The following is a 56717-nucleotide window of genomic DNA, read 5'->3' as shown; positions in this document are numbered from 1 at the left end:
GCCGCGGGCATCGGCGTGACGCCGTTGTTGAGCATGGCCTACCGGTTGCTGAAGCAGCGGCAGCGCTTCACGCTGCACTATTTCGCGCGCAGTGCGGAGCATGCGGCGTTCTTGCCGTTGCTCTCGCGCTCGCCGTTCAGCGATCACGTGAAGTTTCACTTCGGCGTAGCGCACGAGCAGCTCGATGCGGTGCTCGGCGATTGTCTGCAAGGCTCGCGTGACGGCACGCATATCTATACCTGCGGGCCCGCGCCTTTCATGGATCGCGTGGTGGCGATCGGCGAAACGCGCGTCGCGCCACACGCAATTCACCTGGAACGTTTTGCGGCGGAGCCGGCTTCCACCGCCGTGAGCGGTGAAGCGGCGTCGCTCGACGCGTTCGACGTGCGGATCGCCAGCAGCGGCGCGACCGTGCGCGTCGACAAGGACACGACCATCGTGGCGGCGCTGGCGTCGATCGGCATCGAAGTGGACACGTCGTGTGGCGAGGGCGTCTGTGGCACCTGCATGATCGACGTGGTGAGCGGCACGCCCGAGCATCGCGACCATTGTCTGAGCAAAGCGGAACGCGCGAGCGGCAAGGTGATCTGCTGCTGTGTGTCGCGCGCGACGTCGCCGGTACTGGTGCTGGATCTTTGAGGTGTTGCGGTCTTGCGCGTGGCGCGCGAAGACCGCATAACCGCATGGTCTGCATTGCGCCATTGCTTGACAGCGGCTTCATGCAATTGCAAAAGGTGCGGCCTTCGCAGCACCTTCCTGAGGCCGGTCTCTCCCTGCTTGTCTTCCTCGACGCTTACCGGTCGTCGTCGCGAATCGACGACGCGTGCCGGCACAGCGCGCGCACTTCGACATCCATATACGGAAACAGCGGCAACTGGCTCAGCACGTCATGCAGATGCGCGGGGCTTTCCACATCGAACACGCTGATATTCGCGTAGCGCCCGGCAATGCGCCATAGGTGCCGCCATACGCCTTCCTGCTGAAGTCGTTGCGACATCGCCTTTTCGTCGGCCTTCAGACGCGCGGCGCGTTCCGCATCCATGTCCTGCGGCAGATTGACGGTCATCTCGACGTGAAACAACATGCTTGTTCTCCTCGGCTAATCGATACCGTGCTCGACGGGTGATCGATACATGATCAATAGGATGATCGGTAATGAAAGACCCTGGCTGACACGGCAAGCCACACGCCGTGCCAGCCAGGGTCGACTGATTCCTGCACGACGTTCAGGCGTCTTCTCTCAAAACGCCGGCGCGTCAAGCCTCGGCGCGCACCCGCTCCACTTCGGCGCCCGGCAGATTGTCGCGTTCGTTAAACAGCGTGAAGTCGAAATCGATCAGGGCGAAGTTGCCTTCCACGCCGTACGGTTTCCCGTCGGCGCCTTCGGCCTGCTTGAGCGCGGGCACGAGGCCGTCGCGCGTCGCAAAAGCGAAGTCGTCCCACAGATACGGATCGCCGTCGATGTTGATCTGCGTCGTCAGCTTGCGGCAACCCGGCGCGGAAACGAAGAAGTGGATATGCGCCGGACGATGCCCGTGACGCCCGAGCTGATCGAGCAGCAATTGCGTCTGACCTTGCGGCGGCACGCTATAGCCGACCGGCACGACGCTGCGGAAGCTGTATTTGCCTTCGGCATCGGTGCGGATCGAGCGGCGCAGGTTGAACGCCGGCTGCGATTTGTCGAAGTACGAGTAATTGCCGAGATGGTTCGCATGCCACACTTCGACCAGCGCATTCGCGAGCGGCTGGCCGTCCTCGCCGAGCACGCGGCCGCGCATCACGAGCGTCTGCCCCGGATCGGTGCCGTCGTCGAGCCGCGCATGGCCGACGGACTCCGGCGCGCCCGCGACATACAACGGACCTTCGATCGTGCGCGGGGTGCCGCCTTCGATTCCGGCCTTCGCTTCCGCTTCGTCCAGACGCAGATCGAGAAAATGTTCGAACCCGAGACCCGCTGCCAGCAAGCCCAGCTCGCCGCTCTTGCCGGCGTCGCCGAGATAGTTCAGCGCGGTCCAGAATTCGTCGGGCTGCACGTCGAGATCTTCGATCGTATAGAACAGGTCCTGCACGATCCGGTTCACGATCTGCCTGGTGCGCGGATTACCTTCGCTGGTGGCGCTGTCGTTGATCTTTTTCAGCAACGTATCGATGGCTTGTTTGTTCATGGGGTATCTCCTTGGTTTGATATTCTGGATCGCTAAATTACTTCGCGGTAACGCTCGCGCCTTTGCGCGTGTCGCGCCGCAGACGGTCGATCTTCTCCCAGTCGAGCGAGATGCCGAGACCCGGACCCTGCGGCAGGTGCAGCGCAAAATTTTCGTAGCGCAGCGGCTCGGTGAGAATTTCTTCGGTCAACAGCAGCGGGCCGAACAGTTCGGTGCCCCACTTCAATTCGCCGAAGGTACTGAAGAGTTGCGCCGACGCGATCGTGCCCACCGCGCCTTCGAGCATCGTGCCGCCATACAGGTCGATATGCGCGGCCGCCGCAATCGCGGCCACCTGCGCGGCGCCGCTCAAGCCGCCCGATTGCGCGATCTTCACCGCGAAGACATCAGCGGCGCGCGCGCTCGCAAGCGCGAATGCATCCGCCGGGCCGTGCAGCGCTTCGTCGGCCATGATCGGCACCTGGGCGAGATCGGTCAGGCGCTTGAGGCCCGCGCGGTTCTCGGCGGCGATCGGCTGTTCGATCAGCGCGACGCCGGCGTCGGCGAAACGGCGGCCCGCCCAGATCGCCTCCGATTCGGTCCATGCCTGGTTCACGTCGACCCGCACTTCACCGCGTCCTTCGAGCGCTTTCCCGATCGCGACCACATGCGCGACGTCGTCGGCCACCGCGCGCGAACCGATCTTCAGCTTGAACACACGATGGCGTTTTGTCTCGTACACGTGCTCGGCTTCGTCGATATCACGGTTCGTGTCGCCGCTCGCGAGCGTCCATGCGACATCCACCGATTCGCGTACGCGGCCGCCGAACAACTCCGACAACGGCACGCCCACGCGTTGCGCCTGCGCGTCGAACAACGCGGTTTCGAGCGCGGACTTCGCAAAGCGGTTGCCTTGAAACAGTTCGCGCAGTGTCGCCATCGCGGCGCCGGGGCGGGTTGCGTCCATGCCTTTGAGCAACGGCGCGAAATACGTGTCGATGTTGACCTTGATGCTCTCCGGGCTCTCCTCGCCATACGCGAGGCCACCGATCGTGGTGCCCTCGCCCACGCCGACCACGCCGTCCGCGCAACGGATGCGCACCAGCACGAGCGTCTGGCAGTTCATCGTTGCGACCGAGAGGCGGTGCGCACGGATCGTCGGTACGTCGACGAGAATCGTCTCCACGCTCTCGATCTTCACGGGTGTTGCTGTCATTCGTTGCCCTCCTGGACGGCCTTAATCGGGAGCCCCATATTAGAAACAAACCCGCAAAGCAGTCCAACACCCATTCAGACTATTTGCATACTCTGGCGGTATGGAAGGCGGAACGGATTCGAACGATGTGACGCAGCTCACGGCAGGCCCAGCACACGAACCCTCTACTACCTTCGGCGGCTGTGCACTATTCTTTCAGATAGATAACGAAAGGCGACGTCCATCCCTCTCATGCGCAACCGCGCTTAGACGGTAAATAGCCAACTCATGCTATCCGACCCATCCACTGCCGCTGCCGGGCATCCCGCGAACCGCGCGCAAGGATGGCTGCGCTGGCTCCCCGGACTCGTGATGCTGAAGGGGTATCAGATCAGCCGGCTGCCGAAGGACGTGGCGGCGGGACTCGTCCTGACGACGATGCTGGTGCCGGTCGGCATCGCCTATGCGGAGGCGTCCGGCGTCCCTGGTGTCGTCGGTCTGTACGCGACGATCGTTCCGCTGCTCGCCTATGCGCTCTTCGGTCCGAGCCGGATTCTCGTCGTGGGTCCGGACTCCGCGCTCGCGGCGCCGATCCTCGCGGTCGTCGTGACGCTGGCCATGGGCGATCCGTCGCGCGCGATGGCGGTGGCCAGTATGCTGGCGATCGTCTCCGGCGTGTTCTGCATCGTCATGGGACTGCTGCACCTCGGCTTCATCACCGAACTGCTGTCCAAGCCCATTCGATACGGCTATATGAACGGCATCGCGATTACCGTCCTGATCAGCCAGTTGCCGCGGCTCTTCGGCGTCTCCGGCAACGGCAACGGTTCTCTGGCCATCCTGTTGAACCTGACACACGCCATCGTCGCCGGGCAAACCAACTGGTACAGCCTCGCGGTCGGTGCGGGCAGTCTCGCCCTGGTCCTGCTGCTCAAACGTTTCGACAAGCTGCCCGGCATTCTGATCGCCGTGGTGCTGGCGACGCTATGCGTCTACCTGTTCGAACTCGACAGCGCCGGCGTCAAAGTGCTCGGCAAAATCCCGCAAGGCTTGCCCGCTTTCGTCCTGCCATGGGCCAGCGGCGCCGACCCGGTCAAGATCCTGCTCGGCGGATGCGCCGTGGCGTTGATCTCGTTTGCCGACACCAGCGTGCTGTCGCGCACCTTCGCCGCACGGCTTCACAGTCGCGTCGATCCGAATCAGGAGATGGTGGGCCTCGGTGCGGCCAACCTCGCGGCAGGTTTTTTCCAGGGGTTTCCGATCAGCAGCAGCGCCTCGCGCACGCCAGTGGCCGAAGCGGCGGGCGCGCGCACGCAAGTGACCGGCGTCGTCGGCGCGCTGGCCGTCGCTGCGCTGCTGCTGGCGGCGCCCAATCTGATGCGCTATCTGCCCAACAGCGCGCTTGCCGCGGTCGTGATTGCCGCAGCGCTCGGCCTGTTCGAAGTGACGGACCTCAAGCGCATCTATCGCATCCAGCAGTGGGAGTTCTGGCTCTCGCTCGCGTGCTTCGCCGGCGTCGCGGTATTCGGCGCGATTCCTGGCATCTGTCTCGCGGTGGCGATCGCGATCATCGAATTTCTCTGGGACGGCTGGCGGCCTCATTACGCGGTTCTCGGTCACGTGGACGGTTTGCGCGGATACCATGACATCAAGCGCTATCCGCATGCCGCGCGGCCCGCGGGGCTTCTGCTGTTTCGCTGGGATGCGCCGCTGTTTTTCGCCAACGCGGAGCTGTTTCAGGATCGGCTTCTGGAAGCGGTCGACGCCTATCCTTCGCCGGTTCGCCGGGTCGTCGTCGCGGCGGAGCCGGTGACGAGCGTCGACGTCACTTCGGCCGACATGCTGCGGGAACTGAGCCGGATTCTCGGCGAGCGCGGCATCAGGCTGCATTTCGCCGAGATGAAGGATCCGGTGCGCGACAAGCTGATCCGCTTCGAGCTGACGGATGTGATTGGCGAGCGCCACTTCCATCCCACGGTGGGCAGTGCGGTCGACGACTACCTGAAGGAATCCGGCGCCGCCACAGATGAACATGGCACGGGGCCGCAGCGGCCATGAGCGGCGTACCTGGCCGCTCATGACATACGCGAACGTTGACCATACCCGCCCGCCTGAACTAACCTGCGCCTTCGCCGCACGGGCTGTGACGTGCTCGGGAACGTTCGAGATCAATAAGAAAACCAGTACCTTAGGGGTCTGCATGGAACTTCGCCAACTCCGCTATTTCATCGCGGTTGCGGAAGAAATGAACATCACGCGGGCCGCCAGTCGCCTGCACATGACGCAGCCGCCGCTAAGCCGGCAGATTCAGCAGATCGAGGAAAGTGTCGGCCTGCCGCTGTTCGAACGCGGGTCGCGGCCGCTGCGTCTGACCGAAGCCGGCCGCATCTTCTACACGCAGGCGAAGCGCCTCGTCGACGAAGCCGACGAACTCGCGCCGCTCACGCGCCGGCTCGCGCAACTGGCCGAGCGCATCGTGATCGGCTTCGTCCCCTCCACGCTGTACGGCGCGCTGCCCGCCGTGATCCGCGCGTTTCGCGAGGCCGCGCCGCATATCGAGTTGTCGCTGATAGAGATGTTCACGATCGAGCAACTGGCCGCGCTCAAAGGCGGCCGTATCGACGTCGGCTTCGGCCGCCTGCGTTTCGACGACGCGCAACTGGCGCGCGAGGTGCTCGTCGAAGAACGGATGATTGCGGCGCTGCCGCAAGACCATCCGCTTGCGCGGCAAAAGAAGCCGCTGACCCTCGCCGCGCTCGCCCAGGAAACGTTGATCGTCTATCCGAGCACGCCGCGGCCGAGCTATGCCGACCAGCAGCTCTCGGCGCTGCACGATCACGCGCTGGAGCCGAAGGCGATTCACGAAGTGCGGGAATTGCAGACCGCGCTCGGTCTGGTCGCGGCGCAAGTAGGCGTATGCCTCGTGCCGGAAAGCGTGGAAGGTTTGCGCGCGCATGGCGTCGTGTACCGGCCGGTTCCGGCGGCCAGCATCGCCTCGCCGATCATCATGAGCCGCCGTTTGCAGGACGAATCACCCGCCACCACGCTGATGTGTTCGCTCGCGCGCGGGCTCTTCAAACGGACGTGATGCCGCAACGGCGTCAGAGCTCGTCGAAGCGCCGCACGATGTCCGCCATCAGGGTGCGCAGCCACACGTTGCCCTCGTCCTGGTCGAAATGCTCGTGCCAATGCATCGTGACCGCCGCGACCGGCAGGCTCACCGGCAACTCGTAGATCTGAAAGCCGCCGCCGCGGTTGAAAATCTGCGCGAGGCGGCGCGGCAGCGTCGCGAACAGATCGGTCACGGCGAGCACGCTCGGCAGCGCGACGAAATGCGGTAGTTCCAGCGCGATATGACGCCCGACACCTTGGGCGCGGAACTCGTCGTCGAGCGCATGATGGCTGTGCTCGACCGACGTGATCTGCACGTGCGAGGCCTCCAGAAACGCCTTCAGACCCAGCTCCTTCGCGCGCGGCAAGCCGCGCCGCTTGCGCGTCATGCATACATAGGTTTCCTCGAACAATGCCTGATGGCGCGTGCGCGCGGTCAGCGTGGGCAGATTGCCGATGGCGAAATCGAGCCGGCTCGAGCGCAACGCGTCTTCGATTTCTTCGACCGGCAACGGCTCGATGCGCAATCTCACGCGCGGCGCCTGCTGGTGCACGACTTCGCAGATCGGCGGCAGATAGGCCAGTTCACCCGCGTCCGAGAGCGACAGCCGGAACGTGCGCGTGCTCACCGCCGGATCGAAATGCTCTGCGTAACGCAGCGCCTCGCGCACCGTGTCGAGCGCGCGCGACACGATCGCCGACAACTCGAGCGCGATCGGCGTCGGCTGCATGCCGACGCGCGTGCGGATGAACAGCGGATCGTCGAACAGCGTGCGCAAGCGCCCCAGCGAATAACTGATGGCCGGCTGTGACAGCGCGAGCCGCTGACCGGCCCGCGTGAGACTGCGCTCTTCGACGATCGCCTGAAAAACGCGCAGCAGGTTGAGGTCGACGTGGTCCAGCGAATTCATCGAGATATCCATGCGGTTGATCTTAGTTTTCATTTTAGATCAATTTGACGCATATCAGTCACTCGGCGAGACTTTGCTCATCGACCACACCCCCACTACACCGTCATGAGCGAATCCTCATATCAGACCGTCGATGCGAGCGCGCTGTACCAGCGCGCGCAGTCCGACCGCGTGGCCCCGTCGCTGTACTACGACCCGGCGGTCTTTGAAACCGAACTCGAGCGCATTTTCTACAAGACGTGGATCTGGGTCGCGCACGAGAGCGAACTGCCGAACCCCGGCGACTTCCGCACCACGACGATCGGCCGCCAGCCGGTGATCGTCGTGCGCGACAAGAGCGGCGCAGTCAACGTGCTACAGAACCGCTGCCGGCATCGCGGTGCCACCGTGTGCGAACAGCACAAGGGCAACGCGAAAGGCTTCACGTGCCCGTATCACAGTTGGACCTACGGCCTCGACGGCGCCTTGCGCGCACTGCCGTATGGCGACGGCTATGAAGGCGTGATCGACAAGACGGAGTTGCCGCTTGCCCGCCTGCGTGTGGGAATCTATCAAGGTTTGATATTTGCGAGCTTCAATCAGGAGATCGAGCCGCTCGAAGATTTTCTCGGCGGCGCGAAACCCTGGATCGATCTGTTCATGAAGCAGGGCGCGGGCTATCCGATCAAGGCCAACGGCGAACACCGTTTCCGCTTCAACGGCAACTGGAAGATTCAGCTCGAGAACACCACGGACCTCTATCACTTCCCGGTAGTCCACAAATCGTGGATGAAATCGATCGACGATGAAACTGCCGCCGCGATCACCAGTTTCATGACCAGCGACGATGCGTTCTGCCGCTCGCTCGGCAACGGCCATAGCCTCGCGGTACTGGTGCCCGAACTCGTCGATCTGGACAAGGATGATGGCGCGCCGATCCCCGAGCGCTTCGAGGCGCTCGCCGCGTCGCTCGGCAAAGATCACGCGCCCGAGGAGGTGCGCCGCATCGTGCGCTCGCTGATGGGCGTCGGCTTCAACCTGAACCTGTTTCCGAATCTCGCGTTGTCGATGGCGTTTTTCCGCGTGCTGCGGCCCATCTCCGCGCACGAAACCGAAATTCGTCACGTCGCGCTCGCGATGGATGGCGGCCCGGACGAAGCGAACCGTGTGCGTCTGCGTATTCACGAACACTTCCAGGGCCCGTTCGGTTTCGGCAGCCCCGACGACGCCGAAGCCTGGGAGCGCGTGCAGCGCGGCTCGCACGCCGGCCCCGATCTGCCGATCCTCGTGAACCGCGGCCTGAATCGCGAGCACACTGCGCCGAACGGCGAAAAGACCGCACACGCCACCGACGAAACCGGCATGCGCGCAGCGTACGCGCAATGGCGCACGATGATGGAGCAAGCATGATGGACGACCGCAACACCCTGTTCTCGCAGAAGATCTTCGCCGACGCGATCGAACTCATCTGGCGCGAAGCCGAACTGCTCGATCGCAAGGACTATCGCGAATGGCTGACGCTGTGGGACCCGGCGGGCTTCTACGTGGTGCCGATCGAGCCCGACGCCACCGACTTCGCCGCCACGCTGAATTACGCGTATGACGATCAGGACATGCGCGAAAAACGCGTGCAACGGATGACGTCCGGCTATTCGGCGTCGGCGAGCGACGCCGCGCGCACCGTGCGCACGGTCTCGCGCTTCACGCTCACGAGCGACGCCAGCGATGAAGTCACGGTGAACTCGGCGCAAGTGACCGTCGCGTACAAACGCGGCAAGGCGACGCTGTTCGCGGCGGACCTCACGCATCGGATCGGCTTCGCGAGCGGCGAGCCGCGCATCGTTCAGAAGGTGATCCGTCTGATCGATTCGACCGACGCGTTGAGCGCGATCGGCTTCCTGCTGTGATCGCCAAACCGTGATCGGCGAACCTGCGAACCCGTGAGCGTAGCGAAACGATGCCTACACTAGAAGTCTATCTACCGGCTGGACACGCGCCGGCGCGCAAGGCGCAACTGATCGCGAGTCTCACGCAGGCCACGGTCGACGCGATCGGCGCGCCTGCCGAAGCGGTGCGGATTCTGCTGAGCGAATTGCCGCCGCACGACATCGGCGTAGGCGGCGTCAGCGCGAGCAACGCCCCTGATGCACGCACCGCACTGCCAAGCATCATTGCGATTCTGATAGCTGGCCGCACGCCCGCGCAAAAGGCCGCATTGATCGCCGCGCTCAGCGAGAGCGCCGCGAACCTGCTCGATGCGCCACTGGCGGCCGCCCGCGTGATGATCAAGGACATACCGGCTACCGACTTCGGCATCGGCGGCCAGAGCGCGAAGTCACTCGGGCGCTAGCGCCCTTTCCCGCCCCCACGATACCGCGACAATAGCGAGCACGACGATGCAAAACGATACGTTTTCCCCCACGGCCGGATCGCCTCCCGCGTCCGCGATGCCGGCTACTTCGCGGACCTTGCGGCGAATCATCGTCGCCTCCGTGATCGGCAATGCGCTCGAATGGTACGACTTCTTTCTGTACGGCACGGCCGCCGCGCTGATCTTCGGGCCGCTGTTTTTCCCGCTGCACGGCGATCCGCTGCTCGGCACGCTCGCCGCATTCGCGGGCTTCGCGATCGGCTTTCTCGCGCGGCCGCTGGGCGGCGTCGTGTTCGGCCACATCGGCGATCGGCATGGGCGCAAAGGCGCGCTGGTCGTCACGCTGATGATGATGGGCATGGCGACCTTCGGCATCGGCCTCTTACCGACGTTCTCGCAGGTCGGCTTTCTCGCGCCCGTCGCACTCGTGTGTCTGCGGATCGTGCAAGGCATCGCGTCCGGCGGCGAATGGGGCGGCGGTGTGCTGCTGATCAGCGAAAGCGCACCGGCCAACCGGCGCGGCTACTACGCGTCGTTCAGTCAATTGGGCGTGGCCGGCGGTTTCGTGCTGTCGGCGGCGGCGTTCTATCTGGTGCAGCGGCTGCCGCTCGAAAGCTTCATGTCGTGGGGTTGGCGCGTGCCGTTTCTCGCGAGCGTGCTGATCTTCGGTGTCGGTGTGTATATTCGCCGGCGCTTGCCCGAAAGCCGCGACTTCGCCGCCGCCAAACCGAAGCACATGCCGGTGCTGACCGTGCTGCGCAATCATCCGAAGCAGGTGTTGCAGGCGATGGGGCTGCGCGTCGCGGAAAACGGCGGCACGTATATCTTTCTGTCGTTCGTGCTGGTGTATGGCAAGAGTGTCGGCGTGCCGGTTTCGGTGATGCTCGGCGGCGTGATGATCGCGATGCTGCTCGAACTCGTGACGATCGTGCTGTGGGGCCGGCTCTCGGACGTGATCGGGCGGCGCCCCGTGTATATGATCGGCGCACTCGGCCTCGTGGTGATCGCGTTTCCGGCCTTCTGGCTGATCGACACGCATCAGCCGCTCTATGTTTTCCTGTCGCTCGCGCTGGGCCTGCCGTTCTGCCACGCCGCGATGATCGGCACGCAGCCCGCGCTGATGGGCGAACTGTTCCCGACCGAAGTGCGCTACTCGGGCATGGCGCTCGGCCACGAAATCGCGTCGGTGTTCTCCGGCGGACTCGCGCCGCTGGTCGCGACCGCACTGTATGCGCAGGTCCGGGCGCCGTGGCCCGTTGCGTTGATGCTGATCGGCTTCGGCCTGATTACCGCGCTGACGCTCATGACCATTCCGAAGAACACGCACGCCACGCATGGTTAAGCCGCGCTCAGGCGGCTGGCGCAAGCGCGAACGGCAATGTGAAGCTGCATTCGAGTCCGCCGTGCGGCGCCGGCTTCGCCCAGATCTCGCCGCCGTGCCGCGTGACGATGTTCTTGCACAGCGACAGGCCGATGCCGTTGCCACCCGCTTTCGACGACGAGAAGCCGTCGAAGAGGCGCCCATACGCATCGGCGGACACACCGGGCCCGTTGTCGATCACCTGGACCAGTGCGTGTTTGCCGCGCAGTTGAGTGACAAGGCGCAATTCGCTCTTTCGCGGCGGTGTCGGGGCCGCCTGCGTGCCTTGGCCCAGCGCGTCGATCGCATTGAACGCGAGATTGAGCAGCACCTGGCCGATCAGCACGCGCTCGACATACACCGGCAACGGCTCGCTCGCCTGATCGATCGTGACCGTCACGCCCGCTTCGCGCGCGCGCAATTCGATGAAGTAAGCGGCGTCCGCGAGCACCTCGCGCAAGTCCGCGTGCGTTTCGCTCGGCTCGCGCCTCGCGATGTAATCGCGCACGCTGCGGATGATCAACGCCGCGTGCTCCGCCTGACGATCGGCGCTTCGCAGCCCCCACACGGCATCGTCGAGCGAACCAGGTTGCGCGAGACGGCGAATCGCCCCTTCGATGAAGTTGCGCACCGCCGCGAGCGGCTGGCTCAACTCATGAGCGATCGCGGTCGCCATCTCGCCCATGGCGTTGTAACGCCCCGCATATTCGAGCAGACGCGCTTCGTTGCGGCGTGCCTCTTCGAGCGCGACCTCGTCGGTCACGTCGCGAAAGTGCAGCAGGCGGCCATTGAGGTCGTCTTCGATCTCGATGCGCCGGCACGTAATGCGCAGCCAGCCCGGCGTGCCGTCGCGGCGCGTAATCCGGTAACGCTGCGGCGCCGACGGCTGGATGCGCGGCGCGGCAGCGAGCTGCGCGAGCAGACGGTCGCGATCCGCCGCGCTGCAATAGTCGAGCAGGTCGCCCATCGGCGCGCCTTCTTCGAGACCGAGCACGCGCCGTCCGGACTCGCTGACGAATTCCACGACGCCTGCGGGCGTCAGCACCGCGACGCCTTCGCCGAGATCCTGCATGAATTCGCGCAGCCGCGATTCGTAGCGCCGCAACGTCTGCTTGAGCGTGTCCTCCGCGCTGATGTCGCGGAACTGCACCATCACGACCGGGCGCCCGGCGAGCGGCACATAGGTGGCAATTGCTTCGGACAACATATCGGCGCCGCTGCGCGAACGGTAGCACCACTCGTAGACCTGCGGGCCCTCGGTGATCGACCGGTCCATCGCGCCCACGCCGATCTCGCGCCGGTACTTCGGCACCGGGCGCGTCATGTCCTTCGCTTTAAGCGGCAACAGTTCGTCGAGCGTGAAGCCGAGCGCCTCGCACGCCGCGCGATTGGCCCACACGATCGCCTTGGTCTCGGCGTCGTGCAGCAGCACGCACAGCGTCAGCGCGTCGAGCAGGCGGTGAAAATCGGCTTCGGCGGGGAAATTCATCGGGCGTGGCGGCACACAGGTTCAATCGGGTCTGTGCAGAAACATAACACCAGTACCCGCAATCCGTATCTGAAGATTTCTTTAGACGCCCCCGGCACGTTACCTAAAAGCGCGCCCCGCATCCCAATTGAAGCGTTCTTTTTGCGTTCCTAGACTGGCCTCACCGTGCACGGCGCGTCGTTTTCGACCACACCGTGCGCCCTATTCCCGTCGATATCGAATCAAGGAGAAGCCCCCATGTCCGCCACCGCCATCGCCGTCGAGTCCGCCCCCTGCCCCGCGTCGATGAGCGCGCGCCTGCCGCTCGCCGACGTGATCGCCGAGATCGCCGCGCGCCGCGACGAATTCGACCGGCTTTCGCATGTGCCGCGCGACGTGATCGCCAGCCTCAAGCGCGCGGGCATCTATCGGGCGGCCACGCCGCGGCGCTTCGGCGGCGATGCGCTCGCGCCCACCGCGTTTCTCGACATGATCGAACGGATTGCGGCGGCCGATGGTTCGGCCGCGTGGGTCGCGAGCTTCGGCTCGGCCAATGTCTATCTGGCAGCACTACCGCTTCAGACCCAGGCGCAGATTTACGCCGACGGACCCGACCAGGTGTTCGCGGGCGGCCTCTTTCCGGTGCAATCCGCGCAGCCAGCGGACGGCGGCTGGCGCGTGAACGGCACGTGGAAATTCGCGAGCGGCTGCAAGGGTGCGGACTGGCTCGGTGTGGGCATCGGCACCGGCGGCGCGGGCGCACCCGGCAAACCACGCACAGCCGTGTTCCGTGCACATCAGGTGGAGATCGTCGAGAACTGGGATGTAGTCGGCATGCAAGGCACCGGCAGCCACGACCTGCGCGTGCACGACCAGTTCGTCGCCGATGCGTGGACCTTCGTGCGCGGCGGCGAACCGTGCGTGGACGAACCGCTGTATCGCTACCCGACCATCGCCTATGCGGCGCAGGTGCTCGCCGTGGTCAACCTTGGGCTGGCCCGCGCCGCGCTCGATGTCGCCAATCAGATGGCGGGCGGGCGCAAGACCACGACCGGCGCGCCGCAACTCGCCGACCGCGCGTACTACCGCATCGAACTCGCGAAAGCCGAGGCGCAATTGCGTTCGGCCCGCGCGTTCTTCTACGACACCACCGATCAGGTCTGGCAATCGATCCTCGCCGGCACACCCGTCACCGCCGATCAGGTCAGCCTGCTGCGTCTTGCGGCCACGCAGATCGCGCGCGAAGGCGCCGAGGTCGTGCAGCGCGCATACCGGCTCGGCGGCACGATGGCGATCTATCGCTCGCATCCGTTACAGCGGCTGTTGCGCGACTCGATGGTCGTCACGCAGCACGCGTTTCTGGGTGAGGGCAACTATGACGGCGCCGGTGCGGTGTTCGTCGGCGTGCCGCCGATTGCCGGCTATCTCTGAGCGGCCTGCGGGACCCGGCGCGCTGCGTGAAGTGACCCGAGCACTTTTTGCTTTGCCTCTGTTCACACGTTTTTCAAGGAGAACCTACTCATGTCCAACTCGACCGGCAATCCGGCGCTGCCGCTACGCGTTCTGTTCTGCTGCGGCGTCACGCAGAATTTCTTCGATCTGCCCCGCGAGCAGATCGGCACGGTGTGGCAGGCCTACGGCAAGATGCTGGCCGCGATCGAAGCGATGGAAGGCGTCGAGGTGCTCGGCATCATGGACGATGACCGCCTCACCGTCGGCCACGCGGACAACTCGCCGTGGACCTTCTACATCATGGCCGACGTGCGCGACTTCGACACGACGGTCGCCGTGTGCAATCTGTATCGCACGACGCCGGTCGGCGAATACAATCTGTGGCGCTACGGCAAGATCGAAGCGCGCGTCGGACGCGCGTTGCAAGTGCCGCCGCAGCACGCGAACGCATCGTGAACATGACGGAGCGCGAGGCAATGGAGACGAACCCCGATACGCTGCGCGCGCTGAGCGAGCGGCTCGCCGCGCTCGAAGCCGAAACGGCGGTGCGCGGCACGATGGCGCGCTATATGGCGCTATGCGATGTGCCGTGCGGCGCGCTCGAAGGCGAGACGCTCGCCGCGCTGTTTGCCGACGATGCCGTCTGGGAAGGCATCGGCCCACAGTACGCCAACAAGTTCGGACGCCTGAAGGGTCGTGCGGCGATCGTCGCGATGCTGTCGCGCTACCTGCCGCCGTCGCCGCATTTCTCGGTGAACGTGCACTTCCTCACGTCGGAAACGATTGCGGTGCGCGGCGCTGCCGCGAAGGGCCGCTGGATCATGCTGCAGGCGTCGGGCTATGTCGATGCGCCGGCGGAGCTGATCTCGGCGCGTCTCGAAGTGGATTTCGCGCCGGCGGACAATGGCCGCGACTGGCTCATCACTCACTTTCGCACCGAGCGCCTCTTCGATGCGCCGTGGCAAGTCAATGCAAGGACATCGAACCCATGAACGAGTTTATCCAGACCTTGTCGTTGGGCGGCACAGGGCCGTCGATCGCGATCAAGGACACGATCGATATCGCCGGCTACGCCACCACGGCCGCAAGCCGTGCGCTGGCCGACACGGCGCCCGCGGCAGAGCATGCGGAGGTCGTCGCGCGTTTGCTCGCGGCCGGCTGGCGCGTCGTCGGCAAAGCGAACATGCATGAACTCGCGTTCGGCATGACCGGTATCAACGACTACACCGGCACACCGCAAAATCCGCAGGACGCTACGCGTATTCCGGGCGGATCGTCGAGCGGTTCGGCAGCGGCGGTCGGCCTGAAACTCGCGGATGCCGCGCTCGGCACCGACACCGGCGGCTCGATTCGCGGGCCCGCCGCGTGCTGCGGCGTGGCCGGTCTTAAGCCGACGTTCGGCCGTGTGTCGCGGCGCGGCGTGGCGCCGCGTGAATCGTCGCTCGATTGCGTCGGGCCGTTTGCGCGCGAGATGTCGACGCTGGTGGCCGTGATGCAGGCGATCACCGCCGACTTCGACATGCATGCCGCGCGCGCGTGGCAAGGGGGGTGCAAAGTCGGCATCGTGCAGGCCGATGCGATGCCCGAGATCGGCGCAGCGGTCGCGCGAGCGGCCGACGTGGCCGGTTGCACTGCGCACGCGCTACGGCTCGACGGGCTGTCGGCCGCGTTCGATGCGGGCCTTGCGGTCATCAATGTGGAGACATCGCGCGCACTCGGTCATCTGCTCGAAACCGGCAAGCTCGGCGCCGATCTCGACGCACGGCTGCGCGCCGCGGCGAACACCACCGCCGCGCAACTCGACGCGGCGCAACACGTCCGCCGGCAATTCACGGCGGCCGTCGATCATGCGCTCGATAACGTCGACGTGCTGATTCTGCCGACGCTGCCCGCTCTGCCCATCACACTCGACGAGGCGCGCGGCGGCGCGTCGGTCATCGCGATGTCGAAGCTGATCCGGCCGTTCAACCTGAGCGGCCATCCCGCGTTGAGTTTGCCGCTGCCGCTCGCGGGTTCGCCGCTGAAGGCCGGTTTGCAGATCGTCGGTCGCAAAGGACAGGACGAACAGGTGTGCGCGATTGCCGCGCGTTTCGAGGCCGCGCTTGCCGCCTGATCCTGCCGCCTGAATGCGATCGGGATCGGGCAAGGCCTGAACGACATCAGGTGACGCATGCTGCCGCGTGTCATGGCGGCGCGTCGTGTCCGCTCTCGCTTGTCGCTTACTAACGGAGTCGAAGTCATGCAGAAAAGAGTCGTACTCGTCACAGGCGCCGCACGCGGGCTGGGCGCCGCGATTGCCGCGCGTTTTCACGCGGCGGGCTATGCGGTCGCGATCGGCGACATCGCGTTCGCCGCCGCGCAAGCGCTGGCGCGCGATCTGAGCGCCGACGGGTCCAGCGCGTTCGCGCTGCATCTGGACGTCACCGCGAAGACCGCGTTCGAAGCCGCGCGCGATGCGATCCTCCAGCGCTGGGGGCGCGTGGACGCGTTGGTCAACAACGCGGGCGCATCCAAAGTCGTCCCCGTGATGGAGATTACCGCCGAGCAGTTCGATCAGGTGATCGACGTCAATCTGCGCAGTGTGCTGTTCGGCTGTCAGGTGTTCGGCCAGCATTTCGCCGATGTCGGCCACGGGCGCATCGTCAACATCGCGTCGCTGGCGGGACAGAACGGCGGCTCGGCGACCGGCGCGCATTACGCGGCGGCCAAGGGCGGCGTGATTACGCTCACCAAGGTGTTTGCGCGCGACCTCGGCGCGGCCGGTGTGACCGTCAACGCCATTTCGCCGGGTCCGATGGACCTGCCGATCGTGCACGAAAGCGTCGCGCCGGAGAAGCTCAAAGCGGTGATCGCCAATATTCCCGCAGGCCGTTTGGGCTCGGCTGAGTACGTCGCCGATGTGGCGGTGATGCTCGCCGCGGAGAATGCCTACTTTGCAAACGGCGCGTGCTGGGATGTGAACGGCGGGTTGTTCATGCGGTGACGGTGAGGACGGTCGATGCGTGCGGTGCGCGCGGTGCCGTTTAGCACGCGTAGATGTGCCGGCATGGTGTGTCTTACGACGCGCCGTCCGGGTGTACCTTCTCGCGCCGCGTGTGCTTGCCCTTGCGTTCGCGTTACCCGACGCTGTTGACTATGCGTTCGCGGCACACTGAACGCGCACCTCGCCGCTTGCATCCGAACGTCGCACCCGCTGCCTCGCCATCGCACTCACGCTGTCAGCCAGCCGCCCCGTCCTCTTCCCACACCGCCATCACTTCGCGCACCAGCATCGCGATCGAAGCCGCGCCGAGTTTGTCCTTGATGCTCGCGCGATGCACGTCGACCGTTTTCACGCTGATCGACAGATCACTCGCGATGCGTTTGCTGCCTTTGCCGTCGATCACCCCGCGCAGCACTTCCATTTCGCGCGCGGTCAGCGACTCGATCCGTTTGCGCAACTCGCGCTGCTTCTGACCGGCGACGTGCCGCTGCGCGGCGAGCTTCAACGCATGTTGCACGCGATCGAGCATCTGCTGCGAGTTATAGGGCTTTTCGACGAAATCGATCGCGCCGTTCTGCAACGCGCGCACGGACATCGGAATGTCGCCGTGGCCACTGACGAAAATGATCGGCAAGGTGGCGTCGCGCCGGTTCAGCTCCGCTTGCACATCGAAGCCGCTTTGTTCCGGCATGCGCACGTCGAGCACCAGGCACGCGGGAATCGCCGGATCGAACGCGGCGAGAAACTCGCTCGCATTGGCGAAGCCCGCCGACTTCACACCGACCGATTCGAGCAGCCATGCGAGCGACGTGCGCATGCCGCCGTCGTCGTCGACGATGTAGACGACCGGTGCGGGGGCGGGAACGGAGTGCGGCGAGTGAGGCATGGAAGGCGTGGGAGCAGTTCGTGATGGAGCGATTCGGGACGTGTTGCGCGAGCCATCATAGCCAGCGAAAAAAGCCGTGCAAAGTGCTAGTTACCCTGAAATTCCACCTGAATCGGCGCTGACGACCCACGCACGCACTCGCCGTTCGAATCAAATGTGCACCAGGGCACAGAGGACGCATGAGGCATTGGGGAAAACTTTAGACACGTTGGGAAAGACGCCCACCTGCGCACCGCGCGTGCGGATTTTTTTCCGGATCCGGATTGATTACGCTTCAGTCCAGATCAGCGCCCACGAGGCCGCGCCCCCAAGGAACCGAGATCATGACCACGACCCCGCCCCCGCTCGCGAGCGCCGACTGCGACGCCCACCTCAATGAGAAGCAGCAATTCCGTCAGGCGATGGCGCATCTATGCGCGGCCGTCAACGTCATCACGACCGCCGGTCCGCATGGACGTTGCGGCGTCACCGCGAGCGCAGTGTGCTCCGTTACCGATACGCCGCCCACGCTGCTCGTCTGCCTGAACCGTTCGAGCGCGATGCACGCGACCTTCGAAGGCAACCGGCATGTCTGCGTCAACGTCCTGCCCGGCGAGCACGAGCTGCTCGCGCGCCACTTCGCAGGGATGACCCAGGTGCCGATGGAAGAACGCTTCGGCTGGCCGATCTGGGACGACGGCGCACACGGCGTACCGGTGCTGCGCGATGCGCTCGCGAGCCTGCAAGGCGAGATCGTCGATCTGAAGGAAGTCGGCTCGCACTCGGTGATGTTCGTGAAGACGACGCGTATCAGCGTGCGCGCCGATGGAGACGGACTCATCTATTTCGATCGCAATTTCCATCGCATCAAACGGGTTGCGTCGTGTTGAACGGGTGAACGGGCGGCTGGGTGTAGTGGCCTGCTCCGCTCCGCTGTGATCTGAATGCGAACGCATCCGCGCCTCTGGAGCGGCGCCATGTCGCCCGACAACAAAGCCGCCGGCGTCATCGACATTTACGCTTAGGAACTCGAATGTTCCAGTAGAAACGCAACCGGCGAGCCATGCGCCCCGCACGGTCAATAGAGCAAACTGCCGACGGCAAACCGGCCGCGGACAGTGGACAATGTGTTCATCCGGCTTCAGCCTCGGAGTGTCCATGAAAGCTCAGCGTCGGCGTCCCCCGCAGTTTCCCGGCGAGCAGCCGCATGCCGAATGGCGCGATCACACGCTGCCATTCGTGATCGTGGCCACGCTCGTCGTGCTGGCGATCACGCTGGTGATCTGGGTGGTCGATCCGGCGCCGCCAAAAACCATCACGATGAGCGCGGGCCCGCGCGACAGTTCGTTTCTCGTCACCGCGAATCAGTACAGAAAAATCCTCGCCCGCAACGGCGTGCGGCTGAACGTGCTGGAGTCCGATGGTTCAGTGCAGAACCTGCAACGACTGCTCGATCCGAAACAGCATGTCGATATCGCGCTCGTGCAAGGCGGTGTCGCCAGCGGGGTCGACACGTCCTCGCTGATGTCGCTCGGCAGTCTTTTCTATATCCCGGTGGTCGTGTTTTATCGCGGCAGCGGCGTGACCCAGCTTTCACAACTGGAAGGCAGGCGCATCGCGATAGGCCGCGAAGGCAGCGGCACGCGTCTGCTGTCGCTCAAGCTGCTGGGTGCGAACGGCATCGAACCGGGCGGCAGCACCGTGCTGGTGCCGAGCGACGGCTTGCAGGCCGCCACCCAACTGGTCTCGGGCGAGGTGGACGCGGCGATCCTCAGCGGCGACTCGGCCACGCGCAGCCTGATGCTGCGCCTGCTCAAGGTGCCCGGCATTTCGGTGATGAATTTCGATGAAGCGGCCGCGTATACGCGGCTCTTTCCGTACCTCGATCAGATCGACCTGCCACCTGGCGTGCTGGATCTGAAGTACCGGATTCCGCGTGAAACGGTGCATCTGATCAGCCCGACGGTCGAACTCGTCGCGCGGACCAATCTACATCCGGCGATCTCCGACCTGCTGATCGAAGCGGCACAGGACGTGCATGGCATGCCGGGGTTGTTGCAGCGTGCGGGGCAATTTCCGAATCCGACCGCCCACGAATATCAAATCAGCGAGGACGCGCAGCGCTATTACAAGACCGGCAAAAGTTTCCTGTACCGTACGCTGCCGTTCTGGCTCGCGAGTATCGGCGACCGCACGCTGGTGCTGTTGCTGCCGGTGGCGGTGCTGCTGTTTCCGGCCATGCGTGTGATTCCCGCGCTCTACCGCTGGCGCGTGCGTTCGCGCATTTATCGCTATTACGGGTCGTTGATTGCGATCGAGCGCGACGCGCTCGCCGATTCGACCGACGAAGAGCGCAAGCAGCTCTTCGCGCAACTGGACGAAATCGAGGCGTCGTTGAATCAGTTGCGCATGCCGCTCGCCTACGCCGACGCGTTCTACGTGCTACGCGAACACGTCGGCTTTGTGCGCAGCCGACTGGCGGCTGCGGAGCGGCACGGCAGCATCCCGTAGATGGAGTGGCCGAGGACTTTATGCTTCGGGTGCGGCCGGGGAATTGACCGGCGAATCGGCGGGCGAATCGGCCGGCGCTGCAGCCGTTTCGCTGGACCCGGCCGGCTCAGTGGCGCCGGCCTGCGGCTTGCCGTCGCTGTCGGACGCACCCGGCGTGTTCGCTGCTTCGGCTGCATCGACCGTCGCGCTCGTCGCTTCGGTTGCGCCTTCAACCGCAGACGCACCCGCTGCTGCCGCCTTCGGCGCGCCCTTGCCGGCGCGATGCGCCTGCAGACGCTGCGCGCCCGCTGCTTCCTGCGCGGTGACCTGGCCCACGGGGGCGCCCGTCAGATCGACGCGTGCCGCGCCTTCGACGAGACACTTCCAGTAGCGGCTGCCGCGGCACCACGTCTTGATCGCGTCGCGCAATTCGGCTTCGCTCAGCGACAGTTCCTTCGCATGCACGACGAGGTCTTCGAAGATGCCGACCTTCAGCGGCAGCTTGGGCGCCGGATTCTTCGGGAAGGCGATCGGGAAGCGCTTTTGCAGACGCCCGATCGATTTCACCACCGGGTCGACCGGCTTGGCGTCCACCGCCGGCTTCGCTTGCGCGGCCGCTGCGGACGCGTCGCGACGCGGTTGCGCGGGCTTGCGGGCAGGCCTCGCGCCCGGCCTGGAACCGGCCTTGGAATCGGCCTTCGAAGCAGGCTTGGATGCCGGTTTGGCATCGGACCTGGCGGCGGGCGCAGCTTCGGCGCGTGCCGCGGCCAGTTGCTTCTTCAGTTCAGCGAGTTGTTCGAAACCCATAGCGCACAATCAATCGAGAAAGACGAGATTGTAGCAGCGTGCGGCAATGCGCTCGTGACAACGCCGTCGGGACGCAAGCGCGGGTGGCCGCGAGGCGATGAGCGAGCGCGGTTGCGGGCCTACGACGCGGGTCGACGCCGACCCGGTGGCAGGCGAATTCACCGCTTCACGGGGCGCTTCACGGGCCACTTCACGGGCCGCTTCACGGGCCCCTCTACTGGCCAATTTCACAGCGCCGTTCGAATCGGCGCCAGCACCCGCGCTTCCCCGCGAATGGCGTATTTGCGCCCTTCCCGCGAGCCCCGTCAGACTCTGAGCGCGACAGGCGCCTCGGCATCGTGCGCCTTCAGACCGAAGACCGCCACGCACAGGCCCGGCCGCCCCTCGTTATTGCGCAACGACAGTCCCAACTGATGCCGCTCGGCGATCCGCGACACGATCGCGAGTCCGAGGCCGCTACCGTCGCCGCGCGCTTCCTCGCCGCGATAGAAGCGGTCGAACACGCGCTCGATCTCGGCCTGCGGGACGCCCGAACCATTGTCGATGACGTCGAAGCCGACCCGGGCTCCCGCCCGCTTGAGTACCAAATCGACACGGCCGCCCCGCGGCGTGTGCCGGATCGCGTTATTGATCAGGTTAGCTAACATTACGCCCATGCCGTGCGGGTCGGCGAACACCGTGTAGGCGTCGTTGGGTGTGCGCGCGTCTTCGCATTCGAGCCCGAGATCGATCTGCGCCGATTCAGCCAGCAACGACAGGTCGCCCACCACCTGCTCGCCGATGCGGCGCAAGCTGACCGGCACCATCGACGTCACCGGCTGCGCGTCCTCGCGCGCGAGCGTCAACAACTGCTGCACGAGATGAATGATCCGGTTCACGCGTCCCTCGACGCGCTCGAGCGCCTGCCCTTCGCCCTTCAACGAGCCGTCGCGCGAAGCCGCCTGCAATTGCAGCTTCAGCGCGGCGAGCGGCGAGCGCAGCTCGTGAGCGGCATCGGCAATGAACGTGCGCTGCGCCTGTGACGCGGTGTGCAGCCTTTGCAGCAGATCGTTGAGCGCTTCCACCAGCGGCTTGATTTCGACCGGCAAGCTGCCGTCCAGACGCAGCGGTTCGAGCGAGTCGATCGAACGCGTCGACAGCGCGCGCGACAGGCCGCCGATCGGCGCGAGCCCGCGCGCGACGACCAGCAGCACCAGCACGATCGTCACCGGGACCAGCACGCCGAGGGGCCACAGCGTGTGCAGTGCGAGCCGCAGCGCGAGGTCTTCGCGTACCGAGATGGGCTGCGCAACCTGCACGTAGCGCTCTTTCTGCTGCACGCCGAAGGTGCGCCATTGCGAGCCGCCCTGCTCGACCATGCTGAACCCCTCCGGCAGCCGCTCGAACACCGGCGCCTGCATCGAGTGATAGATCAGCTCGCCGCCCCGATCCCAGATTTCGATGACGACCCGGTCGTCGGACAGTCCACCGAGGTCCGGATGGCGATGCTCGCCGTCTCCCGCGCCATTCAGGTTCGACGGTAACGACACCGCGATCGTGCGCAGTTCGTAGTCGAACAGTTCGCCGGCTTCCTGCCGGGCCGTCTGAAAGATGCCGAAGGCGGCCACGGCCGAGGCCGCCGCCATGCCGAAAATCAACCAGCCCAGCAGCCAGCGGCGAATCGACTTCATCAGCACCTCTTCAGACGGTAACCGACGCCGCGCACCGTCACGACCTGCTCCGCGCCGATCTTGCGCCGCAAGCTGTGCACGTGGACCTCGATCGTGTTGCTGCCGACTTCCTCGCCCCAGCCATACAGCTTTTCTTCGAGCTCGGCCTTGGTGAACACGCGGGTCGGCTCTTCGATCAGCGCCTGCAGCAGCGCGAACTCTCGCGGCACGAGCGGCAGCGGCGCACCGTCCTTGGTGACTTCGTGCGCGGCGGGGTCGAGCGTGAGTTCGCCGTGCGCATAGATGGGCTGCTTCTGGCCGGTACGCCGGCGCAGCAGCGCGCGCGCGCGCGCGGCCAGTTCGTCGAGGTCGAACGGCTTGATCAGATAATCGTCGGCGCCGGCGTCGAGGCCGCGAATCCGTTCGTCGACCGCATCGCGCGCGGTCAGGATGATGACCGGCGCTGCGCCGCCGCGCTTGCGATACGCGTTGAGCACGTCGATGCCGTCCTTCTTCGGCAAGCCGAGATCGAGCAGCACCAGGTCGTACACATCATTGCCCAAAGACAACTCCGCCGCGCGGCCGTCTCCAGCCCAGTCGATCGCATAGCCGGAACGGCGCATCGCGCCCAGCACCGTTTCCGCAATCATCTCGTCGTCTTCGACCAGTAGCAGGCGCATGGCCTTTTCTCCGTCCCGTTTATTGCCCGCACATTGTCCAGGCCGCCAGCTTAACGCTTCCTTAGCACTTCCTTGGTGCTGCCTTGTCTCCACCTTACAGCGGACCAATGCGCCGCCGATGTCCAGCTTAATTTGAAGTTAAGCGTGACTTAAGCGCTCCGTGTGCAAACTCGGCACCACTTTTCCGCGGCATGCGCTCGCGATTGCTTCAACTCTTCATTCCGGAGCCGGATTTTGCCCGTTTTCGACGCCGCCGCGGCGGCCTTCCCGGCGGCACTCCCAGAGCACGCCGTCACCTGCGCGTCAGGGGCCGCGCGCTGCGCGCCACGGCTGCGCGCGCTCGTGGCCCTCGCCGCGTTGCTGCTGGGCGGCTGCGCGTGGTATCACCGCGAGCCGCTCGCGCCGCACGACACGTCCACCTCCGCGCGTTCACTCGAGCGCATCCAGATCGACGCATCGCGCATGCCGCTGCCCGAGCTCGCTGCGCATCGTTTCGATCCGTCCGACGGGCTCGACATCGACGAAGTCGCGATGCTCGCGGTGGCCAACAATCCCGAGCTCAAACTGGCCCGCGACGATCTCGGCATCGCGCGTGCTCAAGCCTACTCGGCAGGATTGTTGCCCGACCCGCAACTGAGCGTGTCGAGCGACTACCCCGGCGCCGCCGGCACGACGCGCGCGTTCAATTATGGCTTGAGCATCGACGTGATGGCGATCGTGCTGCGCAGCGCGAACAAACAGTCCGCCGACGCCACGGTCGCCAAAACCGATCTCGGCCTGCTCTGGCAGGAATGGCAGATCGTCGCGCAAGCGCGGCAGTTGTTCATCAAGACGCGCTTCCAGCAGGACACGCTGCCGCTGCTGGAGCAACAACGCGAGCTTGCGCGCACGCGCTATGAACGGATGGCCGAAGCGCGCCGCGACGGCAACCTCACCGACGACACGCTGAGCGCCGCGCTCACCGCGTATAGCGACGCGCGCAAGCAGGCCACGGACGCCGAACGCGCCGCGCAGCAGACGCACCACGATTTGAACGCATTGCTCGGCCTCGCGCCCGACGTCCAGTTGCCGCTGCGCGGCGGCGAAGACATCGCGCCGCTGAGCGAGCCCACGCTCGACGGCGCGCTCGCCTCGCTCGCACAACGCCGCCCCGACCTGATCGCGCTGCAGGCAGGCTACGAAGCGCAGGAGCAGAAATATCGCGCGGCGATTCTGAGCCAGTTTCCGAGCCTATCGGTGGGCTTCGTGCGTGCGCGCGACACGTCGAACATCTACACCAGCGGCTTCCAGATCAACCTGAGTCTGCCGATCTTCAACCGCAACCAGGGCAACGTGGCGATCGAAAAGGCCACCCGACAACGGCTGCGCGACGAATATCAGACGCGCCTGAACCAGGCCTACGCCGACGTCGCGCAGATGCGCGCGGACCTCGCGATCCTCACCCGGCAATGGCAGCAGACCGAAAGCGCGCTGCCCGATGTGGACCTCGCTGCCCAGCATGCGGCCGCGGCCTATGCCGAACACAATCTCGCGCTCGGCGCGTATACCGACGCGCAAAGCGCCGCGCTCGCCAAACGTGTCGACATAGCGACACTGCGCGAGTCGCTCGCCGAACAGCGCGTCGGCTTGCAGGCGCTGCTAGGCAGCACGATTCCCGACGCCTTCACCTCCGCTCAGACGTTCATCGACACTCATGCGAAATAGTCCACTCCCAAGCTCACGGTCGCGCGTCGCCGCTGTGGCGAGCGCGCTCGCCTGCGCCGCGCTGCTGTCCGTGGCGGTCCACGCCGTGAGCGCGGCTCGTGCAGCCGGCGCAAGCGCGGCCCCCGCCGCTGATGCCGCCGATCACCCCGTCGTATCCGTGCAGACCGTTCGCGTGCAACGCGCCGAAATCGCGCAACCGGTGCGCGCTTTCGGCATCGTCGCCGCGTCCGCCTCCAATCTCACGACCATCAATCTGCCCTACGTCGCACGCATCGTGCAGATGCGCGTGCAGTCCGGCCAGCGCGTCACGCGCGGCACGCCGCTGTTCGTCGTGCAGGCCGATCCCGCCGCCGTGCTCGCCGCGAGCCAGGCGAAGAGCGCCTTGACGCTCGCGCAAGGCGAGCTGACGCGCACGCAGTCGCTGTATGACAAGGGGCTCGCCACGCAGTCGCAACTCGCAGCCGCCCGCAAGGCCGCCGACGATGCACAACAGGCGCTCGCTGCGCAGAATCAGACCGGCGTCAAGAGCGGCAACAAGGTCGTCACCGCGCCGCTCGATGGCGTGGTGATGCAACTGTCGGCGGCACAGGGCGACCAGGTGCAACCGGGCGCAGCGATCCTGCAACTGGCCGGCGGCAATGCGAAAGACGCGCGCGCGAACGTAATGCTCGGCGTCGAACCGTCGGACGCTGCCGCGATTCACACGGGCGACTCCGTCACGCTGCGCGGCCTGTCGACCGCACTCGCGAACACGCCGGTCAATGGCCGCGTGGTGCAGGTCGGCGCCGCGATCAATCCGCAGAGCCAACAGGTGGACGTGGGCGCGAACGTGCCGCTCGGCCAGAGTGCGTTCATTCCGGGCACGCGCGTGAGCGCCAGCATCGCGACCCGCAGCGGCACGCATTGGGTCGTGCCGCGCGCGGCGGTGCTCAAGGACGACGAGGGCGCGTACGTATTCCAGATCGCGGCGCAAAACAAGGCGCGCCGCGTCGCCGTAAGCGTTCAGATCGAGAACGGCGATTGCTACGGTGTGGACGGCCCGATCGATGCCGCCCAGGCCCTCGTTGTCAGCGGCAACTATGAATTGAAGGACGGCATGGCGGTGCGAACCAGCGCGGGCGCACCGCAATGAACTTCGGTCAATGGATGCAGACGCATCGCCGCTCGCTGCTGTTCGTGATCGCACTGCTGGCGATCGCGGGCGCACTGGCTGCGTTCCGTCTGCCGATCTCGCTGTTTCCGAACGTCGCGTTTCCGCGCGCGGTGGTCTCGCTCGACGCGGGCGACCGCCCCGCCGAACAAATGGCCACCCTCGTCACGATGCCGGTCGAAGAAGCGCTGCGCCGCGTGCCGAACGTGCGCGACGTCGAGTCGACCACCAGCCGCGGAGCGGCGGAAATCTCGCTGAACTTCGACTGGGGGACCGACATGGCGCAGGCCACGCTGCAGGCACAGTCGGCCATCGGCGAGATTCTCGCGACGCTGCCGCCCGGCACCTCGATGCAGGTGCGGCGCATGGACCCGACCGTGTTTCCGGTGCTCGCGTACAGCCTCACGTCGACGCAGCAGTCGTTGTCGGCATTGCACGATCTCGCACAGTTCCAGATGCGGCCGTTGCTGTCGTCGGTGGAAGGCGTCGCGCGGGTCGACGTGACCGGCGGCGCTCAGGACGAATTCGAAGTCGCGGTCGACCCCGCGCGCCTCGCCGCGTACAAACTGTCGCTTGCGGACATATCGAAGGCGATTGGCGCGCACAACGTGCTGATGGCCAACGGACGCATCGAGGACCACGACAAGCTGTACCTCGTGATCACCAACACGACGATCACACAGCTCGATGAACTGCGCAACGTGGTGGTGTCTGCGAGCGGCGCGGCGCAGATCCGTCTGGGCGACGTCGCGACGGTGCGCCAGGGCGTCGTGCCGCAGTGGATGCGCGTCACCGCCGACGGCCAGGACGCCGTGCTGCTCAACGTCTACCAGCAGCCCGGCGCGAACAGCGTCGCGATGGCGAAGGCAATCCGCGCGAAACTCGCCGACTTCCAGCATCAGATGCCGCCGGGCGTGCATCTGTCGAACTGGTACGACCAGAGCGAACTCGTCATCGCATCGGCCACCAGCGTGCGCGACGCGATCATGATCGGCGTGGTGCTGGCGGCGCTTACGCTGTTCGTGTTCCTGCGCAACTGGAAGATCACCGCGATCGCCGTGGCGCTGGTGCCGGTGGTGATGGCCGCGACGATCCTGCTGCTCGACGTGTTCGGCATGGGCTTCAACATCATGACGCTCGGCGGCATGGCGGCCGCGGTCGGCCTCGTGATCGACGACGCGATCGTGATGATCGAGCACATCGTGCGGCGCATGCGCGAAGCCGGCTCTCGCTCGTTCCATGGCCGCGTGATGGCCGCGGCGCTCGAATTCACGCGGCCATTGGCCGGGTCCTCGGCGGCGACGCTGATCATCTTCGTGCCGCTCGCGTTTCTGTCGGGCGTGACGGGCGCATTTTTCAAGGCACTCTCGGTGACGATGGCGAGCGCGCTGTTCATTTCGTTTCTCGTGACCTGGCTCGCGGTGCCGATTCTGTGCGACCGGTGGCTGAAACCGAAAGACGCCGAAGAACATGCTGAAACCCGCTTCGCCGCGTGGCTGAACCGGCGTTACGCGACGCTGGTCGAGCGCGTCACGACAAAGCCCGTGCTCGTGCTGCTCGGCGTCGTGCCGCTGATCATGGTGGCCGCGTTCGCGTTCACGCGGGTAGGCAGCGGCTTCATGCCGAGCATGGACGAAGGTGGCTTCGTGCTCGACTATCACACCGAAGCGGGCACCTCGGTGAGCGAAACCGACCGGCTGATGAAGCAGATCGAGCGCATCATCCGCGCGAATCTGAATGTGTCGACCTATTCGCGCCGCACCGGCGCGGGTCTCGGCGGCGACCTGAACGAGCCCAACAAGGGCGACTTCTTCGTGCGGCTGAAGTCCGGCCGGCGCGAGCCGATCGACACGGTGATGGAAGAAATCCGCTCGCAGGTCGAAGCGCAGGTGCCAGGCGTCAATATCGAACTCGCGCAGTTGATGGAGGATCTGATCGGCGACCTGACGGCGGTACCCCAACCTGTGCAGATCAAGATCTTCTCCGACGACGCGAACACGCTCGACACCACCGCGCGCAAGGTCGCCGCGCGCATCGGCAAGATTCAGGGCGTGGTGGACGTGAACGACGGCATCAACCCCGCCGGCGACGCGCTCGAATTGCACATCCTGCCGGCCGCGGCCGCCGCCGAGGGCATGGACCCGCAGTCGATCGCCCAAGCGGTGTCCGACATGGTCGAAGGCAACGTGGCGACACAGTTCCAGAGCGGGCCGAAAACGGTCGGCGTGCGCGTGCGGGTGGACGGCGCGTTGAAGCTGACCGATACGCAACTGGGCCAGTTACAGATTCGCGCGCCGGACGGGCATCTGTTCGCGCTGAACCGCGTCGCCGATCAGGTGAAGGTGACGGGCCAGCCTGAGATCAGCCGCGACAACCTCAAGCGGATGGTCGCAGTCACCGCGCGCATCGACGGACGCGATCTCGGCTCCACCATCGCCGACGTGCAGAAGGCGCTCGGCGAAGCCAACCTGTTGCCGACGGGCGTCTACTACGAACTGGGCGGCTTGTACCAGCAACAGCAGATCGCGTTCAAGGGCCTGCTGACCGTGTTCGGTGCGGCGATCGCGCTGGTGTTCGGCCTGCTGCTGTTTCTCTACGAACGCTTTCGCGTCGCGCTGGCGGTGCTGGCGATGCCGCTGCTGGCAGCGGGCGCGGTGTTCATCGGCCTGTGGATCACCGGCATCGAATTGAACATCTCCGCGATGATGGGGATGACGATGATCATCGGCATCGTCACCGAAGTGGCGATCTTCTATGTGTCGGAATTGCAGAGCCTCGTGCGGGACGAGGAGATGCCGTTCGACGAAGCGTTGCGTAGCGCTGGCCGCAATCGCCTGCGCCCCATTGCCATGACGACGATCGCCGCCATTCTCGCGCTGCTGCCGCTCGCGTTCGCGCTCGGGCAAGGCTCGGCGATGCAGCAGCCGCTCGCGATCGCGATCATCTCCGGGCTGATCGTGCAGTTGCCGCTGGTGTTGCTGCTGCTGCCGGTGCTGCTGAAGCTGTTGATGAAGAAGCAGCCGATATAACGCGCAGCTTTCGCCGTGCGCGCGAGTCCGCGAGTACGCGTGCGCGCATCATTGTTGGTACGTCCACGGCCGGTCTCGTGGACGTACGCGCCCGCAGTCAAACACCCCGCCATCACATGCGCTGCGCCAGCACGTCCGCAAATCCGCCGACCCGCGCGCCCGACGCGCGAATAGCGGCGGCCACCTTCGGCGAGAGCAGCGCCTGCAATTCATCGGCATGTCGGTAGTCGCGCATGCCGTCACTCAACGGCAATTCGCCCGCCAGCGCGGGATGGCAATAGATCTCGCCGACGCCATGCGGCAGTGCGCTCAACGCCGCGAGCCACGCCGCTTCGTCCATCCGTCCGCTGCCGGCGATCCCGAGCACGTAGTCGTTGTGCACGATCCCCGCGCGATCGAGGCGCGCCCTCATTTGCGCGAGCCACGGCTTCAGCCACAGCGGCGCATTCGCTTCGAACGGCAGGCGCATCGCCTTCATGCCGTACTCGCGGCCGATCGCGAGGATCAACCCGAGCACCGTCGGGTGCAGATGAAAATGCTTGTGCGTGTTCACGTGATCGAGCGTCAGCCCGGTTTGCGCGAAGGCGTCGAACTGCGCGCGGATTTCGCGCGCGAGTTGCCGGCGCACTTGTGGCAGGAAGAAAAAGCGCATGCCGTCGCGCACCATGTTGTCGCCGAAGCGGCCATGCTCGTCGAGCAACGCGCGAATCTGCGCGCGCGGCAGCAGCGCGGCACCGTCGGCGAGCACCAGGTGCAGACCGACCCGCAGTCGCGGCAACGCGCGGGCGCGCGCCACGGCATCGCTTGCGGACGGCGCGCCGATCATCAGGCTCGCCGCGCTCAACACGCCGTCGCGATGCGCGCGCTCGACCGCCAGATTCACGCGCGGATGCAGGCCGAAATCGTCGGCCGTGATGATCAGCCCGCGTGGCCTAGCCGCCATCGGACACCTCCATCGCATCCATCACGTTCAGGCGCCCGCTGGACGCCGGCGCCGCAGCCGACGTGCCGAGCGGTACGCGCACGCCGCGCCAGGTCACGTGCGAGCCGAACGCGGCGGCGCACCATTGCAACGCCAGCAACGTATCGCGTAGCGGCACGAGCGGCAGATCCCGCCAGAACGTCTGCTCGTGCCGCGCGGCGCGCAAATGCAGCAGCACGCGCGCGCCGAACCCGGCCGCCGTGGCGGCGGCGCTCGCCAGTGCGACCGCGCTGTGCGCGCCGTGGGCCGCGCACGTCGCAAGAGACACGCTCAGCCACGCGCCAACCAGCAGCCACGGCGTTGCGAACGTGATCGCCAACGAGGCGAAACCCCACGGATTCACCGAGCGAATGGTGCGCAACCAGCGGGTTTCACGTTGCCATAGCTCGCCGAAGGTCGGCTCGATCACGTCGGTGGCCACCATCACGCGCGAGAGCACCGTTTGCAAGCCCAGCGCGCGCACGTGTTCGGCGAGCCAGTAATCATCCGCGAGACAGTTTTTCAGCGCGTCGAAGCCGCCGATGCGTTCGAGCGTCGCCCGACGCAACGCAAGAGTCGCGCCGAAACCGAAGCGGCGCGAACCGATCGCGTGCGCGACGCGCACCGACGGCGCGAACCACTCATTGATGAAGAGCGCACCCACGCGCGGCCAGAATCCGCCGACGCCTCGCGCGACGTACAGGCACGTGACGACACCCACGCGTGGATCAGCGAGCGGCGCGGCGACGCTGTCGAGATAGTCAGCTGAGACGGCAATATCGCTGTCGGCAATCACGATCACGTCGTAGCGGGCTCGCCCCACCATATTGATCAGATTGCTGACCTTGAGATTGCTGCCATGCACGCGCGTGTCGATTGCCAGTTCGATGTCGTGCGCCGGATAGGCGGCTTGCAAACGGCGCGCCACCGCAATCGCGGGGTCGCGCGGCGACGACACGCCGAGCACCAGTTGAAAATGCCCGTGACGTTGCTCGCAGAAGGTTCGCAGGTTTTCGTACAGACGCGGCTCGGCGCCACACAGCGGTTTTAGCACGCTGACGCCAACCTGCCCGAATGGATGCGGCAGCTGCGGTGATTGCGTTGCTTGTCCCGATTGCGGCGCGCTGACGGCGGCCGCGCGAAAATCAGAGGGGTTCTCTCGATGGACCGAAGCGTGACGGCTCGTGCCGCGAAACCGCGTCGCCGCCACGGCGGTCATCGCGTAGAACGCGGCGCCCATGCAGCCTGCCGCCAGAATCCATTGGCATACGGTCCATGCGAGCGCCGCCATAGCCCGGCTTCCGTCAGTGCGCGGCCAGCACGAACGGTTGGCCGGTCAGCCGCAGATGAAGAATGACGAGCCAGCGCCGCGGACAATTCGGCGCGATCTCGACCGGCCGCTCGCTGCGCTCAGCCGGCATCGTGTGATGGCTTCCGACCGCAACCTCGAACGCGGCCTGCGCAAATTCGCGCGTCACGACCACGCCGCCGACGATCACCGCAATCGCGAGCAGCCGGAACGAAGCGGAGCCGAAGAAATGCTGCGACACGGGCAACACCAGCAGTGCAACGCAGACGATCGCCTCGGCGGCCATGGCCGTGAGCGAGGCGACCAGCAGATGAGCGCGCAACATGTCGACGGCGAGTGGTTTCATGACTTGGCCTCGTGACGCGAAGAAACACACGGCGGAATTTGTCGGCATGGACATCGCTGAAAATATTCCATCGATGTCCTTACGATCAAGTTGCAAATGGCTGACAAACGTGTGAGAAGCGCGGTTGAAAAAAGCGCATCACGTATTCGTCATCGCCTCGCGAACCGGGTGGTTGAGGGGCGATACTATCCATTCGAACTGAAGGAAACCTTAAGCATGAGCGCGGTATAAAGGCACTCTGACGAAGAGGCTGGTTAAACTGCGGATGCACGCGCGGCGCTTACATGAAAACGCCTGCCGTCACGCAATACACATTCGAAACGGACATTTCCCACCATGCGCATACTCCTCGTAGAAGACGACGATCTGATCGGCTACGGCGTCGAAGCCGGCTTGCGGCAAGCGGGCTTCACCGTCGATTGGGCACGCGACGGCCACAAGGCCGGCCTCGCGCTCGACACCACCGCGTATGCGCTGGTGGTGCTCGATCTCGGCTTGCCGCGCGTCTCCGGTATGGAACTGCTCAAGCGCCTGCGCGACACCGGCAAGGACGTGCCGGTGCTGGTGCTGACCGCGAAAGGCACGGTGGCCGAGCGCGTCGGCGGTCTCGAAGCCGGCGCGGACGACTACCTCGGCAAGCCCTTCGACCTGACCGAACTGATCGCGCGTTGCCGCGCTCTGCTGCGCCGCGCGCAAGGCCGCAGTGTCGAGCTGATCCGCTATCAGGACCTGACGGTCAATCCGGTCGCGCAGACGGTTGAAGTGGGCGCGACGCGCGTGCCGCTCACGTCGCGCGAATGGGCGATCCTGTTGCAGTTGCTGACCCATCAGGACATTCCGCAATCGCGCTCGCAACTCGAAGAAAGCCTGTACGGCTGGCAGGAGGAAATCGAAAGCAACGCGATCGAGGTGCACGTCTCGAACCTGCGCAAGAAACTCGGCGCGGGGCTGATCAAGACCGTGCGCAATATCGGCTACGTGGTGGAGAAAGCGTGATGGGCGCGTCGATTCGCCGGCGCCTCGTGTTGTTGGTGCTCGCCAGCATCGTGTTGATCTGGGGCATCGCGCTGGTGTCGAGTTATCGTCAGGCCACGCGTGAGGTCGGCGAATGGGAAGATGCGCGTCTTGCGGAACTCGCGCAGATTCTCGCGCTCCTCGACCCACGCAACCTGACCACGCTCGCCAACGCACGCATCGACGTGCGCGAAGAAGAAAAAGGCGGCGACCCCGGCGCCAGCGATCTCGACGATGACGACACCCTGCCGCGCGACGCCCTCTTCCAGGTGCGCGGCGCAAATGGCGACGTGCTCGCGGGCAGCCCCCAATTACGTGCGCTCGGCGCATGGGACCTGCCGGCGCCGTCGGTCAGCGGCGCGCGCGACATCACGCTCGGCGGCGAGCGGTATCACTCGTTCACGCTGCGCGACACCACGCTCGGCCACACCGTGCGCGTGTTCGAACCGGCCAATACGCGCAGCGACCTGGTGAGCGGCGTCGCGAGCCGCGTCGCGCGTCCCACGCTGATCGCATTGCCGGTGCTGGCGCTGCTGGTGTGGTTCAGCATCGGCTGGAGTCTGGCGCCGCTGAAGGTGCTGTCGGGCGCGATTCGCTCGCGCGACGTCAACCGGATGGAGCCGGTCGATATCGGTTGTGCCCCGCTCGAAGTGCGGCCGCTCGTCGACGCGATCAATCTGATGCTGTCGCGTTTGCAGAACTCGCTGGAGCGTGAGCGCGCGTTCACCGCCGACGCCGCCCATGAACTGAAAACGCCGCTCGCCGCGATCAAGGTGCAGGCGCAAGTCGCGCTGGCCGAGCCTGACGCCGCATTGCAGCGGCTCGCCATGGAGCGCGTCGTGCAAGGCGTGGATCGCAGCGCACGGCTCGCGGAACAACTGCTGCTGCTCGCGCGGCTCGACGCGCACGAAAAATTGTCGACGGCGCCGCTCAAGCCCGCGACGGTGGCGAAGAACACGCTGCGCGCGAACGAACTCAACGCGCAGCAGAAGAACATCCGGGTGACGCTGAGCGGCGACACGCACGCCGAGATCGACGCGGAGCCGGTACTGGTCGGCATCCTGCTCGACAATCTGCTCGATAACGCGATCAAGTACGGGCGCAGCGGCGGCAGCGTCGAAGTCGCGGTCAGCCAGGCCGGCGACCGCGTGCGGATCAGCGTGTGCGACGACGGCCCCGGTGTTGCGCCGGACGACCTCGCCCGCCTGACCCATCGCTTCTTTCGCGCGACGGGCAACACAGCTTCCGGCAGCGGTTTGGGATTGTCGATCGCCGCGCGGATCGCCGGACATTTCGGCGCGCGGCTGAATCTGGCCGCGGGCACCGGCGGACGGGGTCTGAAGGCGGAGGTGTCGTTTCCGGCCCATGTGCAGGACCAGGAGCAGGCACACGCGCACTGACGCGGCTGCGCGCCGGCCCCGTCTTTTTTTTCAAAGACCTTGCGCCGGCTCGGCTGGCCTCGCCCAGCGCCTAACGCCGGCCACTCTCTGTCACAGCGGAACGCGGCTCGCGCCGTTCCGCGCGCGCTCCCTGTTGTTTCGCCAGCGCGTTTGCGCGCGCCGGCGACTCGGCGAACTGCCACGCGATCAGCCCTGGCACGAATATCAGCACGTCGCGAATCCGCCGCGCGGCGGCCAATGCCAGACAGGTGGACGGATCGAGCCCGAGCGCGCCGCCGATCAGAATAAAGCCGCCTTCCTGTACGCCCAGGCCGCCCGGCACGAAGAATGCCGCGCTGCTGATTGCCTGAATCAGCGATTCGATCACGATCGCTTCGACGAACGTGATCCGCACGCCGAGGAAATACAGCGCGAGCCAGATTTCGAGTGCCGTCATCAAGGATTGCAGCACTTGCCAGACGAACAGATAGCGCAGCACCACTGCGCGCCGGCGCCAGATCAGCTTGATCGACTGATCGATCTGCGCGGACTGGCCGACCAGCGCCGCGAGCTTGCCGCTCGTCATCCGGTTGAGCACGCGCGTGATGCGCGCGAACGGATTTGCATGCTGCACGAGCGCGAACAGCAGCAGCAGCGGCGCGAGCACCACCACGCCCCATGCGAGTTGCCCCGCGAGGCGCAGCGTATCGGACTGCGCGTGCGCGAACAGGAACCCGATGCCGACCATCGTGAACAGCAACTGGCTGATCACCGTGAGCTGCATGTCGACGACGATGCTGCCGACTGCCGTCGACGCCCGCGTGTCCCAGCCCCGGAGCATGCGAAACGCGACGACTTCGCCGCCGATGCGCGCGACCGGCAGCATGCTGTTGATCGATTCGCGCACCCACACGAGGTGCAGCATCTGGAGCACGCTCGGCTGTTGCGCGCCGCGAATCAGCGAGCGCCAGCTGCAGGCGTTGGCCAGCATCGGCAACAGGTGCACGAGCGCCGCCAGTACGAGACCGGCGCCCGCGCCCCGCAGTGCGCCGAGGACGGCGCCGGGATTGTCGCGCCACACGAGCCATAGCGACAGTAACAAGCCGACTAGCGCGGCGGCGCGGCCGAAGTGCTTCATCACGCGCACACCTCGCGTGCGCGCAACGTCGGCGCGATCAATTGCGCTGCGGCTACGGCGCCACTCGCCGCGCATGCAGCCGCACAGTCCGCTTCGCGCGGTTCGAAAAGCCCATCCATCATGACCGCCCTGCCTTGCCGTTCATCCATCACTCGTCCTGTGTCGCCGACAACAGGCCGTCGCCGTCCACCTTGAAGCTGAAGCCCCGCCAGATCACGCGCGATGACCGAAAGCTCGCAATGAAAATCACAAACGATACGATATCCCATAACGGCAGCAGCCAGAGGTCGCGCGGGCGCAGCCGCAACGCACGGTCGGTGAGCAGTTGCAGCGCGAGCCGCGCGCACACCGCGATGAAGGCGAGCGGCCATGCCCAGATCGCGCCGCCCGAAAACGCAACCGCCAGCAGCGCGAACGGCAGCGGATGAATCAGCGCGGAGCCCAGATGACCGGGCGGATCGATATAGCGAATCGTGCGGCTCCAGCGCAGTTCATGCGCGATCAGCTGCGCCGCGCTCGATTCGACGCACGCATGCGAAATCGGAAACGGCGGAATCACGACTTTCTCGCCGATCATGCGCACCGCTTCGCCAATCGCGTGGTCCTCGGCGAGATGCCGCACGAACGGCGTGAAGCCGCCGATCTTGTCGAACGTGTCGCGCCGCATCACGATGGTCTGGCCGAAGCACGGCCGTGCGAGTCCGACTGCGAGCCCGATCACCACGCTAGGCAGGAACTGGTAGTTGGTGGCCTTGACCGACAGCCGCGGCCAGAAGCCCGGGTCGGGTTGTCCGAGATACGCGCAGGTGACGAGCCCCACGTCCGGCTTCTGCAGTTCGCCCACGACGTTGCGCAGATAGTCGCGCGCAACGCTCACGTCGCTGTCGGCAAACACCAGCACGTCGTGCCTCGCCTGCGGCATCATGTTGATGATGTTGCTGATCTTGCGGTTTGGGCCGTACAGACGCGCATCGGCGACCACCGTGATGTCGGCCTCGGGATGCAGCCGCCGCAGTTCCTCAACGGCTTGAAGCGCGGGGTCGTTCGCGTCGTGCACGCCGAATACGAATTGCATGGGCCCCGGATAATCCTGCTCGCAGAAGCTCGACAGATTGGCGAGCAGCGCCCGCTCGTTGCCGTGCAGCGGTTTGACGATCGTTACCGGCGGAAAGCTGGTCGGCGTGGACACCGGCCGGGCGAAGAAGCGCCCGATCAGCATGCCGGCCAGCACCGTGTAGCCGATGCCGAACACAGCCGCCGCCGCACACGCGTAGGCTAGCGTGACGGCGAGCAGGTGTGTGGCGTTCACGCCTGATGGGCACGCAGGAAACGGAAGAATTCGACGCCTTCACGCAAGCGCCGTTTCATCATGTCCCAGCTGGTAAACATCTCGCGCAGGATTTCCCAGATTTTCGACGGGCGGAAATAGAAGCGCTTGTAGAAGTTTTCGAGCTGGTGATACATCTCGTCGCGCGACAGGTGCGGATAGCCGATTGCCGCCAGTTGCACGCCTTCCTTGCTGACGAGATTGATGACCTTGTTCTCCGCGAGCCAGCCGTTCTCGACCGCCTGGTCATAGAGCACGGTGCCGGGATAGGGCGCTGCGAGCGACACCTGGATCGTCAGCGGATTGACCTCTTTCGCGTACTCGATGGTCTTGCGGATCGTTTCCGGCGTCTCGCCCGGCAAGCCCAGAATGAAGGTGCCGTGAACCTTGATGCCGAGCGCTCGGCAGTCTTTCGCAAAGCGCCGCGCCATGTCCGTGCGCAAGCCCTTCTTCACGTTCACGAGGATCTGGTCGTCGCCGGATTCATAGCCGACGAGCAACAGGCGCAGGCCGTTCTCCCTCATGATCTTCAGCGTCTCGTACGGCACGTTGGCCTTCGCGTTGCATGACCACGTCACGCCCAGCTTGCCCATGCCCCGCGCAATTTCCTCGGCGCGCGGCCTGAAGTCGGTGAAGGTGTCGTCGTCGAACATGATCTCCTTGACTTCGGGCATGTTGTCGCGAATCCATTTCACTTCCTCGAGCACGTGCTCGGCCGAGCGCACCCGGTAGCGATGGCCGCCGACCGTGTGCGGCCACAGGCAGAACGTGCACCGCGAGCGGCAGCCGCGGCCGGTGTAGAGCGAGACGTACGGATGCTTCAGGTAGCCGTTGAAGTAGTTTTCGATCTTCAGATCGCGCTTGTAGACCGGCGCGACGAACGGCAGCTCGTCCATGTTCTCGAGAATCGGACGCGCTTCGTTATGCTCGATCGAACCGTCCGCCGCGCGATAGCTCAAGCCCTTGATCTGCGCGAACGGCACGCCTTCGGCGACTTCCTTGCAGGTGAAATCGAATTCTTCGCGGCCGACGAAGTCGATCGCCTCGGTCGCGGTAAGCGAATTGTGCGGATCGACCGCCACCTTCGCGCCGACCATGCCGATCAGGATCGACGGCTTGCGTTCCTTGAGATGCTGCGCGAAGAGCGCGTCGGTGGGAAACGAAGGTGTGCTGGTGTGGATGATGACGAGATCGTATTGCTGGGCGACGTCGAGCGTCTCGTCCACGGAGGCGCCATTCGCGGTGGCATCGAAGACGCGGCTGTCGGGAATCAGAGCGGCTGGCTGGGCAAGCCAGGTGGGATACCAGAACGACTTGACCTCACGTTTGGCCTGGTAGCGCGAACCTGCGCCGCCGTCGAAGCCGTCGAATGACGGAGCCTGCAAGAAAAGAGTTTTCATAGGGACTCCAGCAAGCCTGTGCGGCGTTTTCAGTTTTCTGTCGAGACACTATCGGAACCGTGGTTCGTGCGAACGCGAACGGGTGGCGCAGATAGTACGGAGCAAAGCTGAAGGAAACCTGATGAATAATACTGCCTTCACGCGATGCGCGGCATGGTTCTGCGGTTTAGTTTCACGTCACGCACCCCTGTCTTTTTCTTATGCTAGCCGGACAAAAAATGCGCGGTGACTCGCGTGTTGCCTGTCTCATCGGACAACGTGCCTTGCCCAGTCGAGCCAGCCCAGATTGAGGGCAGCGTTTACCACTACGCCGAGCGCCGACGCGATCGCGGCGATCATCGTCCAGAATGCCGAGCGCCGCGCGCTCAGCGCGGACGTATGCGCGGCCGCGGCCGCATCGCGCGACGCGCTCGCCGCCGCTTGCGCAAGATGCGACGACGACTCCATCTGCGCGAGCGACTTCAGCGCGAAGCCGCGCTCTTCGTCGTGCGCGGCGGTTCTCGCTTCGAGATCCTTTTCGAACAGGTAGCGATGGCAGAACGGCGTAAGCGGGTGCTCGGGGTTCTGGGTGGCGAAGTACCTTGCATACGGTGCGCCGCCGTTGTCGGTTATTTCCTTGTATGCGCTGTTTTTGTCCACGATGCCCTCGCTGCATTCTCAACGTGCCGCGTTGCCCGCGGCGGTTGAACTGATCGTGCCACATTTCACTGGCGGGCCATGGGGTCGCGGTGTCGGGGGACACTACATTCCGAGCGCTGACTGCGTTGACGGTGTCATGCGCTATGGCGTTCATGCGCGGGAGATCGATAGGTTCGACGGTCCCTATTCAGTTAACGCTGAAAAATGCCAATTGCGACTGGCGAGCCAGTTGGCAAATCACTCGACCATCGCGTACTGGCAAGTAACGGCGGGCTGACGAAGCGACCATTAGTGTCGCGCGGAGAACTCGCCGATCGACTCCCAGGCTGCTTTGGGCGTCGGGCGCCGCCAGCGCCTGACACAGGAAGCGCTTCGGCGCGCGCACGGCGCCGCCGCGCTCATCGTCACGCGCGATCTGGACGAGGCGCTCTACCTGTCTGACCGGGTGCTGCTGCTCAACGCAGCAGGTCCGCAGCGCGCGGGTCGGCTGCTGCGCGACGTGGCGGTGACCGAACGGCATCCACGCGATCGGCGCGATGAAACGCTCGCGGTCCTGCGTGATGAGTTGCTCGAAGGAATCGGGGCTGCGGCGGACGGCGGAATATACGGAATACAGCGACCGGGTGCGCGGATGGATCGAAATGCAGAACCCACCCGCCGGCGTTCGAGCGCTCAGGGCTTGCTTCGAACTGGCGTGCCGGCGGCGACCGCCACCTTCGCCCATCCGAATCCCACCCACGCCTCACGAAGCAGCCGGCCGCATCTCATCCCGCACGCGAACCGGCTGCCCCTCTTCCTTCACACCGGCTTGATATCCGCTGCCTGTTTCCCCTTGGGCCCCTGCTTGATTTCAAAGCTGACCTTCTGGTTTTCCTGCAACGATTTGAAGCCCTCGGAGCGAATCTCCGAAAAATGGGCGAAAAGATCTTCGCCGCCGTCATCGGGTGTGATGAAGCCAAATCCTTTCGCGTCGTTGAACCACTTCACTGTACCGGTTGGCATGTCGATTCCTCGTGTGCATCTGGGTTGATTGGACCTTGTTCGCCGTCTTTGACCTGCCGCGCCGGGAGCCTGCTTCGCGCTGATCTGTATTGCACCAGCGCCGCCCACCATCGCGGGCCGCGCCTGCTCCTGCCGCGGCACGGCCACAGCCATCTGACTTTACGCCTGTTTGCGCGGCGCCGCTTCTATGGTTTTTCCGGCGTCGCGACAACCGCCTCGCAAGCGCCGTGCCGCGTGCCGCAAGCGAGGCGGCGGCCGATGCGATTGCGTGCAATCAGATAAGATGAGTCCTATCGGCAGTCCATCCATGGCCGCGCAGGTCGGTTTCATCGCTTCAAGATCGCGCGGCCTGTCGTTTTCCCAACTACAGGAACCCAGCATGGCCATTTCGAGCTATACCGATACCCGACTTCTGATTAACGGCGAGTGGTGTGACGCCGCCAGCGGCAAGACCCTCGACGTCATCAACCCGGCCACGGGCCAGGCCATCGGCAAAGTGGCGCACGCCGGCATCGCCGACCTCGACCGCGCGCTCGAAGCCGCGCAACGCGGCTTCGAAGCATGGCGCAAGATTCCGGCCAACGAGCGCGCCACAACGATGCGCAAGGCCGCGGCTCTGGTGCGCGAACGCGCTTCCGACATCGGCCGCCTGATGACGCAGGAACAGGGCAAGCCGTTCGCCGAAGCGCGCGTCGAAGTGCTCGCCGCCGCGGACATCATCGAATGGTTCGCCGACGAAGGCCGTCGCGTGTATGGCCGGATCGTGCCGTCGCGCAACCTTGCCGCGCAGCAACTGGTGCTCAAGGAGCCGATCGGCCCGGTCGCGGCGTTCACGCCGTGGAACTTCCCGGTCAACCAGGTGGTGCGCAAGCTCTCCGCGGCGCTCGCCTGCGGCTGCTCGTTCCTCGTGAAGGCGCCGGAAGAAACCCCGGCATCGCCGGCGGCACTGCTGCAGGCGTTCGTCGAAGCCGGCGTGCCGGCGGGCACGGTCGGCCTCGTGTTCGGCGACCCGGCTGAAATTTCCAGCTACCTGATTCCGCATCCGGTGATCCGCAAGGTCACGTTCACGGGCTCGACGCCCGTCGGCAAGCAACTGGCCGCCCTCGCCGGCGCGCACATGAAGCGCGCGACCATGGAGCTGGGCGGTCACGCGCCGGTCATCGTCGCGGAAGACGCCGACGTGGCGCTCGCCGTCAAGGCGGCCGGCGGCGCGAAGTTCCGCAACGCGGGCCAGGTCTGCATCTCGCCGACGCGCTTTCTCGTGCACAACAGCATCCGCGAGGAATTCGCCGCGGCGCTGGTCAAGCATGCCGAAAGCCTGAAGCTCGGCGACGGCCTCACGGAAGGCACGACCCTCGGGCCGCTCGCCAACGCGCGCCGTCTCTCCGCAATGACCAAGGTGCTCGACGACGCACGCAAGACCGGCGCCAAGGTTGAAACCGGCGGCGAACGCGTGGGCTCGGAAGGCAACTTCTTCGCGCCGACCGTGCTGACCAACGTGTCGCTCGAAGCCGACGTGTTCAACAACGAGCCGTTCGGCCCGATCGCCGCGATTCGCGGTTTCGACAAGCTCGAAGACGCGATCGCCGAAGCCAACCGTCTGCCGTTCGGCCTCGCGGGCTATGCGTACACGAAGTCGTTCAGCAACGTGCACCTGCTGTCGCAGCAAATGGAAGTCGGCATGCTGTGGATCAACCAGCCGGCCACGCCTTCGCCGGAAATGCCGTTCGGCGGTGTGAAGGATTCCGGCTACGGTTCGGAAGGCGGACCGGAAGCGATGGAAGGCTATCTGGTCACCAAGGCCGTATCGGTGCTGGCGGCTTAACGCCGCGCCGCGGCGGGCTGAAGGCAAATCGGCGCGAGTTGAAACCGCCTTTTCGGCCCGTCCCGTTCCGAATCGCTGCACCGGGTCCGCGAGCTTTGGCTCGCGGACTTTTTTGTTGCCATAGAACCATGGACGACCCCATTTCCCGACTCATGCCGCTCATGCTGACCGGCGCCACCGTCGAACTCAGGGCGCTTCGGCAGGAACACGCGCCAGCGTTGCTCGACGCCGCCGCCGACGGCCAACTCTGGAACATGAAGCTGACGGTGGTGCCGGGACCGGACACCATCGGCGGCTATATCGCGAGCGCGCTCGAGGGTTGCGCGGCCGGCACCGTGATGCCGTTCGTGATCGTGCTGCGCGCAAGCGGCGCGATTGTCGGCAGCACGCGCTTCTGGAAGATCGACCGCGCGAACCGCAAGCTCGAAATCGGCCATACGTGGTTGAGCGAATCGGTGCAGCGCTCGGCGGTCAACACCGAGGCGAAGTACCTGCTGCTGAGTCACGCGTTCGACGCAATGCAATGCGTGCGCGTGCAGTTCACGACCGATGAGCTCAACGAGCGCTCACGCGCGGCGATTTTGCGCATCGGTGCGAAACAGGAAGGAGTGGTCCGGCATGAACGGATCATGCCGGACGGACGCAAGCGCAACTCGGTGCGCTTTAGCATCATCGATGACGAATGGCCCGGGGTGAAGACGATGCTGGAAGCGAAGCTCGCGCGCTAGTCGGCGCGGCCTCGCACACGGTCTCGGCTCCCGCTGCCGCTAAAGGCCCCGCGCTCCGATCCCGCGAGCGCACGTGGGCCACTTGCCGGTTGCGTTGCAAACTCACGCAACCGCACCAGTTCCTCTCAAACGCGCGCGTCCCGCTCCTTGAGCGGCGCCGCTTGCGCAATCGCGAGATCCTCGCGCAACGCATCGCGCGCGTGATGCCGACGCACCCATAGCGCCGTGAGAATCGGCACCAGAATTGCGGTCACGAGGCAAGCCGTGGCGACCATCGCGGTCGCGGCCGGCACCAGCGGCTTGAAGCTCGGAATCATGTCGCCGATGATCGCCGGATTCGCCACCGCAGCCCCCGCCGTCGACGATGCCGCCAGCCCTGCCGCCCCATTGCCGCCGGCAATCCAGCGGTCGGCCAGAATCAGCGGAATGCCCGTCACGACGATCACCCCGAGACCGAGCACGACGCCCGGCAAGCCGCTCGTCACGATCACGTTCAGGTCGATGCCGTTGCCGAGCGCAAAGCCGAAGAACGGAATCAGCGGATGCACGCAACGGCCGAACAGATCACGCAGATCGCTGTCGAAATTGCCCAGCGCGAAGCCGATCAGAAACGGCAGCACCGCGCCGGCAAAGAGCCGCGGCTCGAAGAACGCGACGCCCGTCGCGCCCAGAATGATCATGCTGACGAGCGGCCCCGATTCGACCGACATCAGCACGAACGCGCCCGCCTCTTCCTTGGTCCCGTATTGCTGCATCACCGCGGCATAGAGACCGCCGTTGGTCATGTCCATCGAGGTCGTGATCGCGAGGATCGAGAGTCCGGCGAATAGCCCAGTCTTGATGCCGTCGACCGGAATGAAGCGCGCCGCGATCATCGTCACGATCCACGCCACCAGCATCTTGGTCGCGAGCAGCGTGCCCGACTTGCGCAGCACGGTGCCGGTCGCCCGCAGGTCGATCGTTGCCCCCATGCAGAAGAACCACACCGCCAGAATGGGCACGGTGCCGGTGATCAGGCCGTTGGTGAACGACCCGAAGTATTTGCCTGCGCTAGGCGCGAACGTGTGGACACAGGCGCCGAGCAGCAGCGGAACCAGCATCAGCCCGCCAGGAATGCGGTCGAGGGCCTTCTTGATCTTCATGCCTCCTCCATGGACTTTGCGTCCTGTTGGTCAGGTGAATCACCCGGGGTAAGGTCGCCGGTCTGGCGCCGGTCTGCTCCTTTCGGCGCAATATAACACCATGAAAGGAACGACGTTCCGATTCTCTTTGTAAATGAAGATCATCGTTTACCCGTGTGCCGTCCGGAAGCCTTAGCACGCTTGAAGGCGCGCCAAAACTTTTCGGACCACTGTTCCGAAACCTAGAATCTGAGCTACAGTCCTGAGCAGCGCAGCGTGGCCGCACGGCGCGGCGACCCTGCGCAAATCGAATCGAACGGAGAAAAACATGGAAGTGAGACAGGCCGTCAACAGCGAGTATGCGAGGACGCTCGATACCGCCGGGCTGCGCAAGGCGTTTCTGGTCGAGCAGGTGTTCGAGCGCGACGCATTGAAGCTGACCTATAGCCATATCGACCGGATCATCGTCGGCGGCGTGTGGCCGGCGACGCGCGCAGTCGAGGTGCCCGGCTCGCTCGGCAAGTCGATCGGCGTCAACTATCTGCTGGAGCGGCGCGAACTCGGGGCGATCAACATCGGCGGCGACGGCTGGGTCGACGTGGACGGTACGCGCCATACGGTGCGCAACGAGGAAGCGATCTACATCGGCAAGGGCGCGCAGGCGATCGCGTTCGGCAGCGACGACGCCGCGCGCCCGGCGAAGTTCTATCTGAACTGCGCGCCCGCGCACGAAACGTGTCCGACCCGCACGATCACGCTCGCCCAGGCATCGCCGCAAACGCTCGGCGATCCTGCCACGAGCAACCGCCGCACCATCTACAAGTTCATCGTGCCCGAGGTGCTGCCTACCTGCCAGCTGTCGATGGGCATGACCAAACTCGAGCCGGGCAGCCTGTGGAACACGATGCCCTGCCACACGCACGAGCGACGCATGGAAGTGTATTTCTACTTCAACGTCGCCGACGATGCCGCCGTCTTTCACATGATGGGCGAGCCGCATGAAACGCGGCACATTCTCGTGCACAACGAACAGGCCGTGATCTCGCCGAGCTGGTCGATTCACTCGGGCGTCGGCACGCGCGCGTACACGTTCATCTGGGGCATGGTCGGCGAGAACCAGGTGTTCGGCGACATGGATCACCTCGCGATCGGCGACCTGCGTTGACGGCCCGCCCGCCTGATTCCGACGAGCATCGGCATACGACATGGGTTTGAACAACGTGAATACTTTCGATCTCACCGGCAAGGTCGCCATCGTCACCGGCAGCAATACGGGGCTCGGCGCCGCGATGGCGCTCGCGCTCGCTGCGGCCGGCTGCGACATCGTCGGCGTGAGCCGTGCCGATGCGGGCACCACGCCCGCGCGAGTCGCGGCCATTGGGCGCCGTTTCGCCGACGTGCGCGCCGACCTCGGCTCGATCGCGCCCGTCGACGACATCGTGCGCGCCGCGCTCGAGGCCTTCGGCCGCGTCGACGTACTGGTGAACAACGCCGGCATCATCCGCCGCGAGGATGCGCTCGACTTCACCGAAGACGATTGGGATGCCGTCGTCGACGTCAATCTGAAGAGCCTGTTCTTTCTGTCGCAAGCCACCGCGCGGCAGTTCGTCAGGCAGCAAAGCGGCGGCAAGATCATCAACGTCGCGTCGATGCTGTCGTTCCAGGGCGGCATCCGGGTCGCCTCGTACACGGCGGCAAAAAGCGGCGTGCTCGGTCTGACGCGGCTGCTTGCGAACGAATGGGCCGCGCAGCGCATCAATGTGAACGCGATCGCGCCGGGCTATATGGCGACCGCCAACACGGCGGCATTGCGCGAGGACGCGCAGCGCAACGACGAGATCGTCGGCCGGATTCCGGCGGGCCGGTGGGGGGCGCCGGAAGATCTCGCGGGGCCGGTCGTATTTCTCGCGTCGTCCGCGTCGGACTACGTGCACGGGCATACACTGGCGGTAGATGGCGGCTGGCTTGCGCGCTAGCCGGCGCACATGCGCGCGAAGCGGTATGCTTGCGCGCCTCGCCGCGTGAGCGAGCGTGACTGATGTGGCCGATCGCGCGGGCGAGCCCCGCACAGGCGCAGCACGGGTTCGCATAGACAGGGAATGACGGAAATGGCAACAGCAGGCAAACAGCGCAAGGACGACGGCGCCGCGCAGATCCAGCACCCGCAGAGCGCCGAGTCCGGCCACGGCGGCGAACGGGGCGAATCGGCGTCGTCGATCGGCCGCGTGTTCGCGATTCTCGACGCGATCGGCGACAGCGGACAGATCGGCATCAGCGAACTGTCGCAACGGCTTGCGATGTCGAAGACCACCGTGCATCGCGTGGTCCAGACGCTCAAGGCGCTCGGCTACGTGACGCAGGAAGTCGAGACCGAGCGCTACCGGCTGACGATCCGCCTGTTCGAACTCGGCGCGAAGGCGCTGGAGAGCGTCGATCTCGTGCGCGAGGCCGATATCGAGATGCGGCGCATCGGCCAGGTGACGCGCGAGGCGGTGCACCTCGGCGCGTTCGACGAAGACGCGATCATCTACATCCACAAGATCGACGCCGATTACGGCTTGCGCATGCAGTCGCGCATCGGCCGGCGCAATCCGCTGCACAGCACGGCGATCGGCAAGGTGCTGCTTGCGTGGATGGACCCGGCCGAAGCGCGCGAGGTGCTTTCGCATGTCGAGTTTCGCAAGTCGACGCAGAAGACCCTCACCTGCGCCGAAGCGGTGCTCAGCATCCTGCCGCACGTGCGCGAGCAAGGTTATGGCGAAGACAACGAGGAGCAGGAAGAAGGACTGCGGTGCATCGCGGTGCCGGTGTTCGATCGCTTCGGCCGCGTGATCGCCGGCCTGTCCGTTTCGTTTCCGACGATGCGCTGCGGCGCCGACACGAAGTCGCACTATGTCGCGTTGCTCAAGCAGTCGGGACTCGCGATCTCGACGCGGCTCGGCTATCGCGAAGCGCCGGCGACGGCGCCGGAACCTGCATCGGCGGCATAAACGGCGCGCTGCGATGACAGCGCGGCTGACTCGACATAGCATTGGCGCCGTCATGTCTGCGCGAGCGCTGAACGCACATTTCGCCGATGCTACGCATCGCACCTTATCCAAAGCTGATGGCGCTCGTGCCGTGTCGTGCCGCGTATACGCAGGCCAGCAGGCCTGCACGCGCAACATGCGGGCATGCCGCTCGCTATGCAACGTCACGCCTCAGTCTGCAACTGAATGTATCCGCCTGGCCTAGCCGCCGCGAAACACGATGTCATCCACTTACCGGCAGTTGATGCATTGACCGCTCCACGCGCGCAGTCATGCGCAATGCGTGGGCGCAGCGTTTTTTCCATAGTCGGTTCAATGGCTTGCCGCTGTTGCGGCGAGCTTGTCATCGCCCGATGAAGCGCTTTCCCGGCGCCCTCTCCACGCATCCCTCCTGTTAGCCGCGCCCGTTGCATCGACACGTCCTGTTACACACAAACACAACGGAAATACCGCCGCTCAGTAGAGTTCGCTTCACAAGCAAAACGGAGCAACGACATGAAAAGAATTCTCGCCCTGGTCATTCTGGCAGCAACGCTCGGCAGCACGCTGAGCGGTTGTATCGTGGTCCCCGAAGGCGGGTATCACGATCACGACCACCATCGCGATCACGACCATTACTGAGCGCATGGCGCGCACGCATGTCCCCTCAATCGTAGAGACCGAGAATAAAACATGAGCAATTCAAAAAACCGCTGGCTCTCGTTGGCGATCGTTGCAGGCCTCGGAATCGGCGCATCGTCGGCCGCGCTGGCTCACGTCGATGTCGGCGTCAACATCGGCGTGCCGGGTGTCGCTTACGCGCCCGAGCCGGTGTATGCCGCGCCTGCGCCGGTGTACGCACCTGCGCCGCCGCCCGTGGTCGTGGTGAGCCCGGGCTGGTACGGCGAGCGGTATTACGACGGCCACCGCTACTGGGAACGGCGCGAATGGGAAGAGCGTCATCATGACCGGCGCGAGTGGCATGAGGCTCGCGGCCCACACGGTCACGACAACGGCTGGCATGGCCATGGCGACGACCACGGGCACAATCACTGATGCCTGGACGACGGCTGCGTCGATGATGCAGCCGTATCGCGTGGGCATGCTCGCCACCCTTTTTGCAGGAGCGACGATTTGCTACGCAACGATCCAAGACGAGTAACGGCGCACATCGATGGCTCGCTCATCTGCGCCGAATACAGCGAACAAACCGGTCAATTGTGTTTGCGCCAGGACGGCGCGCTGTTGCGCGAGTGGTTCCCACCGCATTCGTGGATGGCGATAGCATCGGTCGCGGGCGCACAGCATTGGGGGACTCGCCCTACCGACGACGAACTGCATGCGCTATTGCGCAATGAGATGGCGTTGTTGCGTACGCCCTGACTGGAACCGAAGACACGCGCGCGACGAATCGCTCGTCGCGCGGTAGGCAATGTCCGGCTTCGTTAAGTGCTTAAGCGCGAGGCATGCATTATCAATGCCCCGCATGCACTTGCGCTCAACGCGCGTTGTAGATCGGCGGCGAGTAGGAGCTGACCGTCGTGTCGGTGCCGCGACCGGACTGCCACGTACCGTGGCTGCTTGCACCATACCCGCTGTCATCCGTTCGAGCTGCGTGATGCGGGCGGGCGGCTGGCGTCTGCGTCGCCTGCGAGTCCTGAGTACCGGCTTCACCGGCCGGCTGCGCGAACGACGCAAGCGGCGCGGCAAGAATGACGGCGAGTGCAACGGTTTGAATGAGCGACTTCATGACACCACCTCCAGAGATTGGCTCCACATGCGCTGCCGGCGTGACGCGCGCGGCAGCATTGAAGGCAGTGTAGGTGGGTCACCTGACGGGATAAATCCGTTAATCACGAATTCACTGTTGTTTTTCAGACCACAATGAAAGTGGCTGCCTGTCATGCCGGTCGTGACGGCGTGGCGCCGTCGCGCGGCGCCACGCCTTTGCAACGCAGCGGTCATTCGAGTGCGACTGCAGGACCGGCCCCCTCCTTCGAAGACGCGTCGGCTTGCACGCGCCGCGTCATCAGATACACACCGCTCGCGGCGATCACCGACGGCACGGCCAGCAGGCTGAACACTGCGCCGAACTGCCAGCCGAGCCCCATCAGCGCGGCGCCGACCAGTGCGCCGGCCACGCCGCCGATGCGGCCGATCCCCAGCATCCACGCCACGCCCGTCGCGCGTGCCTGGGTCGGATAAAAGCTGGCGGCGAGCGCCGACATCGACGTGACCGCGCTCGTCGCCACGGTGCCGGTGAGGAAGATCAGCGTGCCGAGCCAGAGCTGATGTCCAACGCCGCGTCCGACCAGCAGTACCAGCACACCCACTAGCACGAAGGTCACCGCGACCACGCGATGTCCGGCAAACCGGTCCATGATCCAGCCGACGCACAGATTGCCGAGTATGCCGCCAAGCGGAAAGAGCGAGGTCATCAGCGCGGCCTTTTCACTGGAAAAGCCGGTGTCCTTGAACAGCGTCGGCAGCCAGTTGGTGAGCAGGTAGTAGATCAGCAAGCCCATGAAATACGCGAGCCACAGCATGAGTGTGCCGAAACGGTAGCGGGAGGACAGCACGACCGCGAGCGCCCATTGAGGACGCGCGCCGGCTTTGCTCGCGTGGCCTGCGGCGGCCCCGTGGCCTGCGCGCGCATCCACCGCGACGAAGCGGCACCCTTCGAAGCGGCTATGCGGCGCAATACGTTGCAGAATCCGCGCGATGCGCCGATCCGCCTGCCTGCGCACGACAAGAAACTGCACCGACTCCGGCAGCAGCAGAATCAGCAGCACGGTCAGCGCGATCGGGCCGACGCCGCCGGCCACCAGTACGCTGGGCCAGCCGAAGTGCGGAATCAGCCACGCGGAAGCCACCCCGCCGATCGCCAGTCCACACGAGAATCCGCAGAACATACCGTTGACCGCCACCGCGCGAAGTCGCGCCGGTGCGTATTCGGACATCAGCGTGACGGCATTCGGCATCGCCGCGCCGAGACCCAACCCGGTGAGAAAGCGCAGTAGTGTCAGCGATTCGATCGAATTCGCGCGAGCCGCCGCGAGACTCCACACGCCGAAGAAGAATACCGATAACACCAGCACCATTTTGCGTCCGAGACGATCCGCGCATGGACCGGCCGCGAGCGCGCCAATTCCGAGCCCGACGAGCGCCGCGCTCATCACGGGCCCGAGCGAGCTGCGCGCGACGCCCCACTGCTGCACCAGCGACGGCGCAATGAAACCGACCGCCGCCGTATCGAAGCCATCCGCGGCAACGACGAGAAAGCACAGCACGAGAATCGTCCATTGATACGGCGAAAAGCGCTGCTCGTCGATGAAGGCCTGCACATCCACATGGCGTTCGGAGCGGATCATTTGAGGTCTCCTCGAGCGAGGGTGGCGGGTGTTTCACGATCGTACGGGCGCAGGACTTTCGCCCTGCCTGCTTGAGGCTTTTTCATTGCAATGTCTCCGTGATAGGACGAGGTATTTTTTTATTGTTCGGAATGCTACGAATAGTGCGACTGCCTGTGCTCGATATGCGCGCGGCCTGCAGAAGCGGTCAGTCGCCGGCGGCGCCAAACGCATGCCAGCCACCATCGACGCTCAGCACCGTGCCCGTGATGTAGCTCGCCGCGTCCGATGCGAGAAAGCTGATTGCCCGGGCAATTTCATCCGGCTGTGCGAGGCGGCCCATCGGCGTGCGCCGCTCGATTGCCTGCAGATTCATCTGGCCGTTGCGCTTGAGCGTCTCCACCAGTTCTGTGGCGACATAGCCTGGCGCCACGGCGTTCACGCGGATGCCCTCACGCGCCCATTCGCAGGCGAGCGAACGCGTCATCGCGACGATGCCCGCCTTTGCCGCACCGTATGCGTTGCGCGCCGGAATGCCGGCGAGCCCCGCAATCGAGCCGAGATTGACGATCGCGCCGCTGCGCTGCGCGAGCATGACTCGGGCCGCCTCGCGGCATGCGAGGAAGGTGCCGCGCACGTGGATGTCGAGCAGCCGGTCGAACGCATCGACGTTCTGCTCGATCGTTGGATGCGGCTGATCGCCGGTGCCGGCGTTATTGACCAGCACGTCGAGCCGCCCGAAGCGCTCGACGCATGTGCCGATCAGCGCGCGCACATCGGCTTCGACGGCGACATCTCCGCCGATGCCCATATGAGCCGCGCCCAGTGCCTGGGCGCGTTCGCGAGCACGGTCCGCATCCATGTCGGCGATGACCACGCTATAGGCTTCCTGCGCGAAACGTTGCGCGCTCGCCCAACCGATTCCGTTCGCGGCGCCAGTCACGAGCGCGACGCGTCGTGTTCGATCGTTCATGTTTTGTCTCCTCCTTAATGATGCGGTGCGCCGCTAGCGAAGCATCGCCAGACTCCTGAAATCGACACGCTTGATGATGCGGCTTTCCTGCGCGACGATCAGATGCGCCGATGCCTGCAGATACGCGGGCCATTGCGGGTCGGCGTCGCGCGCGGTGCGGCGCTGGTCGTAGTCGGCGATGCTCTCGTAGCCCCACAGGTGCACCACCTGATTCAGCGCGCCGATGTCGCTCATATAGAAGCCGACCGGCGCACCGAGATACTTCACCTGAATCGGCATGGCCAACTGGTCGAATACCTCGATGAATTCCGCCATGCCGCGCGGGCGGATCGTATAGATGCGGTGATCGACAAACGGTTTGCCGCTGCTCATGTGCCTGTCCTCAATACAGTTTCGGTTTCGCGGGCGCCCGTGCTGCCGCCCTGGTGGTTGCCTGCGGTCGCGCCGCTCGCACCGGCTCCAGCGACGCCTGCCAGATGCCGCCCGGTGATGTAGCCGAAAGTCATGATCGGGCCAAGCGTGATGCCCGCGCCCGGATAGTTGCCCCCCATCACGCTCGCGCGATCGTTGCCCACTGCATATAAGCCGGAAATCGGTGCGCCGGCTTCGTTAAGCACTTCGCCGGTCACTTTGGTCGAAATGCCGTCGAAGGTGCCGAGGTCGCCCATCACCACCTTCAGCGCGTAATACGGGCCATCGCCGATCGGCGCGACGCACGGATTCGGCCGATGCTCCGGATCCGCGAGGTAGCGGTTGAACGAGGTCGTGCCGCGTCCGAACTCGGGGTCTTCGCCGCGCACCGCATCGGCGTTGTAGCGTTTTACCGTTGCTTCCAGCGCCACGCCGTCGAGCCCCGCACTACGCGCGAGTTCGGCAAGCGTGCGGCCGCTCGTCAGATAGCCGTTGCGCAGCAGCGGCCCGAGCGGGACCGGCGCGGGTTTCGCGAAACCGAGCCCGTATTTGCGGATCGTCGCGTGATCGCAGATCAGCCACATCGCGGTTTCGCGCTCGTTCGCACACGCTTCGATCATCGCCGCGCCCACGTCGTGATACGAATTCGCCTCGTTCGTGAAGCGCTTGCCCGCACGCGTCACGCCGATGATGCCAGGCTTGTATCGATCGAGCAGATGCGGAAACACACCGACACCGCCATCGCGCATCGGCACGCGCGAGACCGGCATCCAGGCCGCCGGCTGCGGATAGCGGATCGTCACTTTCGCGCCGAGCCGTTCCGCCATGCCGACGCCATCGCCGGTATTGCCGGGCGGCACCGGCGACACGTGCTCGCCGCCTCGCCGCACGTGCGGATACGCACGGGCGATGCGCGCGACGTCATGCGAGAAGCCGCCGCACGCGAGCACGACGCCGCGCCGTGCGGTAATGCGCATCTCGCCGTCTGGTCCGCTGACGAGTGCGCCCGTCACGCGCTGGCCCGCGACTATCAACTCGCGCGCTGCGGTGTTCGTGTGAATCGGAATGCCGAGGTCGAGCGCGGACTTCGCGAGTCGCGCGGCAAGCGCGTTGCCGCTCGTGACCTGCACGCCGCGCCGGTACAGTGCCAGATCCTTCAGGTGGCTCGCGAGGCGCTTCGCCACGTACAGCGCGGACGTCAACGAGCGCGTCGCGTTGAAAAAGTGCTTGAGGTCCGCGTTCGACGAATTGAACATCATGCCGATGAACGTGATGGTCTTCAGCGGCGGCCGCAGACGCACGATGTCCGTGCCGAGCGCGCGTGCATCGAATGGCGCGGCCACCACCGAGCGTCCGATATCCACGCCGCCGCCCACATTCGGGTGATAGTCGGGATAGAGCGTCGGCACGAATTTGACCGCGGTCTCGCGCTCGAAGAAGTCGAGCATGTGCAGACCGGTGTCGAGAAACGCGTCGACAGCGGCGGCGTCGAAAAAGGCGCCGGTCTCGTTGCGCATGTAGGACAGCGCCGCCTCGCGCGTGTCGGTCACATGATTGCTGCTAGCGTGACGATTGCCCGGAATCCACAGCACGCCCCCGGAAAACGCGGTGGTGCCGCCAAAGAATGGCTCCTTCTCGATCACGATCACGTCGAGCCCGTGCTTGCGCGCCGTGATGGCCGTCGAGAGCCCGCCCGCGCCCGAACCGATGACGAGCACGTCGCAGGTCAGCGTGGCGTTGCTGGTGGCACGTGTTGCGTTAGTCATGATGTGCGTCCTTGTCCTTGTGCGGGGGGTTAGCGAGCGACCGGCGCAGCCGCAGCGGCTTCAAAGCCTGGGCGCGGCACGAGGTCCATCAGCATGCTTTCGAGCCCGCCGTCGACGACGATCTCCGCACCGTTCATATACGCGGCGCGAGCGCTGGCGAGAAACGCGACCACGTCGGCGATGTCGTGGGGCTCGCCAATGCGCCGGCTGGCCGTCATCGCACTGCGACGCCGCTCGATGTCGCCATGCTCGTAGAACGCGGCGGATAGCGGCGTGCGGATCATGCCCGGGCACACCGTGTTGCTGCGGATGCCGCGCGGCCCCCACTCCGCCGCGATCTGTTTCGACAGCATCGCCACGCCGGCCTTGGCCGCGCTATACGCACCGCTGTAGGTCTGCGGATGATGCGCGGCCACCGACGCGACATGCACGATCGCGCCCGCGCCCCGCTTCAGCATGCCGTGACCGAACTGCTGCGAGCACAGCATGTAGCCGGTCAGGTTCACACGCAGCATCGCGTTCCACGCCTCCAGCCCGATCTCTTCGATGCCGCCCGGACGCAGCAGGCCCGCGTTGTTCACGAGCACATCGGCCGCGCCGTAAGCCGACTCGACGCCCTGCACGGCGCCACGCACGCTGTCTATATCGCCGATATCACAGGCCAACGCGAGCGCCTCGATGCCGTTCGTGTTCAACGCTTGCGCAAGTGCGCGGCACTTGTCGTCGTCCCGGTCGAGCAACGCGAGCCGCGCGCCGGCCTCACCCAGCACGCGAGCGATCGCACTGCCGATGCCGCCGGCCGCGCCGCTTACCACACAGACCTTGCCTTCGAGGCCGAGCCAGTGCTGTGAGTTCGCGTCCACATCGGCTTTCGTGATTTGATTAGTCATCCGAATCTCCATGGTTTTTGATTGCCGGTATGGCGTGCAGCGCCGATACCTGCGCTGCGCCATTCCACCCGTGCCTTTCATGGAAAAAAGTATAGCGACGCCAATGCGCCTGAAATTGGACAAAGGCGGCGCATCGCAGGACAATTCGTACATTGCAACCACGGCAAAATGGATCGGAGACACACCGGCATGAGTAAAATCCCTAACTACGATCTGTACGGCGAATCCGCGCGACCGCCCTGGTACGACGCGTTCAATTTCGAATGGATCGCCGAACGCAGCCGTCCTAACGACTGGCATATCGCCGCTCACCGGCACGACGCGTTGCTGCAGATCCTTTATATCCGCAGCGGCACGGGCCACGTGTTGATCGAAAGCGAAAAGCTCGTGATCGAACCGCCTTCCCTCGTGCTGATTCCCGCGCAAACGGTGCATGGCTTCGTGTTTTCGCCCGAGATCGATGGGCTCGTGATTACCGCCGCACAGCGGGCTTTGGAGTCGATTTCGAAGGCCGTGTCGCCGGGTCTGTTGCCGGTGCTGCAGCGGCCCGCGCTGATTCCCGTGCGCCCCGAGGTTGGCGACGACACGCTGATGCCGCTATTCGGTTTGCTGGAGCAGGAATTTCGTGGCAGTGCGCGCGGCCACATCGCCGCGGGCATGTCGTTGATGATTGCACTTTTTGTACAAGTGGCGCGTTTGACCGACGCGGCTTCGGCGGCTAGCGCGGCTGCCGGCGCGACAGTCAACGACCGGCGCGCAGCGCAGATCAAGCGGCTGCGCGAACTCGTCGCCGCGCACGTTCGCGAGCATCAGCCTATCGAGTTCTATGCGGGCAAAATCGGCATTACGGCGGCGCAATTGGGCCGCATCTGCCGCGACGAACTCGGCCACTCGCCGATGTCGCTCGTCAACGATCATCTGATACGCGAGGCGCAGCGCGATCTGGTCTATTCAGGCTTGACCATCAAACAGATCGCGCATGCGCTCGGTTTCGAGGACGCGGCTTATTTCAGCCGCTATTTCCGCAAGCAGACCGGCGTCACGCCTACGGAGTTTCAGGCCGCGGCGCATCGGGATTTATCATTGAACTAGTCATCCGATGCGCTGCTTGGCGCGCACTACGCGCTCACGCTTACATTTATGCGTGCACGGCAGCGACGCCGACGTAGTTTTCCGCCATGGCGGTGGCCGCCGCACGCGAAGTGGTCACGTATTCCAGCTCGGCCACCTGCAACTGCTGCTCGAACGGCGACGCGCCTTCGATACGGTGCATCATGCTCGTCATCCAGTACGAGAAATGCTCGGCGCGCCAGATGCGCTTGAGCGCGGTTTCGGTGTAGCCATCCAGCAGATCGCTACGATTTTCGACGTAGAACGCGTTGAGTGCCTGCGTCAGCACACGTACGTCGGAGACGGCGAGGTTCAAGCCCTTCGCGCCCGTCGGCGGCACGATATGCGCCGCGTCGCCCGCAAGGAACAGCCGGCCATGCTGCATCGTGGCCGACACGAAACTGCGCATGCCGACAATGTTCTTCTGGAAAATCTTGCCGTCGACGATCTTCTGCCCGTCGTGCGAATCGACGCGTGCATGCAGTTCGGCCCAGATGCGATCGTCGGACCAGTTCTCGACCGAGTCCTTCGGATCGCACTGGAAATACATGCGCTGCACGTTCGGCGAGCGTGTGCTGATCAGCGCGAAGCCGCGGTCGTGGCGCGCATAGATCAGTTCATCCGACGACGGCGGCCCTTCGCACAGGATACCGAACCAACCAAACGGGTAGACGCGCTCATAGTCTTTGCGCAGCGCCTGCGGAATCGATGCGCGCGAGACGCCTTGCGATCCGTCGCAGCCGATCACGAAGTCGCATTGCAGCTCGCAGGCTTCGCCTTCGTGACGATAGCGGATCACCGGCTTGTCGGTATCGACGCCGTGAATCGACGTCTGCGACACGCCGAAACGCAGCGCGCCGTTCGCGGCCACGCGCGCCGCGACCAGATCCTTGATCACTTCGTGCTGGGCATAGACCGTGATCGAATGGCCTGTGAGTCCGGTCAGATCGATGCGGCGGCGCTTGCCTTCGAAAGCCAGTTCGAAGCCATGATGCAGCGCGCCTTCGGCTTTCATGCGCGCACCCACGCCGGCTTCGGTCAGCAGGTCCATCGTGCCCTGTTCGAGGACGCCTGCGCGGATGGTGGATTCGATCTGTTCGCGAGTACGCGTTTCGAGCACGACCGACTCGATGCCGCGCAAATGAAGAAGGTGGGAAAGCAGCAGGCCCGCGGGCCCGGCACCGATGATGCCAACTTGGGTGCGCATGAGTCGTCTCCTGAATGCGGCGATTGATTTGCACTCAGTGTGACGATCATGGCCCGTATCGTGCAACGCGATATGACGCATACGCTGTATCGCTTATGGCGATAAACAGCGCGTCCGGGGCAACGGCGCTGGCGGGTCGCAACGCGCGCCAACGCCGTGCTGGCGGGGCTTGCGGCGCCTCGACGACGAGCGCCGCGCAATCATGCACTTCCGATTGCACTCAAGGTAAACCCCGAGCACCTCTGCTAGGCAAGAAACAGCCGATACACCGGGTTTTGCGTCTCTTCCCAGTTCGGATAGCCGAGCGTGGCGAGAAAACGTTCGAACGCTTCGGTCTCGCTCGCGGGCACCTGAATGCCGACGAGGATCGAACTGTAGTCCGCACCCTGGTTGCGATAGTGGAACAGGCTGATGTTCCAGTTCGGCGCCATCGACGACAGGAACTTCATCAGCGCGCCCGGGCGC

Annotated in this window: 54 protein-coding genes and 1 pseudogene (1 of these 55 running past the window's edge); 28 read left to right on the top strand and 27 right to left on the bottom strand. The window is 65.0% G+C overall.

Annotated elements, in window-relative coordinates:
* Positions 1-639: the 3' portion of a PDR/VanB family oxidoreductase gene (locus HV770_RS00270; RefSeq protein WP_175157576.1), read on the top strand. Its footprint begins 342 nt before the window's first position; 639 of the gene's 981 nt are visible here — the last part of the coding sequence; the start codon falls outside the window, past its left edge; its stop codon occupies positions 637-639.
* Between the two features lie 154 nt (positions 640-793).
* Here HV770_RS00270 and catC read toward each other — a convergent pair whose 3' ends face one another.
* The 3 genes from catC to HV770_RS00255 all read right to left on the bottom strand — a co-directional run bounded on the left by catC (position 794) and on the right by HV770_RS00255 (position 3360).
* Positions 794-1084: a muconolactone Delta-isomerase gene (catC, locus tag HV770_RS00265; RefSeq protein ID WP_175157575.1), complete on the bottom strand. Its 291-nt coding sequence runs from the start codon at positions 1082-1084 to the stop codon at positions 794-796.
* 172 nt (positions 1085-1256) lie between these two features.
* On the bottom strand, positions 1257-2165 hold the full coding sequence (gene catA, locus HV770_RS00260; RefSeq protein ID WP_175157574.1) for a catechol 1,2-dioxygenase: 909 nt from the start codon (positions 2163-2165) through the stop codon (positions 1257-1259).
* Between the two features lie 37 nt (positions 2166-2202).
* Positions 2203-3360 carry a muconate/chloromuconate family cycloisomerase gene (locus tag HV770_RS00255; protein WP_175157573.1) on the bottom strand — a complete coding sequence of 386 codons (1158 nt, stop codon included), beginning with the start codon at positions 3358-3360 and terminating at the stop codon, positions 2203-2205.
* Positions 3361-3627: 267 nt separating this feature from the next.
* Between HV770_RS00255 and HV770_RS00250 the strand changes: the two genes are divergently transcribed.
* Positions 3628-5397 carry a SulP family inorganic anion transporter gene (locus HV770_RS00250; RefSeq protein ID WP_175157572.1) on the top strand — a complete coding sequence of 590 codons (1770 nt, stop codon included), beginning with the start codon at positions 3628-3630 and terminating at the stop codon, positions 5395-5397.
* Between the two features lie 142 nt (positions 5398-5539).
* Positions 5540-6427, top strand: a complete 888-nt coding sequence (locus HV770_RS00245; RefSeq protein WP_175157571.1) for a LysR family transcriptional regulator — start codon at positions 5540-5542, stop codon at positions 6425-6427.
* A gap of 13 nt (positions 6428-6440) precedes the next feature.
* Here HV770_RS00245 and HV770_RS00240 read toward each other — a convergent pair whose 3' ends face one another.
* Positions 6441-7361 carry a LysR family transcriptional regulator gene (locus HV770_RS00240; protein ID WP_175158002.1) on the bottom strand — a complete coding sequence of 307 codons (921 nt, stop codon included), beginning with the start codon at positions 7359-7361 and terminating at the stop codon, positions 6441-6443.
* A gap of 105 nt (positions 7362-7466) precedes the next feature.
* On the opposite strand from HV770_RS00240, the gene HV770_RS00235 reads away from it, so the two are divergent.
* The 4 genes from HV770_RS00235 to HV770_RS00220 are packed head-to-tail and all read left to right on the top strand — an operon-like array spanning position 7467 to position 11053.
* Positions 7467-8750 (top strand): aromatic ring-hydroxylating oxygenase subunit alpha, encoded by a 1284-nt coding sequence (locus HV770_RS00235; RefSeq protein ID WP_175157570.1) that lies wholly within the window; start codon positions 7467-7469, stop codon positions 8748-8750.
* On the top strand, positions 8747-9247 hold the full coding sequence (locus HV770_RS00230; RefSeq protein ID WP_175157569.1) for an aromatic-ring-hydroxylating dioxygenase subunit beta: 501 nt from the start codon (positions 8747-8749) through the stop codon (positions 9245-9247). Before HV770_RS00235 ends, HV770_RS00230 begins: the two co-directional genes overlap by 4 nt.
* A gap of 50 nt (positions 9248-9297) precedes the next feature.
* Positions 9298-9690 carry a tautomerase family protein gene (locus HV770_RS00225; RefSeq protein WP_175157568.1) on the top strand — a complete coding sequence of 131 codons (393 nt, stop codon included), beginning with the start codon at positions 9298-9300 and terminating at the stop codon, positions 9688-9690.
* A gap of 46 nt (positions 9691-9736) precedes the next feature.
* Positions 9737-11053, top strand: a complete 1317-nt coding sequence (locus HV770_RS00220) for an MFS transporter (protein WP_175157567.1) — start codon at positions 9737-9739, stop codon at positions 11051-11053.
* A gap of 7 nt (positions 11054-11060) precedes the next feature.
* On the opposite strand, the gene HV770_RS00215 is transcribed toward HV770_RS00220, so the two are convergent.
* Positions 11061-12560, bottom strand: coding sequence for a PAS domain-containing sensor histidine kinase (locus HV770_RS00215; RefSeq protein WP_175157566.1), 1500 nt, complete (start codon positions 12558-12560; stop codon positions 11061-11063).
* A gap of 237 nt (positions 12561-12797) precedes the next feature.
* On the opposite strand from HV770_RS00215, the gene HV770_RS00210 reads away from it, so the two are divergent.
* The 5 genes from HV770_RS00210 to HV770_RS00190 all read left to right on the top strand — a co-directional run bounded on the left by HV770_RS00210 (position 12798) and on the right by HV770_RS00190 (position 16974).
* Positions 12798-13970, top strand: a complete 1173-nt coding sequence (locus tag HV770_RS00210) for an acyl-CoA dehydrogenase family protein (RefSeq protein ID WP_175157565.1) — start codon at positions 12798-12800, stop codon at positions 13968-13970.
* Positions 13971-14060: 90 nt separating this feature from the next.
* Positions 14061-14447 (top strand): hypothetical protein, encoded by a 387-nt coding sequence (locus HV770_RS00205; protein ID WP_121318049.1) that lies wholly within the window; start codon positions 14061-14063, stop codon positions 14445-14447.
* 20 nt (positions 14448-14467) lie between these two features.
* Positions 14468-14983: a nuclear transport factor 2 family protein gene (locus HV770_RS00200; RefSeq protein ID WP_175157564.1), complete on the top strand. Its 516-nt coding sequence runs from the start codon at positions 14468-14470 to the stop codon at positions 14981-14983.
* Positions 14980-16104: an amidase gene (locus HV770_RS00195; protein WP_175157563.1), complete on the top strand. Its 1125-nt coding sequence runs from the start codon at positions 14980-14982 to the stop codon at positions 16102-16104. Before HV770_RS00200 ends, HV770_RS00195 begins: the two co-directional genes overlap by 4 nt.
* A gap of 126 nt (positions 16105-16230) precedes the next feature.
* Positions 16231-16974, top strand: coding sequence for an SDR family NAD(P)-dependent oxidoreductase (locus HV770_RS00190; protein WP_175157562.1), 744 nt, complete (start codon positions 16231-16233; stop codon positions 16972-16974).
* A 235-nt stretch (positions 16975-17209) separates the two neighbouring features.
* Here HV770_RS00190 and HV770_RS00185 read toward each other — a convergent pair whose 3' ends face one another.
* Positions 17210-17860, bottom strand: a complete 651-nt coding sequence (locus HV770_RS00185) for a response regulator transcription factor (RefSeq protein ID WP_175157561.1) — start codon at positions 17858-17860, stop codon at positions 17210-17212.
* 323 nt (positions 17861-18183) lie between these two features.
* Here HV770_RS00185 and hpaC point away from each other — a divergent pair, with 323 nt between their 5' ends.
* Together hpaC and HV770_RS00175 are read left to right on the top strand one after the other, a co-directional pair.
* Positions 18184-18729 (top strand): 4-hydroxyphenylacetate 3-monooxygenase, reductase component, encoded by a 546-nt coding sequence (gene hpaC / locus HV770_RS00180; RefSeq protein WP_175157560.1) that lies wholly within the window; start codon positions 18184-18186, stop codon positions 18727-18729.
* 268 nt (positions 18730-18997) lie between these two features.
* Positions 18998-20350, top strand: coding sequence for a TAXI family TRAP transporter solute-binding subunit (locus HV770_RS00175; protein WP_175157559.1), 1353 nt, complete (start codon positions 18998-19000; stop codon positions 20348-20350).
* Positions 20351-20368: 18 nt separating this feature from the next.
* Here HV770_RS00175 and HV770_RS00170 read toward each other — a convergent pair whose 3' ends face one another.
* The 3 genes from HV770_RS00170 to HV770_RS00160 all read right to left on the bottom strand — a co-directional run bounded on the left by HV770_RS00170 (position 20369) and on the right by HV770_RS00160 (position 23465).
* On the bottom strand, positions 20369-21136 hold the full coding sequence (locus HV770_RS00170) for a ProQ/FinO family protein (RefSeq protein ID WP_175157558.1): 768 nt from the start codon (positions 21134-21136) through the stop codon (positions 20369-20371).
* A gap of 305 nt (positions 21137-21441) precedes the next feature.
* Positions 21442-22806 carry a sensor histidine kinase gene (locus HV770_RS00165; protein ID WP_175157557.1) on the bottom strand — a complete coding sequence of 455 codons (1365 nt, stop codon included), beginning with the start codon at positions 22804-22806 and terminating at the stop codon, positions 21442-21444.
* Positions 22806-23465 (bottom strand): response regulator, encoded by a 660-nt coding sequence (locus HV770_RS00160; protein ID WP_175157556.1) that lies wholly within the window; start codon positions 23463-23465, stop codon positions 22806-22808. The genes HV770_RS00165 and HV770_RS00160 overlap by 1 nt, the downstream gene beginning before the upstream one ends.
* 234 nt (positions 23466-23699) lie before the next feature.
* Here HV770_RS00160 and HV770_RS00155 point away from each other — a divergent pair, with 234 nt between their 5' ends.
* Genes HV770_RS00155 through HV770_RS00145 form a run of 3 tightly spaced genes read left to right on the top strand, consistent with a single transcriptional unit; the run spans position 23700 to position 29348 of the window.
* Positions 23700-25169, top strand: coding sequence for a TolC family protein (locus HV770_RS00155; RefSeq protein WP_175157555.1), 1470 nt, complete (start codon positions 23700-23702; stop codon positions 25167-25169).
* Positions 25159-26301 (top strand): efflux RND transporter periplasmic adaptor subunit, encoded by a 1143-nt coding sequence (locus HV770_RS00150; RefSeq protein WP_175157554.1) that lies wholly within the window; start codon positions 25159-25161, stop codon positions 26299-26301. Before HV770_RS00155 ends, HV770_RS00150 begins: the two co-directional genes overlap by 11 nt.
* On the top strand, positions 26298-29348 hold the full coding sequence (locus HV770_RS00145; RefSeq protein ID WP_175157553.1) for an efflux RND transporter permease subunit: 3051 nt from the start codon (positions 26298-26300) through the stop codon (positions 29346-29348). Before HV770_RS00150 ends, HV770_RS00145 begins: the two co-directional genes overlap by 4 nt.
* 112 nt (positions 29349-29460) lie before the next feature.
* Here HV770_RS00145 and hpnK read toward each other — a convergent pair whose 3' ends face one another.
* From hpnK to HV770_RS00130, 3 genes are read right to left on the bottom strand one after another with little or no spacing between them, the layout of a single operon-like run.
* Entirely contained in the window at positions 29461-30291 is an 831-nt protein-coding gene (hpnK, locus tag HV770_RS00140) for a hopanoid biosynthesis-associated protein HpnK (protein WP_175157552.1), read from the bottom strand.
* Entirely contained in the window at positions 30281-31600 is a 1320-nt protein-coding gene (gene hpnI, locus HV770_RS00135) for a bacteriohopanetetrol glucosamine biosynthesis glycosyltransferase HpnI (RefSeq protein ID WP_175157551.1), read from the bottom strand. Before hpnI (HV770_RS00135) ends, hpnK begins: the two co-directional genes overlap by 11 nt.
* 13 nt (positions 31601-31613) lie before the next feature.
* Positions 31614-31964, bottom strand: coding sequence for a hypothetical protein (locus tag HV770_RS00130; protein ID WP_175157550.1), 351 nt, complete (start codon positions 31962-31964; stop codon positions 31614-31616).
* Positions 31965-32300: 336 nt separating this feature from the next.
* Here HV770_RS00130 and HV770_RS00125 point away from each other — a divergent pair, with 336 nt between their 5' ends.
* Both HV770_RS00125 and HV770_RS00120 read left to right on the top strand, forming a co-directional pair.
* Positions 32301-32960 (top strand): response regulator transcription factor, encoded by a 660-nt coding sequence (locus tag HV770_RS00125; RefSeq protein WP_175157549.1) that lies wholly within the window; start codon positions 32301-32303, stop codon positions 32958-32960.
* On the top strand, positions 32957-34378 hold the full coding sequence (locus tag HV770_RS00120; RefSeq protein WP_175157548.1) for an ATP-binding protein: 1422 nt from the start codon (positions 32957-32959) through the stop codon (positions 34376-34378). The genes HV770_RS00125 and HV770_RS00120 overlap by 4 nt, the downstream gene beginning before the upstream one ends.
* A gap of 70 nt (positions 34379-34448) precedes the next feature.
* Here the strand turns inward: HV770_RS00120 and HV770_RS00115 are convergent, their stop codons facing one another.
* The 6 genes from HV770_RS00115 to HV770_RS00090 form a co-directional block, all read right to left on the bottom strand.
* Complete coding sequence (locus tag HV770_RS00115) at positions 34449-35495, bottom strand: flippase-like domain-containing protein (RefSeq protein ID WP_175157547.1); 1047 nt, start codon at positions 35493-35495, stop codon at positions 34449-34451.
* A 148-nt stretch (positions 35496-35643) separates the two neighbouring features.
* Positions 35644-36804: a bacteriohopanetetrol glucosamine biosynthesis glycosyltransferase HpnI gene (gene hpnI, locus HV770_RS00110; RefSeq protein ID WP_175157546.1), complete on the bottom strand. Its 1161-nt coding sequence runs from the start codon at positions 36802-36804 to the stop codon at positions 35644-35646.
* Positions 36801-38222, bottom strand: coding sequence for a hopanoid biosynthesis associated radical SAM protein HpnJ (hpnJ, locus tag HV770_RS00105; protein ID WP_121318013.1), 1422 nt, complete (start codon positions 38220-38222; stop codon positions 36801-36803). Before hpnJ ends, hpnI (HV770_RS00110) begins: the two co-directional genes overlap by 4 nt.
* A gap of 246 nt (positions 38223-38468) precedes the next feature.
* On the bottom strand, positions 38469-38861 hold the full coding sequence (locus tag HV770_RS00100; RefSeq protein WP_175157545.1) for a hypothetical protein: 393 nt from the start codon (positions 38859-38861) through the stop codon (positions 38469-38471).
* Between the two features lie 187 nt (positions 38862-39048).
* Positions 39049-39585: a hypothetical protein gene (locus HV770_RS00095; protein WP_175157544.1), complete on the bottom strand. Its 537-nt coding sequence runs from the start codon at positions 39583-39585 to the stop codon at positions 39049-39051.
* A gap of 74 nt (positions 39586-39659) precedes the next feature.
* Positions 39660-39863, bottom strand: a complete 204-nt coding sequence (locus HV770_RS00090; RefSeq protein ID WP_007181784.1) for a cold-shock protein — start codon at positions 39861-39863, stop codon at positions 39660-39662.
* Between the two features lie 379 nt (positions 39864-40242).
* Between HV770_RS00090 and HV770_RS00085 the strand changes: the two genes are divergently transcribed.
* Together HV770_RS00085 and HV770_RS00080 are read left to right on the top strand one after the other, a co-directional pair.
* Complete coding sequence (locus HV770_RS00085; RefSeq protein ID WP_175157543.1) at positions 40243-41688, top strand: NAD-dependent succinate-semialdehyde dehydrogenase; 1446 nt, start codon at positions 40243-40245, stop codon at positions 41686-41688.
* Between the two features lie 128 nt (positions 41689-41816).
* Positions 41817-42416 carry a GNAT family N-acetyltransferase gene (locus HV770_RS00080; protein WP_175157542.1) on the top strand — a complete coding sequence of 200 codons (600 nt, stop codon included), beginning with the start codon at positions 41817-41819 and terminating at the stop codon, positions 42414-42416.
* A gap of 125 nt (positions 42417-42541) precedes the next feature.
* On the opposite strand, the gene kdgT is transcribed toward HV770_RS00080, so the two are convergent.
* Positions 42542-43558: a 2-keto-3-deoxygluconate transporter gene (gene kdgT / locus HV770_RS00075; protein WP_175157541.1), complete on the bottom strand. Its 1017-nt coding sequence runs from the start codon at positions 43556-43558 to the stop codon at positions 42542-42544.
* Positions 43559-43865: 307 nt separating this feature from the next.
* On the opposite strand from kdgT, the gene kduI reads away from it, so the two are divergent.
* From kduI to HV770_RS00050, 6 genes are all read left to right on the top strand, one after another.
* Positions 43866-44702, top strand: coding sequence for a 5-dehydro-4-deoxy-D-glucuronate isomerase (gene kduI, locus HV770_RS00070; protein WP_175157540.1), 837 nt, complete (start codon positions 43866-43868; stop codon positions 44700-44702).
* Positions 44703-44742: 40 nt separating this feature from the next.
* A complete protein-coding gene (kduD, locus tag HV770_RS00065; protein WP_175157539.1) occupies positions 44743-45513 on the top strand; it encodes a 2-dehydro-3-deoxy-D-gluconate 5-dehydrogenase KduD in 771 nt (256 codons plus the stop codon).
* A 132-nt stretch (positions 45514-45645) separates the two neighbouring features.
* On the top strand, positions 45646-46527 hold the full coding sequence (gene kdgR, locus HV770_RS00060) for a DNA-binding transcriptional regulator KdgR (RefSeq protein ID WP_175157538.1): 882 nt from the start codon (positions 45646-45648) through the stop codon (positions 46525-46527).
* Positions 46528-47061: 534 nt separating this feature from the next.
* Positions 47062-47187, top strand: a complete 126-nt coding sequence (locus HV770_RS39335; RefSeq protein ID WP_277873540.1) for a hypothetical protein — start codon at positions 47062-47064, stop codon at positions 47185-47187.
* A gap of 51 nt (positions 47188-47238) precedes the next feature.
* The gene (locus HV770_RS00055; RefSeq protein WP_175157537.1) at positions 47239-47601 is read left to right on the top strand and encodes a hypothetical protein; all 363 of its coding nucleotides are present in this window, start codon (positions 47239-47241) and stop codon (positions 47599-47601) included.
* Positions 47602-47679: 78 nt separating this feature from the next.
* The gene (locus HV770_RS00050; RefSeq protein WP_175157536.1) at positions 47680-47928 is read left to right on the top strand and encodes a hypothetical protein; all 249 of its coding nucleotides are present in this window, start codon (positions 47680-47682) and stop codon (positions 47926-47928) included.
* A 115-nt stretch (positions 47929-48043) separates the two neighbouring features.
* On the opposite strand, the gene HV770_RS00045 is transcribed toward HV770_RS00050, so the two are convergent.
* The 6 genes from HV770_RS00045 to HV770_RS00020 form a co-directional block, all read right to left on the bottom strand.
* Positions 48044-48295 (bottom strand): hypothetical protein, encoded by a 252-nt coding sequence (locus tag HV770_RS00045; RefSeq protein ID WP_175157535.1) that lies wholly within the window; start codon positions 48293-48295, stop codon positions 48044-48046.
* 211 nt (positions 48296-48506) lie between these two features.
* Entirely contained in the window at positions 48507-49916 is a 1410-nt protein-coding gene (locus HV770_RS00040) for an MFS transporter (RefSeq protein ID WP_175157534.1), read from the bottom strand.
* Positions 49917-50103: 187 nt separating this feature from the next.
* Positions 50104-50868 carry an SDR family NAD(P)-dependent oxidoreductase gene (locus HV770_RS00035; protein ID WP_175157533.1) on the bottom strand — a complete coding sequence of 255 codons (765 nt, stop codon included), beginning with the start codon at positions 50866-50868 and terminating at the stop codon, positions 50104-50106.
* Between the two features lie 33 nt (positions 50869-50901).
* Positions 50902-51240, bottom strand: coding sequence for an NIPSNAP family protein (locus HV770_RS00030; RefSeq protein WP_168661879.1), 339 nt, complete (start codon positions 51238-51240; stop codon positions 50902-50904).
* The gene (locus tag HV770_RS00025; protein ID WP_175157532.1) at positions 51237-53045 is read right to left on the bottom strand and encodes an FAD-dependent oxidoreductase; all 1809 of its coding nucleotides are present in this window, start codon (positions 53043-53045) and stop codon (positions 51237-51239) included. The genes HV770_RS00030 and HV770_RS00025 overlap by 4 nt, the downstream gene beginning before the upstream one ends.
* Positions 53046-53074: 29 nt before the next feature.
* Entirely contained in the window at positions 53075-53935 is an 861-nt protein-coding gene (locus tag HV770_RS00020) for an SDR family NAD(P)-dependent oxidoreductase (protein ID WP_175157531.1), read from the bottom strand.
* A 189-nt stretch (positions 53936-54124) separates the two neighbouring features.
* On the opposite strand from HV770_RS00020, the gene HV770_RS00015 reads away from it, so the two are divergent.
* Positions 54125-55027, top strand: a complete 903-nt coding sequence (locus HV770_RS00015) for a helix-turn-helix domain-containing protein (protein WP_175157530.1) — start codon at positions 54125-54127, stop codon at positions 55025-55027.
* A gap of 46 nt (positions 55028-55073) precedes the next feature.
* On the opposite strand, the gene HV770_RS00010 is transcribed toward HV770_RS00015, so the two are convergent.
* Positions 55074-56252, bottom strand: coding sequence for a 4-hydroxybenzoate 3-monooxygenase (locus tag HV770_RS00010; RefSeq protein WP_175157529.1), 1179 nt, complete (start codon positions 56250-56252; stop codon positions 55074-55076).
* Between the two features lie 245 nt (positions 56253-56497).
* A pseudogene (locus HV770_RS00005) lies at positions 56498-56717 on the bottom strand (threonine ammonia-lyase, biosynthetic); the annotation flags it as partial.

This window comes from Paraburkholderia fynbosensis, assembly GCF_902859935.1.
Classification (GTDB): Bacteria; Pseudomonadota; Gammaproteobacteria; order Burkholderiales; family Burkholderiaceae; genus Paraburkholderia; species Paraburkholderia fynbosensis.
The sequence above is the reverse complement of the archived record's forward strand: the minus strand, read 5'-3'. Positions and strand labels throughout refer to the sequence as shown.

Coding starts and splice junctions, on each gene's coding strand:
- catC (WP_175157575.1), bottom strand. CDS start 1,084: ATGTTGTTTCACGTCGAGATGACCGTCAATCTGCCGCAGGACATGGAT.
- catA (WP_175157574.1), bottom strand. CDS start 2,165: ATGAACAAACAAGCCATCGATACGTTGCTGAAAAAGATCAACGACAGC.
- HV770_RS00255 (WP_175157573.1), bottom strand. CDS start 3,360: ATGACAGCAACACCCGTGAAGATCGAGAGCGTGGAGACGATTCTCGTC.
- HV770_RS00250 (WP_175157572.1), top strand. CDS start 3,628: ATGCTATCCGACCCATCCACTGCCGCTGCCGGGCATCCCGCGAACCGC.
- HV770_RS00245 (WP_175157571.1), top strand. CDS start 5,540: ATGGAACTTCGCCAACTCCGCTATTTCATCGCGGTTGCGGAAGAAATG.
- HV770_RS00240 (WP_175158002.1), bottom strand. CDS start 7,361: ATGAATTCGCTGGACCACGTCGACCTCAACCTGCTGCGCGTTTTTCAG.
- HV770_RS00235 (WP_175157570.1), top strand. CDS start 7,467: ATGAGCGAATCCTCATATCAGACCGTCGATGCGAGCGCGCTGTACCAG.
- HV770_RS00230 (WP_175157569.1), top strand. CDS start 8,747: ATGATGGACGACCGCAACACCCTGTTCTCGCAGAAGATCTTCGCCGAC.
- HV770_RS00225 (WP_175157568.1), top strand. CDS start 9,298: ATGCCTACACTAGAAGTCTATCTACCGGCTGGACACGCGCCGGCGCGC.
- HV770_RS00220 (WP_175157567.1), top strand. CDS start 9,737: ATGCAAAACGATACGTTTTCCCCCACGGCCGGATCGCCTCCCGCGTCC.
- HV770_RS00215 (WP_175157566.1), bottom strand. CDS start 12,560: ATGAATTTCCCCGCCGAAGCCGATTTTCACCGCCTGCTCGACGCGCTG.
- HV770_RS00210 (WP_175157565.1), top strand. CDS start 12,798: ATGTCCGCCACCGCCATCGCCGTCGAGTCCGCCCCCTGCCCCGCGTCG.
- HV770_RS00205 (WP_121318049.1), top strand. CDS start 14,061: ATGTCCAACTCGACCGGCAATCCGGCGCTGCCGCTACGCGTTCTGTTC.
- HV770_RS00200 (WP_175157564.1), top strand. CDS start 14,468: ATGGAGACGAACCCCGATACGCTGCGCGCGCTGAGCGAGCGGCTCGCC.
- HV770_RS00195 (WP_175157563.1), top strand. CDS start 14,980: ATGAACGAGTTTATCCAGACCTTGTCGTTGGGCGGCACAGGGCCGTCG.
- HV770_RS00190 (WP_175157562.1), top strand. CDS start 16,231: ATGCAGAAAAGAGTCGTACTCGTCACAGGCGCCGCACGCGGGCTGGGC.
- HV770_RS00185 (WP_175157561.1), bottom strand. CDS start 17,860: ATGCCTCACTCGCCGCACTCCGTTCCCGCCCCCGCACCGGTCGTCTAC.
- hpaC (WP_175157560.1), top strand. CDS start 18,184: ATGACCACGACCCCGCCCCCGCTCGCGAGCGCCGACTGCGACGCCCAC.
- HV770_RS00175 (WP_175157559.1), top strand. CDS start 18,998: ATGAAAGCTCAGCGTCGGCGTCCCCCGCAGTTTCCCGGCGAGCAGCCG.
- HV770_RS00170 (WP_175157558.1), bottom strand. CDS start 21,136: ATGGGTTTCGAACAACTCGCTGAACTGAAGAAGCAACTGGCCGCGGCA.
- HV770_RS00165 (WP_175157557.1), bottom strand. CDS start 22,806: ATGAAGTCGATTCGCCGCTGGCTGCTGGGCTGGTTGATTTTCGGCATG.
- HV770_RS00160 (WP_175157556.1), bottom strand. CDS start 23,465: ATGCGCCTGCTACTGGTCGAAGACGACGAGATGATTGCGGAAACGGTG.
- HV770_RS00150 (WP_175157554.1), top strand. CDS start 25,159: ATGCGAAATAGTCCACTCCCAAGCTCACGGTCGCGCGTCGCCGCTGTG.
- HV770_RS00145 (WP_175157553.1), top strand. CDS start 26,298: ATGAACTTCGGTCAATGGATGCAGACGCATCGCCGCTCGCTGCTGTTC.
- hpnK (WP_175157552.1), bottom strand. CDS start 30,291: ATGGCGGCTAGGCCACGCGGGCTGATCATCACGGCCGACGATTTCGGC.
- hpnI (WP_175157551.1), bottom strand. CDS start 31,600: ATGGCGGCGCTCGCATGGACCGTATGCCAATGGATTCTGGCGGCAGGC.
- HV770_RS00130 (WP_175157550.1), bottom strand. CDS start 31,964: ATGAAACCACTCGCCGTCGACATGTTGCGCGCTCATCTGCTGGTCGCC.
- HV770_RS00125 (WP_175157549.1), top strand. CDS start 32,301: ATGCGCATACTCCTCGTAGAAGACGACGATCTGATCGGCTACGGCGTC.
- HV770_RS00115 (WP_175157547.1), bottom strand. CDS start 35,495: ATGAAGCACTTCGGCCGCGCCGCCGCGCTAGTCGGCTTGTTACTGTCG.
- hpnJ (WP_121318013.1), bottom strand. CDS start 38,222: ATGAAAACTCTTTTCTTGCAGGCTCCGTCATTCGACGGCTTCGACGGC.
- HV770_RS00095 (WP_175157544.1), bottom strand. CDS start 39,585: ATGGGCGAAGGTGGCGGTCGCCGCCGGCACGCCAGTTCGAAGCAAGCC.
- HV770_RS00090 (WP_007181784.1), bottom strand. CDS start 39,863: ATGCCAACCGGTACAGTGAAGTGGTTCAACGACGCGAAAGGATTTGGC.
- HV770_RS00085 (WP_175157543.1), top strand. CDS start 40,243: ATGGCCATTTCGAGCTATACCGATACCCGACTTCTGATTAACGGCGAG.
- HV770_RS00080 (WP_175157542.1), top strand. CDS start 41,817: ATGGACGACCCCATTTCCCGACTCATGCCGCTCATGCTGACCGGCGCC.
- kdgT (WP_175157541.1), bottom strand. CDS start 43,558: ATGAAGATCAAGAAGGCCCTCGACCGCATTCCTGGCGGGCTGATGCTG.
- kduI (WP_175157540.1), top strand. CDS start 43,866: ATGGAAGTGAGACAGGCCGTCAACAGCGAGTATGCGAGGACGCTCGAT.
- kduD (WP_175157539.1), top strand. CDS start 44,743: ATGGGTTTGAACAACGTGAATACTTTCGATCTCACCGGCAAGGTCGCC.
- kdgR (WP_175157538.1), top strand. CDS start 45,646: ATGGCAACAGCAGGCAAACAGCGCAAGGACGACGGCGCCGCGCAGATC.
- HV770_RS39335 (WP_277873540.1), top strand. CDS start 47,062: ATGAAAAGAATTCTCGCCCTGGTCATTCTGGCAGCAACGCTCGGCAGC.
- HV770_RS00055 (WP_175157537.1), top strand. CDS start 47,239: ATGAGCAATTCAAAAAACCGCTGGCTCTCGTTGGCGATCGTTGCAGGC.
- HV770_RS00045 (WP_175157535.1), bottom strand. CDS start 48,295: ATGAAGTCGCTCATTCAAACCGTTGCACTCGCCGTCATTCTTGCCGCG.
- HV770_RS00040 (WP_175157534.1), bottom strand. CDS start 49,916: ATGATCCGCTCCGAACGCCATGTGGATGTGCAGGCCTTCATCGACGAG.
- HV770_RS00035 (WP_175157533.1), bottom strand. CDS start 50,868: ATGAACGATCGAACACGACGCGTCGCGCTCGTGACTGGCGCCGCGAAC.
- HV770_RS00030 (WP_168661879.1), bottom strand. CDS start 51,240: ATGAGCAGCGGCAAACCGTTTGTCGATCACCGCATCTATACGATCCGC.
- HV770_RS00025 (WP_175157532.1), bottom strand. CDS start 53,045: ATGACTAACGCAACACGTGCCACCAGCAACGCCACGCTGACCTGCGAC.
- HV770_RS00020 (WP_175157531.1), bottom strand. CDS start 53,935: ATGACTAATCAAATCACGAAAGCCGATGTGGACGCGAACTCACAGCAC.
- HV770_RS00015 (WP_175157530.1), top strand. CDS start 54,125: ATGAGTAAAATCCCTAACTACGATCTGTACGGCGAATCCGCGCGACCG.
- HV770_RS00010 (WP_175157529.1), bottom strand. CDS start 56,252: ATGCGCACCCAAGTTGGCATCATCGGTGCCGGGCCCGCGGGCCTGCTG.